General features: G+C 56.6%; 53 protein-coding genes and 1 tRNA gene (2 of these 54 only partly in view). 39 read left to right on the top strand and 15 right to left on the bottom strand.

The window, feature by feature from the left end; translation table 11 throughout:
- On the top strand, nucleotides 1-375 hold the final stretch of the coding sequence (locus G565_RS0106470) for an ABC transporter permease (RefSeq protein WP_028670202.1). It extends 396 nt beyond the left edge of the window; only the last 375 of its 771 coding nucleotides appear in the window; its start codon lies beyond the left edge, outside the window; its stop codon occupies nucleotides 373-375.
- A 20-nt stretch (nucleotides 376-395) separates the two neighbouring features.
- Nucleotides 396-1229: an NADPH-dependent 7-cyano-7-deazaguanine reductase QueF gene (gene queF / locus G565_RS0106465; protein ID WP_028670201.1), complete on the top strand. Its 834-nt coding sequence runs from the start codon at nucleotides 396-398 to the stop codon at nucleotides 1227-1229.
- Between the two features lie 299 nt (nucleotides 1230-1528).
- Here queF and G565_RS0106460 read toward each other — a convergent pair.
- Both G565_RS0106460 and G565_RS0106455 read right to left on the bottom strand, forming a co-directional pair.
- Nucleotides 1529-1616 (bottom strand) — tRNA-Ser (locus G565_RS0106460).
- Nucleotides 1617-1766: 150 nt separating this feature from the next.
- A complete protein-coding gene (locus G565_RS0106455; protein WP_051207479.1) occupies nucleotides 1767-2360 on the bottom strand; it encodes a nitroreductase family protein in 594 nt (197 codons plus the stop codon).
- A 107-nt stretch (nucleotides 2361-2467) separates the two neighbouring features.
- Here G565_RS0106455 and G565_RS0106450 point away from each other — a divergent pair, with 107 nt between their 5' ends.
- Together G565_RS0106450 and G565_RS0106445 are read left to right on the top strand one after the other, a co-directional pair.
- On the top strand, nucleotides 2468-3964 hold the full coding sequence (locus tag G565_RS0106450) for an adenylate/guanylate cyclase domain-containing protein (protein ID WP_084649260.1): 1497 nt from the start codon (nucleotides 2468-2470) through the stop codon (nucleotides 3962-3964).
- Between the two features lie 49 nt (nucleotides 3965-4013).
- Nucleotides 4014-5342, top strand: coding sequence for an amidase family protein (locus G565_RS0106445; RefSeq protein ID WP_028670198.1), 1329 nt, complete (start codon nucleotides 4014-4016; stop codon nucleotides 5340-5342).
- A gap of 19 nt (nucleotides 5343-5361) precedes the next feature.
- On the opposite strand, the gene G565_RS0106440 is transcribed toward G565_RS0106445, so the two are convergent.
- Nucleotides 5362-6402: a GGDEF domain-containing protein gene (locus tag G565_RS0106440; protein WP_028670197.1), complete on the bottom strand. Its 1041-nt coding sequence runs from the start codon at nucleotides 6400-6402 to the stop codon at nucleotides 5362-5364.
- A gap of 271 nt (nucleotides 6403-6673) precedes the next feature.
- Between G565_RS0106440 and G565_RS0106435 the strand changes: the two genes are divergently transcribed.
- Nucleotides 6674-7639, top strand: a complete 966-nt coding sequence (locus G565_RS0106435) for a DnaJ C-terminal domain-containing protein (protein ID WP_028670196.1) — start codon at nucleotides 6674-6676, stop codon at nucleotides 7637-7639.
- A complete protein-coding gene (locus G565_RS0106430) occupies nucleotides 7639-7974 on the top strand; it encodes a chaperone modulator CbpM (RefSeq protein WP_084649252.1) in 336 nt (111 codons plus the stop codon). Before G565_RS0106435 ends, G565_RS0106430 begins: the two co-directional genes overlap by 1 nt.
- Nucleotides 7975-7979: 5 nt before the next feature.
- On the opposite strand, the gene G565_RS23235 is transcribed toward G565_RS0106430, so the two are convergent.
- The gene (locus G565_RS23235) at nucleotides 7980-9218 is read right to left on the bottom strand and encodes an MFS transporter (protein WP_051207473.1); all 1239 of its coding nucleotides are present in this window, start codon (nucleotides 9216-9218) and stop codon (nucleotides 7980-7982) included.
- Between the two features lie 248 nt (nucleotides 9219-9466).
- On the opposite strand from G565_RS23235, the gene G565_RS25855 reads away from it, so the two are divergent.
- Entirely contained in the window at nucleotides 9467-10984 is a 1518-nt protein-coding gene (locus G565_RS25855; RefSeq protein WP_342662972.1) for a sensor domain-containing diguanylate cyclase, read from the top strand.
- Between the two features lie 6 nt (nucleotides 10985-10990).
- On the opposite strand, the gene G565_RS25850 is transcribed toward G565_RS25855, so the two are convergent.
- A complete protein-coding gene (locus G565_RS25850; protein ID WP_051207471.1) occupies nucleotides 10991-11647 on the bottom strand; it encodes a hypothetical protein in 657 nt (218 codons plus the stop codon).
- 197 nt (nucleotides 11648-11844) lie between these two features.
- Here G565_RS25850 and G565_RS0106410 point away from each other — a divergent pair, with 197 nt between their 5' ends.
- From G565_RS0106410 to G565_RS0106390, 5 genes are all read left to right on the top strand, one after another.
- Nucleotides 11845-12504: a GntR family transcriptional regulator gene (locus tag G565_RS0106410; protein ID WP_051207469.1), complete on the top strand. Its 660-nt coding sequence runs from the start codon at nucleotides 11845-11847 to the stop codon at nucleotides 12502-12504.
- Nucleotides 12501-13391 (top strand): methylisocitrate lyase, encoded by an 891-nt coding sequence (prpB, locus tag G565_RS0106405; protein ID WP_028670192.1) that lies wholly within the window; start codon nucleotides 12501-12503, stop codon nucleotides 13389-13391. Before G565_RS0106410 ends, prpB begins: the two co-directional genes overlap by 4 nt.
- 204 nt (nucleotides 13392-13595) lie before the next feature.
- Nucleotides 13596-14720, top strand: coding sequence for a bifunctional 2-methylcitrate synthase/citrate synthase (gene prpC, locus G565_RS0106400; RefSeq protein ID WP_028670191.1), 1125 nt, complete (start codon nucleotides 13596-13598; stop codon nucleotides 14718-14720).
- A 75-nt stretch (nucleotides 14721-14795) separates the two neighbouring features.
- Complete coding sequence (gene prpD / locus G565_RS0106395) at nucleotides 14796-16280, top strand: 2-methylcitrate dehydratase (RefSeq protein WP_028670190.1); 1485 nt, start codon at nucleotides 14796-14798, stop codon at nucleotides 16278-16280.
- A gap of 74 nt (nucleotides 16281-16354) precedes the next feature.
- Complete coding sequence (locus tag G565_RS0106390) at nucleotides 16355-17221, top strand: alpha/beta hydrolase (RefSeq protein ID WP_037337938.1); 867 nt, start codon at nucleotides 16355-16357, stop codon at nucleotides 17219-17221.
- Nucleotides 17222-17244: 23 nt separating this feature from the next.
- On the opposite strand, the gene G565_RS0106385 is transcribed toward G565_RS0106390, so the two are convergent.
- Complete coding sequence (locus G565_RS0106385) at nucleotides 17245-18006, bottom strand: sulfite exporter TauE/SafE family protein (RefSeq protein ID WP_028670188.1); 762 nt, start codon at nucleotides 18004-18006, stop codon at nucleotides 17245-17247.
- 197 nt (nucleotides 18007-18203) lie between these two features.
- Here G565_RS0106385 and G565_RS0106380 point away from each other — a divergent pair, with 197 nt between their 5' ends.
- The 3 genes from G565_RS0106380 to G565_RS0106370 are packed head-to-tail and all read left to right on the top strand — an operon-like array spanning nucleotide 18204 to nucleotide 20092.
- Nucleotides 18204-18902, top strand: coding sequence for an energy-coupling factor ABC transporter ATP-binding protein (locus G565_RS0106380; protein WP_028670187.1), 699 nt, complete (start codon nucleotides 18204-18206; stop codon nucleotides 18900-18902).
- On the top strand, nucleotides 18899-19531 hold the full coding sequence (locus G565_RS23215; RefSeq protein WP_051207467.1) for an energy-coupling factor transporter transmembrane component T family protein: 633 nt from the start codon (nucleotides 18899-18901) through the stop codon (nucleotides 19529-19531). Before G565_RS0106380 ends, G565_RS23215 begins: the two co-directional genes overlap by 4 nt.
- 9 nt (nucleotides 19532-19540) lie before the next feature.
- On the top strand, nucleotides 19541-20092 hold the full coding sequence (locus tag G565_RS0106370) for a biotin transporter BioY (protein WP_028670186.1): 552 nt from the start codon (nucleotides 19541-19543) through the stop codon (nucleotides 20090-20092).
- Nucleotides 20093-20098: 6 nt separating this feature from the next.
- On the opposite strand, the gene moeA is transcribed toward G565_RS0106370, so the two are convergent.
- The 3 genes from moeA to G565_RS0106355 form a co-directional block, all read right to left on the bottom strand.
- Nucleotides 20099-21331 carry a molybdopterin molybdotransferase MoeA gene (gene moeA, locus G565_RS0106365; protein ID WP_028670185.1) on the bottom strand — a complete coding sequence of 411 codons (1233 nt, stop codon included), beginning with the start codon at nucleotides 21329-21331 and terminating at the stop codon, nucleotides 20099-20101.
- Nucleotides 21332-21421: 90 nt separating this feature from the next.
- On the bottom strand, nucleotides 21422-21865 hold the full coding sequence (locus G565_RS0106360) for a YchJ family protein (protein WP_245584139.1): 444 nt from the start codon (nucleotides 21863-21865) through the stop codon (nucleotides 21422-21424).
- Nucleotides 21862-22896, bottom strand: coding sequence for a DUF3549 family protein (locus G565_RS0106355; protein ID WP_028670183.1), 1035 nt, complete (start codon nucleotides 22894-22896; stop codon nucleotides 21862-21864). Before G565_RS0106355 ends, G565_RS0106360 begins: the two co-directional genes overlap by 4 nt.
- A 158-nt stretch (nucleotides 22897-23054) precedes the next feature.
- On the opposite strand from G565_RS0106355, the gene G565_RS0106350 reads away from it, so the two are divergent.
- Nucleotides 23055-23369 (top strand): YqcC family protein, encoded by a 315-nt coding sequence (locus G565_RS0106350; protein ID WP_245584138.1) that lies wholly within the window; start codon nucleotides 23055-23057, stop codon nucleotides 23367-23369.
- Between the two features lie 192 nt (nucleotides 23370-23561).
- On the opposite strand, the gene G565_RS0106345 is transcribed toward G565_RS0106350, so the two are convergent.
- A complete protein-coding gene (locus G565_RS0106345; protein ID WP_028670181.1) occupies nucleotides 23562-24143 on the bottom strand; it encodes a superoxide dismutase in 582 nt (193 codons plus the stop codon).
- Between the two features lie 212 nt (nucleotides 24144-24355).
- Here G565_RS0106345 and G565_RS0106340 point away from each other — a divergent pair, with 212 nt between their 5' ends.
- A complete protein-coding gene (locus G565_RS0106340) occupies nucleotides 24356-25252 on the top strand; it encodes a hypothetical protein (protein ID WP_028670180.1) in 897 nt (298 codons plus the stop codon).
- Nucleotides 25253-25258: 6 nt separating this feature from the next.
- Entirely contained in the window at nucleotides 25259-26047 is a 789-nt protein-coding gene (locus tag G565_RS0106335; protein ID WP_051207465.1) for a DeoR/GlpR family transcriptional regulator, read from the top strand.
- Nucleotides 26048-26053: 6 nt separating this feature from the next.
- Here the strand turns inward: G565_RS0106335 and dapD are convergent, their stop codons facing one another.
- The 5 genes from dapD to map all read right to left on the bottom strand — a co-directional run bounded on the left by dapD (nucleotide 26054) and on the right by map (nucleotide 32238).
- Nucleotides 26054-27085, bottom strand: coding sequence for a 2,3,4,5-tetrahydropyridine-2,6-dicarboxylate N-succinyltransferase (gene dapD, locus G565_RS0106330; protein ID WP_028670178.1), 1032 nt, complete (start codon nucleotides 27083-27085; stop codon nucleotides 26054-26056).
- Nucleotides 27086-27126: 41 nt separating this feature from the next.
- Nucleotides 27127-27480: a Spx/MgsR family RNA polymerase-binding regulatory protein gene (locus G565_RS0106325; RefSeq protein ID WP_028670177.1), complete on the bottom strand. Its 354-nt coding sequence runs from the start codon at nucleotides 27478-27480 to the stop codon at nucleotides 27127-27129.
- A gap of 42 nt (nucleotides 27481-27522) precedes the next feature.
- Nucleotides 27523-28710 carry a succinyldiaminopimelate transaminase gene (gene dapC, locus G565_RS0106320; RefSeq protein ID WP_028670176.1) on the bottom strand — a complete coding sequence of 396 codons (1188 nt, stop codon included), beginning with the start codon at nucleotides 28708-28710 and terminating at the stop codon, nucleotides 27523-27525.
- Nucleotides 28707-31388, bottom strand: a complete 2682-nt coding sequence (gene glnD / locus G565_RS0106315; protein WP_051207464.1) for a [protein-PII] uridylyltransferase — start codon at nucleotides 31386-31388, stop codon at nucleotides 28707-28709. Before glnD ends, dapC begins: the two co-directional genes overlap by 4 nt.
- Before the next feature lie 73 nt (nucleotides 31389-31461).
- Nucleotides 31462-32238 carry a type I methionyl aminopeptidase gene (gene map / locus G565_RS0106310; RefSeq protein ID WP_028670174.1) on the bottom strand — a complete coding sequence of 259 codons (777 nt, stop codon included), beginning with the start codon at nucleotides 32236-32238 and terminating at the stop codon, nucleotides 31462-31464.
- Between the two features lie 350 nt (nucleotides 32239-32588).
- On the opposite strand from map, the gene rpsB reads away from it, so the two are divergent.
- The 21 genes from rpsB to eno form a co-directional block, all read left to right on the top strand.
- Nucleotides 32589-33335, top strand: a complete 747-nt coding sequence (gene rpsB / locus G565_RS0106305; protein WP_028670173.1) for a 30S ribosomal protein S2 — start codon at nucleotides 32589-32591, stop codon at nucleotides 33333-33335.
- A 173-nt stretch (nucleotides 33336-33508) separates the two neighbouring features.
- Nucleotides 33509-34375 (top strand): translation elongation factor Ts, encoded by an 867-nt coding sequence (gene tsf / locus G565_RS0106300; RefSeq protein WP_028670172.1) that lies wholly within the window; start codon nucleotides 33509-33511, stop codon nucleotides 34373-34375.
- Between the two features lie 208 nt (nucleotides 34376-34583).
- A complete protein-coding gene (gene pyrH / locus G565_RS23210) occupies nucleotides 34584-35324 on the top strand; it encodes a UMP kinase (RefSeq protein ID WP_037337935.1) in 741 nt (246 codons plus the stop codon).
- On the top strand, nucleotides 35321-35878 hold the full coding sequence (gene frr, locus G565_RS0106285; protein WP_028670170.1) for a ribosome recycling factor: 558 nt from the start codon (nucleotides 35321-35323) through the stop codon (nucleotides 35876-35878). Before pyrH ends, frr begins: the two co-directional genes overlap by 4 nt.
- A gap of 180 nt (nucleotides 35879-36058) precedes the next feature.
- The gene (gene uppS / locus G565_RS0106280; RefSeq protein WP_028670169.1) at nucleotides 36059-36814 is read left to right on the top strand and encodes a polyprenyl diphosphate synthase; all 756 of its coding nucleotides are present in this window, start codon (nucleotides 36059-36061) and stop codon (nucleotides 36812-36814) included.
- 2 nt (nucleotides 36815-36816) lie between these two features.
- Nucleotides 36817-37641, top strand: a complete 825-nt coding sequence (locus G565_RS0106275) for a phosphatidate cytidylyltransferase (protein WP_028670168.1) — start codon at nucleotides 36817-36819, stop codon at nucleotides 37639-37641.
- A gap of 2 nt (nucleotides 37642-37643) precedes the next feature.
- Nucleotides 37644-38846, top strand: coding sequence for a 1-deoxy-D-xylulose-5-phosphate reductoisomerase (gene ispC / locus G565_RS0106270; RefSeq protein WP_051207462.1), 1203 nt, complete (start codon nucleotides 37644-37646; stop codon nucleotides 38844-38846).
- A complete protein-coding gene (rseP, locus tag G565_RS0106265) occupies nucleotides 38846-40192 on the top strand; it encodes an RIP metalloprotease RseP (protein ID WP_028670166.1) in 1347 nt (448 codons plus the stop codon). Before ispC ends, rseP begins: the two co-directional genes overlap by 1 nt.
- A gap of 73 nt (nucleotides 40193-40265) precedes the next feature.
- A complete protein-coding gene (gene bamA, locus G565_RS0106260; RefSeq protein WP_028670165.1) occupies nucleotides 40266-42593 on the top strand; it encodes an outer membrane protein assembly factor BamA in 2328 nt (775 codons plus the stop codon).
- 127 nt (nucleotides 42594-42720) lie between these two features.
- Nucleotides 42721-43293, top strand: a complete 573-nt coding sequence (locus G565_RS23205; protein ID WP_037337933.1) for an OmpH/Skp family outer membrane protein — start codon at nucleotides 42721-42723, stop codon at nucleotides 43291-43293.
- Nucleotides 43294-43310: 17 nt separating this feature from the next.
- Entirely contained in the window at nucleotides 43311-44372 is a 1062-nt protein-coding gene (gene lpxD, locus G565_RS0106250) for a UDP-3-O-(3-hydroxymyristoyl)glucosamine N-acyltransferase (RefSeq protein WP_037337929.1), read from the top strand.
- The gene (gene fabZ, locus G565_RS0106245; protein ID WP_037337926.1) at nucleotides 44369-44827 is read left to right on the top strand and encodes a 3-hydroxyacyl-ACP dehydratase FabZ; all 459 of its coding nucleotides are present in this window, start codon (nucleotides 44369-44371) and stop codon (nucleotides 44825-44827) included. Before lpxD ends, fabZ begins: the two co-directional genes overlap by 4 nt.
- Nucleotides 44824-45594, top strand: a complete 771-nt coding sequence (lpxA, locus tag G565_RS0106240) for an acyl-ACP--UDP-N-acetylglucosamine O-acyltransferase (protein ID WP_028670162.1) — start codon at nucleotides 44824-44826, stop codon at nucleotides 45592-45594. The genes fabZ and lpxA overlap by 4 nt, the downstream gene beginning before the upstream one ends.
- Nucleotides 45594-46748, top strand: coding sequence for a lipid-A-disaccharide synthase (gene lpxB, locus G565_RS0106235; protein ID WP_028670161.1), 1155 nt, complete (start codon nucleotides 45594-45596; stop codon nucleotides 46746-46748). Before lpxA ends, lpxB begins: the two co-directional genes overlap by 1 nt.
- Nucleotides 46745-47353, top strand: a complete 609-nt coding sequence (gene rnhB, locus G565_RS0106230; RefSeq protein WP_084649250.1) for a ribonuclease HII — start codon at nucleotides 46745-46747, stop codon at nucleotides 47351-47353. The genes lpxB and rnhB overlap by 4 nt, the downstream gene beginning before the upstream one ends.
- A 316-nt stretch (nucleotides 47354-47669) precedes the next feature.
- On the top strand, nucleotides 47670-51179 hold the full coding sequence (gene dnaE, locus G565_RS0106225; protein ID WP_028670159.1) for a DNA polymerase III subunit alpha: 3510 nt from the start codon (nucleotides 47670-47672) through the stop codon (nucleotides 51177-51179).
- Nucleotides 51180-51450: 271 nt separating this feature from the next.
- Nucleotides 51451-52407 (top strand): acetyl-CoA carboxylase carboxyl transferase subunit alpha, encoded by a 957-nt coding sequence (gene accA / locus G565_RS0106215; protein ID WP_028670158.1) that lies wholly within the window; start codon nucleotides 51451-51453, stop codon nucleotides 52405-52407.
- A gap of 147 nt (nucleotides 52408-52554) precedes the next feature.
- Nucleotides 52555-53037, top strand: a complete 483-nt coding sequence (locus G565_RS0106210; protein ID WP_051207460.1) for a GNAT family N-acetyltransferase — start codon at nucleotides 52555-52557, stop codon at nucleotides 53035-53037.
- Nucleotides 53034-54395: a tRNA lysidine(34) synthetase TilS gene (tilS, locus tag G565_RS23200; RefSeq protein WP_051207458.1), complete on the top strand. Its 1362-nt coding sequence runs from the start codon at nucleotides 53034-53036 to the stop codon at nucleotides 54393-54395. Before G565_RS0106210 ends, tilS begins: the two co-directional genes overlap by 4 nt.
- Nucleotides 54396-54569: 174 nt before the next feature.
- On the top strand, nucleotides 54570-56192 hold the full coding sequence (locus G565_RS0106200) for a CTP synthase (protein ID WP_028670156.1): 1623 nt from the start codon (nucleotides 54570-54572) through the stop codon (nucleotides 56190-56192).
- 188 nt (nucleotides 56193-56380) lie between these two features.
- A protein-coding gene (gene eno, locus G565_RS0106195; protein WP_028670155.1) for a phosphopyruvate hydratase crosses the window boundary here: on the top strand, nucleotides 56381-57671 show its 5' portion. Its footprint extends 5 nt past the window's final position; the window shows 1291 of its 1296 coding nt (coding positions 1-1291); its start codon is at nucleotides 56381-56383; the stop codon falls past the right edge of the window.

The following is a 57671-nucleotide window of genomic DNA, read 5'->3' as shown; positions in this document are numbered from 1 at the left end:
GACCTTCAGGTGCATAATGCCTTTGTAACGCTCAGTGTGATATTGCTGACCGCCGTAGTGTTTGCAACCGCCGGACTGATCAACGCCATTTTCGCCACCAAATTTGACGACGTTACCATTGTGCCGACCTTTATTCTGACGCCCCTGACTTACCTCGGTGGGGTGTTTTATTCGGTATCCTTATTGCCGGAAGTGTGGCAGTGGGTCAGTAAGCTGAACCCTATTTTGTACATGGTAAATACCTTCCGCTATGGCATCATTGGACACAGCGATATCCCTGTGCTGGCTGCTTATGGCATGCTGCTTATGTTCACCGGTTTACTGATGAGTTGGGCGCTGTATTTGTTGCACACCGGCCGCGGTTTGCGCAGCTGATCTGACTCGGGAGTCTGACTATGGCCACCACCCCTGAAGCTTCTCCGCTGGGTAAAACCAGTGCCTATATCGATCACTACGATGCCGGGCTATTGTTCCCAATTGAGCGCCAGGAAAAACGCGATGAGATCGGCGTCGACGGTCGGGCGCTGCCCTTTCAGGGTGTGGATGTGTGGAATGCCTACGAATTATCCTGGTTGAATCCCCGGGGTAAGCCGGTGGTAGCCATGGGAGAAGTCTTCATTCCGGCCAATTCGCCCTGTTTGATCGAATCGAAGTCATTCAAGCTGTATTTGAATTCATTGAACCAGACCCGGTTTGATAGCGTTCGTGCCGTGGCGGCCGTGCTGGAACGTGATTTGTCGGCCGCAGCAGGTGCCTCCGTTCGGGTAACGCTGGTACCGCTCAGTCAGATGGGTCATAGCGCTGATATTACTACCTTGGCGGGTGACTGCCTGGATGAACTCGATATCGAGGTAACGCATTACCAGGCGCGTCCCGAGTTGCTACAGGCCGATGTAACCCAGGAGGTGGACGAGGTTCTTAACAGTCATTTGTTGAAATCCAATTGCCTGGTGACCGGTCAGCCGGACTGGGGCAGCGTGGTGATAGACTACAGCGGACCTCGTATTGACCGGGACGCGCTGTTGAAATATCTGATTTCATTTCGACAGCACAACGAGTTTCATGAGCAATGTGTTGAACGGATTTTTCAGGACCTGAGTCAGCAGTGTGGTTGTAAGCGACTAACCGTCTATGCACGTTATGTGCGGCGTGGTGGGTTGGACATCAATCCGTACCGGTCAAATGACGAGGCGTTTGTCGCGGATAACCGGCGACTGGTGCGCCAGTAGTCCACACTGAACGCTCCTGGCGTTCAGTCGAACCGGAGGGTTCGTCCACACCGCTCGCACAACCAGATACCACAAAAAAGCCCCCGATCCTTGCGGAGCGCAGTGGACTTAGTGGCTTAATTTAGCCCGGGAGGGATTGGCCGGGGCACATCCTTGTGCCCCGCACTGCGTGCGCCTTTGGCGGCCCTGAACGCTCCTGTCGTTCAGTCGAACCGGAGGGTTCGTCCACACCGCTCGCACAACCAGATACCACAAAAAAGCCCCCGATCCTTGCGGAGCGGGGGCTTTTTTGTGGTATCTGGCGGTGAGAGAGGGATTCGAACCCTCGATACGTTTCCGTATACACACTTTCCAGGCGTGCGCCTTCAGCCACTCGGCCACCTCACCAAAACAGGTCGTTTGCGCAGTGGCAAACAACGGCGGCGAAGGTTATAGGATGACGGGTTGTTTTGCAAGTTATTGAGGCAAAACAACCAGTTAGGCAATATCAGCCAGGCAACGTAGCGCACGTTCGCTACGCAGACGCGTGGGGGCCATTTACTCCGGTAGTTGGCTGACATAATCGGCTGGGTTGAGGTCGGGTATCGGTTTGTCTTCACCCGCCGGAGTGCCAAGGTAGATAAAGCCGACGAGGTGGTCCTGTTCCGCCATGCCCAGAGCTTGTTTTAGTGCCGGGCTGTAGGCCGGTGCGCCGGTGCGCCATACAGCGCCGATGCCCAGCGCATGGGCGGCGTTTATCAGATTGGTAACGGCGGCTCCGGTGGCGAGTACCTGCTCGATGGCCGGTACTTTGGGGTGCTTGGTTATCTTCGCCCAGGCAATCAGTACCAGCGGCGCCCGCATCGGGCTATTGAGCAGCTTTTGGCGCTTTTTGTCCGGGATTTCAGGGTCGTCGCTCAAGGCACTGCTGGCCATCCACTCACCCAGTCGAGCGCGGTCATCACCGCTGACTTCAATAAAACGCCAGGGACGCAGCCAGGCATGGTCCGGCGCCCGCAGGGCAGCTGCGTACAGCTCGGCCAGTTGAGGCTGGGTGGGGCCGGGGTCGTTCAGTCGCGGATGGGAAACCCGCTGTTGAAGCAGGGCGAGCGTTGGGTGTGCCGGAACTGTCGATTCAGGGGGTTTGGTCATGGTCCACTCAGTGATTTAACGCACATTTTCGGTTATCGTACCGGTCTGATTCGTTTAACATAAGCCCTCACGCGCACTGGGCTAGCTACTGGATGCAAAAACGGCACATGGCCACTGACAATAATAAGAATGGCAAATCCAAGCCGTCGGCCTCAGTTCGTGGTCGCCGGGCAACAGACCCGAAAGACAAAGTGCCAGTCAGGGGAGCTGCCGCCCAGTCAGTTGCTGACATCGAACTGACTGATGATTTTACGGTCCTACCCATTTCAGCCGAATTCAATTCTCGCTCGCTGATTTATCTGACTCTCGCGGGTACGCTGGTTAGCATTCTGTACGCTGGCCAGATTTCCAACCAGTTTTCGATCATCGTTGCATTCTGTCTGCTTTACCCAACCCTGGTTCGTTTCATGAGCCTGCCCATGCGTCGGCGCTACCCGAAACAGGTTGGGTATACGCTGATGCTGTTTGACGCCTTTTTTATAGGCGCCATCCTGGTTGCCATGGGGTCGCCACTGGTTCCCACCATGCTCTTGCTGATCATGGCCAATGCCAGTTTTATCTGTGTTGGCCGAACGTCGTCTTACGTTCTTTGCCTGCTGTTCGTCGCGCTAGGCGCAGGCGTTATGTACTTTATCGAACCCCAGCCCATGTTCACCGAAACCACAGTGCTGACCAATGTCATTGCGGCTTTCGGTGCGGGACTGCATGTCAGTGTGAATGCTTACTATACCGCCCAGCAAGCGCGCTATCTGAAGATGACCAGGCAGGAGCTGCAGCGCCAGAGTCAGCAATATCGCGGTTTGTCGCAGAAACTATCCAAGTATTTGTCGCCACAGGTCTGGGAGACGATTTTCCGGGGCAAGCGGGATGTGAAGCTGGAAACCCAGCGTAAACGGCTGGTGGTGTTTTTTTCTGATATTAAAGGGTTTTCCGAGATTTCGGAAATGATGGAAGCCGAGGCCCTGACTGAGCTGATCAACACCTACCTGACCGAGATGAGTCGGGTCGTGATGAAGTACGGCGGCACCATCGACAAGTTCATTGGCGACGCCATTATGGTTTTTTTTGGCGATCCTGAATCCAAGGGTGTGCGCAAAGATGCGCTGGCCTGTGTATCCATGGCGATCGAAATGCGCAAGCTGATGCGCATATTGCGGCAACGCTGGCGTGCGCAGGGCATTCAGCATCCGCTGGAAATTCGTATGGGCATTAACAGTGGCTATTGCACGGTCGGAAACTTTGGGGCCGAAACCCGCATGGATTACACCATTCTTGGTAAAGAGGTTAACCTGGCATCGAGACTGGAATCGTCTGCTGAACCGGGTGAGATTCTGGTCTCCTATGAAACCTATGCACTGATTAAAGACACTATTTTGTGTCGGGAAAAAGGCCGTATCAACGCCAAGGGGTTTTCCCGTCCTGTACCGGTTTACCAGGTCGTCGATTTTCGCAAGGAACTGGGCGCACGCCACAGTTATACTGAGGTGGATCTGGACGGATTTTCGTTGTCGATGGACGTTGAAAAAGTCCGTAATTATGATCGTGACCGCATTATGGAGGCCATCGACAAGGTCAAGCAGTCACTCAATAATCTAACGCCCTGACCGGAGTCGCCGGCGCTGTGTCCCGGTCTCCTGACTCTGGAGTCCTGTCATGTCCAATCAGTTTCCAACCGCCGTGCAACTGGGGCAAGCCATCGGTCGAGGCGAATTGAGCCCGGTCGATCTTGCCGAACAGGCACTCAGCCAGGCTGAACAATTCCCTGAAGTGTATCTGAATGTTCTGCGTGAACGCGCGCTTTGTGAGGCGGAACTGTCGACCTGGCGACGAGATCATGATTGTCGCCTGGGCCCGTTGGATGGTGTACCCATTGCCTGGAAAGACTTGTTCGACGTGGCCGGGGAAGTGACAACCGCTGGCGGACGCGTGTTCACCGAGCCTGCGCTGAGGGATGCCGAAGTCGTAAGGCGTGCCGGGCAGGCCGGCTTGGTCAGTGTTGGCAAGACCAACCTCACCGAGCTGGCTTTTTCAGGGTTGGGCATGAATCCGCATTACGGTACACCGGACGCGACGCCCGGTAACGGAGAGCAGCGCGTGCCGGGTGGTTCCAGCAGTGGTTCGGCTGTCGCCGTCGCCAAGGGGTTGATACCGGTTGCCGCAGGTACAGACACGGCAGGTTCTTTGCGCATACCGGCGGCCTTTAATGGCTTGGTATCTTATCGGCCAACCACCGGGCATCATCCGGCGCATGGCGTCGTTCCCCTGGGTCGTAGCCTGGACACACCCGGTGTGATCGCCCGGACGCTGGAAGATTGTCTGGCCGTCGATGATGTTTTCTGCGGCAAATCCGGGGTACAGCGCCAGGCGCTGGTAACTGACCAGGTGACGGTGGTGCTGGATGAACAGGCATTAGACGATGAAAGTCTGGAAGAGTCGGTCAGAGCGGCGACACGCGCCTATGCCGATCGGTTGGAGTCCAAGGGGATTAGGGTTGTGCGCAAGGCAGTGCCGGTTGTCGAGCAATGCCATCAGTTAACGGCCCGGCTGGGCTGGCTGGGTGGCTTTGAAGCACTGGCTGAATACCGCGATTTATTGGCCAGCCTGCCGGCGGAGCGATTTGACCCTCGCGTCAGGGATCGGATTTTAGCGTTCGAACACAGATCGCCGGCGGATGTGGTGCAGCTCTATCGGGAAAGGCGCTATTTGCAGCAGGTGTTGGTTGAGCAGCTGGGTTCGGCGGTGTTGTTGTCACCCACCGTTGCTCGCATCGCGCCACTATTGGGCCCCTTGCTTTTGGACGATGACGCCTACCGGGCCGCCAATACCGCCTGCCTCAGGTTGAGCATGGTGGCCAGTCTGCTCGATAGCCCTGCGATAACTGTGCCTGCCGGAGTGGACCTGCAGGGCCAGTTTATGGGTGTTCAATTGATGGGTTTAGCGGGTCAGGATGAACATCTGAAGCGTTCGGTACTGGCTTTATAGGAGCCGGTACAACCGAAGGTCAATCACCATTGTCGCCCGCGACAACCCGGTTACGTCCGCTGGATTTGGCCTGGTACACCCGCTGGTCGGCGAGCTTCAATGCGCGTTTGAATTCAGATACTCCCTTGAAAGCTGCCAGCCCGGCGCTGAATTGCAAGTCAATGTTGATTTCGTCGAACTGAAACCGGCGACCCGCAACGAGTTTGCGCAGTTCGTCTACGATTGGCCGTGCCTCAGTCTCTGACAGGCCCATGAGCACCAGGACGAATTCCTCGCCGCCCCAGCGGCAGACGCTGTCGGTTTCCTTGAGATTATTGCGCAATACTTTGGCAAAGGTCGTAAGCACCCGGTCTCCCACATCGTGACCATAGCGGTCGTTGACCGCTTTGAAGTGGTCAATGTCGATCAGGGCGACACAGGCGTGCTGATCGCTTTGCTTCCACTTCAGCAATTGCCGTTCGAGACCAAGCCGATTCATCAGTCCCGTTAACGGATCAGTCAGTGAGTTCTTGCGGTGCATGTCGGCCGTGTGTTTGATCGCCAGGTAGGATTGCACATGTGTCCATTCGATCAGTAAGCTCAGCAATACGATAAACAGCGTTGCGGCGATCAGTCGTGGCTGGGCATCGATATCGTATGGGTACATTCCGGGCAGGTCGATTAGGATGGCAGCGATCACAACCAGGCTATAAAAACCTCCCAGTAGCTGGCCAGTTCGCCAACCGGCGATAACGATCATCATGGGGATCAGGGTGAAGGAAAAATAGACACCGGTGCCATCTTGCCCTCCGGACATTGTCAGGTAGAGGGCAAAAAGACACATAACAATGGCCAGTGCGATCCGCTCTCCACCGGCCTGCTGTCGTACATGGGCTGAAGTCACCAGGGTGGTGATCACGCAGATCACCAGCAGCAGAATCCAGAATCGAACCCAAATGCCTTGCCAGATAGCCAGCAACGCAAAAGGGACCATGATCAGATTGCCCGATACGGCGAAAAAGCGCATCAACACCAGTGTACGCTTCAGATCAATTTGTTCGGGTGTACTGCCCAATCGCACGCCGGAAACATCCTGCCCTCTCGTTTAATAAACCATAGCACCCCAACGGGTAATTGGTAATGTCCCGGGCCGTTATCAGGCCTGAATGAGCAATCGGCTTGCGCTGGGTCACGCTATTGCTGTTTTTGAGTTCAGTGACTTTACTGAGCAGGGTATCGTTGATTTACAGCTATGATCATTGTTCCTGCTTTATGTCAGCGGGCGGAGCAACAGCCTGAATCCCGGTGCGGGAGTCAGGTCGGATTGAATATTCAGGAGCGTTACTGGCGTTATGGACTTTAAAGACTATTACAAGGTGCTGGGTGTCGCCGACAAAGCAACCCAGACAGAGATCAAACAGGCGTATCGCAAACTGGCGAGAAAGTACCACCCGGATGTCAGCAAGGAAACGGATGCCGAGGCGCAGTTCAAGGAAGTGGGGGAGGCCTACGAAGTGCTCAGCGATGCCACCAAACGGTCTGAGTATGATCAGATCAGGGCTTTGCGCGCGGCCGGGGGTGGTCGTCGAACGGCGGGCTCTGGTGCGAGTATGAGCGACGATGAAGCCAGTCGGCAGTTTAGTGAGTTTTTCCGATCGGTATTTGGCGGTGGTATGGGGGGCGACGAACCGGCAGGTGCTGGGTTTCGTCAGGCTGGCAGTGGTGACTGGGGGCGTTCGTTCAGTCATCGCGGGCAAGACATGCATCATCGGCTGGCATTGTTTCTGGAAGAGGCGGTACAAGGGGTGCAGCGCACGCTCAAGCTTGATACTCCGGCCGCCGATGCACGGGGGCGCATGCACCACAAAACCCGTACATTGAATGTAAAAATTCCGGCGGGTGTGGTTACCGGGCAACGCATCCGTTTGGCGGGACAGGGTGGGCCGGGTCACAGCGGGGGTGCGGCCGGTGATCTGTTTCTGGAAATCGAACTGGCACCACATCCGCTGTTCGCCGTCGACGGTCGGGACCTCGTGCTGACCCTGCCGGTTGCGCCCTGGGAAGCGGCTTTGGGCGCGAAGGTCGAGGCACCAACGCTGACTGGCTCGGTCAACCTGACCATCCCCAAAGGCTCGGTGAGTGGGAAAAAACTGCGCCTGAAAGGGCGCGGTCTGGGCCGAAACCCGACCGGAGACCTGATCGTCACGGTACAAGTTACTGTGCCGGCCCATCACTCGGCGAAGGCCGAGGCGCTCTACCGGGAGCTGGCCGAAGTGGAAACGGCCTTTAATCCAAGGCAATCGCTGGAGAAACGGTAATGAACACTGAGATTCCAACGGTCGTTATTGATGAGCAGCAATTGGTTGAGGAAGACGTCTGGTTGAGTCTGAACGACCTTTGTGAGCGCTGTGGCCTGCAGCAGACACTGGTAATAGAACTGGTGGAGCTGGGTCTGGTTATGCCCCAAACCGTTACGGCTGAGCGATGGCAATTTCAGGTAGCAGCGGTACCAACATTGCATCAGGCCGTAAGACTCAGACGTGAACTGGATCTCGACTGGCAGGGTGTCGCCGTGGCGATGGACTTGCTGGAGCAGATACAGGCTCTGCGTCAGCAAGTACGCTCCCTGGAGCGGCAGTTGGGTGCCCGATAATTCGATCAGACGTCTGCAAACCGTCTGCGTTGCCGGGTCAGGTTCAGGCTGAAGGCGAGTGCCAGGGCTGCCAGACCCACCAGGGTCGGTACCAGTCCAAACCACTCCGACAAACTGCCGATCACCAGTGCGCCGATGGCCGGGCTGCCCATGCTGACCACTGTCCAGATGCTCATCACGCGCCCGCGGTACTGATCACCGATCATCATCTGTAGCAGCGCCTGGCACCCGGTCCCAATAACCGTCATGGCCAGGCTGCACAGGCTGATAATGCCAATGAGCCAGGCGAGACTGTTCAACTTGAGCAACGGCAACAGTGCGGCAGAGCTGATGAGCAACCCCAGTAACACCAGCCAGCTGATGCGGGACAGGTCACCCCGCTGACGCGATACGATCAAGCCCCCGATAATGGATCCGGCGCCGGCGACACCGGTTAGAATGGCCAGGTTCTGCGCGCTGCCACTGGTCAGTTCACCGGAAATGGCGGGTAACAGTTCGAGTACAGAGCGCCCTACCAGTCCATTGGTCAACGTCATCAGCAATACCAGCCTGACCAGCGGCGCCTGGCGTATAAAGCGAAAGCCAGCCAGCATATCACTCAGCAGGCTGATGCTGCGATCCCGCGCTGCGGGGGCGATGCGGGGGACTCGCAACAGGAACGTCAGGGTACCGGAAAAACACAGGGCCGATAGAGCGAAGGCCACGCCGACGTTGGCAATGCTGATGATGCCGGCACCGAGTGCCGGGCCGATGATCCGGGACACGTTGAAGACAATGGCGGTCATACCGATGCCACTGGGTAGCAGATGCCGACTGAGTATTTTGGGCACCAGGGCCAGGCGCATCGGGTGGTGTGCGGCGGTGACACAGCCAAATGCCAGGGCCGATGACAGCAGGGCGGTCAGGTTGATCGCATCCAGGAAAAACAGTAGCGCAATGGCGACGCAGATCAGGGTATTGAGCAGCGCCGTGATGACCACCCCACCGCGTGGATCGATGCGATCTGAAATCACACCGAAAATCGGTGACAGCAGAAAGGTCGGGGCGAGCAGTATTGCGCTGGTCACACCCACCCAAAAGGGCGACAGTGTTAACTCCCAAACACTCCAGCCGATAAGAAACCGGGCAATCCAGATCCCGAGTGTGGCGAAACTGGTTGCGATGAAATAATCCCGGAAAACGGGCGAAGACAGCGCTGAACGTGAGGCTGGCCGGTTGAATTGACGGCTCGGTTCAGGTGTCATGTCTGGTGAAGGTCTGGCGCACAAAGGCTCCCTGGTGAGGTTTAGGTGATCAGTGGGTGGCTCGCTTGCCCCGGCCTGGTGCATGGACCACACTGTAGGTGTCAGTATAGGTCACCAGTATAACGCAGACTGACCCTGACAAGGGTGCAACGAAGCGTTTTCACGGGGTTGCTTTTTTTGCGGGGCCACGAAGGCTGGTGTGTTTTGGCAGGGAAAGTTAAAAGCGATTCGTCACTGGAGGTCACACTCTGCCTACTTCCGTATCTTCAGCACCCGGGTATCAGCTGCCAAGGCTGACACGGGTCAACTACACCCCACGAGTTATGGGGTTTGGTGCCATCTTTGTCGCTATCGTCTGGTTGACGTTTGAGCGAGGCTGGTCGCACTGGAACTTGCCCGTTGCTGCCCTGTATTTTCTGATCTACCCCCATCTCGTGTATTGGTTTGACTTCTGGCGTCGTGCAACCGTCAGTGTGGAACGCCGCGCCATGATGTTTGATGGTCTGGTCCTGGGTGCCTGGTGTGCTCATATCAACTTTTCAGGCTGGATATCTTTCACGCTACTTGCCGCAGTAATCCTGAACAACACCATGACCGGTGGCGTGCGTCAGTGTGCCGGCGCACTCGGTTTTTTCGTTACGGGAATCGCTGGGGCGGCGTTTGTATCGACGGTAGCCTGGGCCCCTGAAGCACCGCTGGGTATTAATGTGCTGACAATGATGTCACTGCAACTCTATATTTTCAGCATCGCCTGGGTGTTTTATGTACAGAACTCGCGGTTGGTGGGCACCAAAAGGAACGCCGAGCAAAAGAACGTTATTTTTACCGCGATGCTGGAGCTGAGCGACTTGAATGATCAGGTTGATTCTTTCGAGTCTCTGGTGGAGGCCGCACTTGGTGTTCTGCAACGCCTGTATCCGGATCAATCGTTCGGTTTTGTATTAAAAGACCCGAAAGTCCACGATGAGCTGTACTTTGCCACCTTCACGCCGGATCTTGACGATGAGCAGAAGAGCATACTCAGGCGCCGACTGGCACGGGTACGTGAGCACTTGCCACAGGGCTATTTTTTGAATACGACCGATCAGCACACAGGCAGTTTCGTGTTTCCGTTACGGGAACGCTTCGACCGGTTTCAGGGGTTGTTGCTGATACAGGGGGCGACTCTGCCGGACGAAGAGCGACAGGCGCTGCAGTTGCTGATCAAACAACTGGGTACAGCGGTTGCCAATAAGTTGCTGTCACTTGAGCTGAAAGCCGCTGCTGAACGCGATGCACTGACCGGAATATATAACCGCGGGCATCTCGAAGCGGAACTGACCGAAGCCCAGAATCGTTTGAAGGCCGATGCCGACGATCACTTTTCAGTCATTTTGATCGATCTTATCGGTCTTAAAACGATTAACGATCAACACGGTCATGCCGCCGGTGACGAACTGATTCGATTTGTTGCCGATGCCCTCAAGGATATATGCCGCGACCATGATCAGGTATTCCGGTACGGTGGTGATGAGTTTGTGATTCTCTGTCACAGTGAGGATGACAAAGGCGCTACGGCGCTGATGCAGCGCGTTGATCGTCAGGTGAAGGATAAAACCATCAGTCTGACGACCGATGACGGGGTTCAAATAGAAACCCCGATCCAAATGAGCATCGGCCTCGCCAGCTCCGATCAGGTTTCACCGGAAGAGGTGCTTAAACTCGCCGACGAACGGATGTATGCCGACAAAGAACGCTGGTACCGGGGACGCAAGCGGTACCGTTAATACCCACTATACCAGTGTCAAATGCGAAATATCCGGGGGAGGTGGCGGCGCTGCCTTGTCGTTTTCAACCAGTGTGACGCCTGGCTCATCCAGCGATAAACCGGATATATCGACCTGAAACGGTGCCGGGCGTGACGGGTTCTCAACCAGGTTTACGCCTGGTTCATCCAGTGACAAGCCGGAAATATCAACCGGTACCGGTGTGGGTCGCTCTGGGTGTTCGACCAGGGTAACACCCGCCTGAGCAAGACTGAGCCCGCCGGTCTCGACCGCTACGGGTCGAACATCGCGGTGCTCACCGATATCGCTGCCAGCGGGCAGTATTGTCCAGTCGCTTTCACCTGCCGGTGTTGAAGCTGCTTTCCCGGCCTGGCCCGGCTGCCCGTTTTCAGGCTGTTGCCCGGGGGTGGTGACGGCCGGTGGTGCTTTACCCATCGGCACGATGATTGGTTTCGCCCCAATTTTCTCCAGTGCTGCTTTGTATTTGGCCGCCGTCGGTTTGTCCACTTTCAGTTTGATCGGTTGCGGCGTACCTGAAAAGAACGCTGCCAGCCGGGCAGGGTCAGTCTTGAACAGCTGCGCCATATCCGCTTTAACAAAGTCGGCGTAAAACCCGTCGAGCAGATCGCCCCTGAAATAAATGTCGTAACGCGCCTCGCTCATGGTGCTGGTCCTGTCGCTGGGTGCTTGTTGCCAGTATAGAGGATTCCGCAGCGGTGCGTCAGTGACTGCCGAGCTGGGGTAGGGCGCGACAGCAGGTCGTCTGTACTCGTACATTGGTCTCATTGTTTACAATTTTCATTGAATGTGAGGCATTTTATGCGTTTAATGATTCATTCTTGTTTTATTGTAGACAATATATGGAAGCCCGGACTCAGGTTGACCGCATTTATCAGCAATTGCTTGAAGCGATCGTGCGCGGCGATATTGCCCCCAACGAAAGGTTGCGAGAGTCGGAGTTATCGACTGAACTGGGCATTAGCCGGGGTCCGCTGCGCGAGGCTCTGCACCGTCTGGAAAGTCGCCGGCTGGTGCGCAAGGTACCGCACGTCGGGGCTCAGGTTGTGGGTGTGGATCGACAAGAGCTGATCGAGTTGTATCAGATTAGGGAAAACCTCGAATCACTAGCCTGTGAACTCGCGGCAAGAAACATGACAGACGACGCCTTGCAGGAGCTGGGTGCGGTACTGGTGCGACATGAACGCTACCTGGATGACCAGAACGACCAGTTTTACATTCAGCAGGAAGGGGACCTGGATTTTCATTTCAATATCATTCAGGCCAGCGGAAACCGATGGCTGATCAGCCTGCTGTGCGACGAGCTATACCAGCGGGTGCGCATGTTCCGGTTTCAGTCCGCGCACCGGCGCGGGCGCCCGCGCCAGGCTCTGGAAGAACATCAGCGCATTTTTCAGGCTTTGCAACAGCGTGATGGTGAATTGGCTTCACTGTTGATGAAACGACACATTCGCTCGGCTCGCCGGGTACTCGAACAAACGACTGAGGAGACCCCACAATGAAGGCAACAAGTACAGCTGGCCGCCGTTTTCGTGACGCACTGGCGGCACAAAACCCGTTGCCGATCGTCGGCACGATCAACGCCTATACCGCCATGCTGGCTCAGCGAGCCGGGCATTCAGCCATTTACCTGTCTGGTGGTGGTGTGGCAAACGCGTCTTTTGGTCTGCCCGATCTGGGTGTGACGACACTGAACGACGTTCTGGAAGATGCCCGCCGCATTACCGGCGCCAGTGACTTGCCGCTGCTGGTGGATATCGACACCGGGTTTGGGGGTGCCTTTAACATTTCCCGGTGCATTCGTGACATGGAGCGAGCGGGTGTCGCGGCCATTCACATTGAAGATCAGGTCATGCAAAAACGCTGCGGCCATCGGCCGAATAAAGCCATTGTCAGTCAGTCTGAAATGGTCGACCGGATAAAGGCCTGTGTGGATGCCCGTCAGGACGATGATTTCTTTGTCATGGCCCGCACCGATGCTTTCGCGCAGGAAGGCTTGAGGGCCGCAATCGATCGGGCACAGGCCTGTGTCGAAGCCGGTGCCGATGGCATTTTTGCCGAAGCCGTTCACACTCTGGATGATTACAAAGCCTTTGCGGACGCCATGGACGTGCCCATTCTGGCAAACATTACTGAATTCGGGCAAACCCCTCTGTTCAACCAGAGCGAGCTGGCTGAAACCGGTGTGGCCATGGTGCTGTATCCGTTGAGCGCGTTCCGGGCAATGAGTTTGGCGGCACTGGAGGTGTATCAGAGCATCAAGGTGGAAGGCGATCAGAAAGCCGTAGTCGACATGATGCAGACGCGTATGGATTTGTACGACGTGCTTAACTACCACGACTTCGAAGCCAAGCTGGACGCTTTGTTCGACCAGGGCAGTGCGCGTTGAGGTACCAAAAACCGCACCGGCCACCAGGTAGGCCTATCAAGGGTCGGCATGAACCCATCAATGGCGGTCCGACGTCTCGGGCCTGGACAGCAACATCCATGTTGCGGACCCCCCTTGATGAGCCTACCTGGCACCCGATGCTAGTCCACTGCTAATGAACGTATTTGTCTAATAAAAGAAGTTACAAACAACAGGAGCCTGATCATGGTGGATAAACCAGTGTCCGGAGCCGGACTTCGCGGCCAGGTGGCCGGTGAAACGCATTTGTGTACCGTCGGTAAGGAAGGCAGCGGCCTGACCTATCTCGGTTACGATATTCAAAGCCTGGCTGATCATGCCAGCTTCGAAGAAGTTGCCTATCTGCTGCAATTTGGTGAATTGCCAAATGCGAAACAGCTGAACGAGTATAAAGGTCGCTTACAGCACAAGCGTGAGCTCCCCCAAGCATTGCTGGAAACCCTGGAACGCATTCCGGCAACTGCCCACCCCATGGATGTGATGCGCACCGGTTGCTCCATGCTGGGGGTACTTGAACCGGAACAGGATTTTGCTCAGCAAGATACCGAGATTGAACGTATGCTGGCGGCATTTCCCGGCATTATTTGCTATTGGTATCACTTTTCCCATTTTGATCGGCGCATTGAAACCGCCAGTGATGCCGGCAGCATCGCCGAGCATTTTCTGATGCTGTTGCATCAGGAAACGCCGGATCCCGTGCACGTCAAGGTGATGCATGCGTCGCTGATTCTCTATGCCGAGCATGAGTTTAATGCCTCGACCTTTGCTGCCCGGGTCGCCGCCAGTACTCTGACGGATATCTACAGCGCCGTCACCGGGGCTATTGGTACCTTGCGGGGCCCTTTGCATGGCGGTGCCAATGAAGCCGCTATGGCAATGATCGAGGCGTTTAAAGACCCGGACGACGCCGAACAGCAATTGCTGGGCATGTTGTCGCGCAAGGAAAAGATCATGGGCTTTGGTCATGCGGTGTATCGCACCAGCGATCCGCGCAATGCGATTATCAAAGCCTGGGCAAAACGGCTTGCAGAGCAGAGCGGCGACAGCCACTTGTATGACATCGCCGAGCGCTGTGAAACGGTTATGTGGCATGAGAAAAAACTCTTTCCCAATGCCGATTTCTTCCACGCACCGGCTTATCACACCCTGGGTATTCCGACGCATTTGTTTACGCCCATCTTCGTCATGGCGCGGGTCAGCGGCTGGACCGCGCACATCAAGGAGCAGCGAGCCAATAATCGGATTATCCGTCCCAATGCTGACTACGTTGGCCCTGAGATGCGTGACTTTATTCCGCTGGAAAAACGGTAGCCGGGCCGAATAACCGTTGCCGATGTATCTGCAAATGAAGCACATTAATTGTTAACCTAGCCACAGGATTGAACCATGAGTTCCAATGTAGACCTGAACAATCGCCCCGAGTACGACGACGTCTTGCAGGCGATCGCCGATTACGTACTCGATTTCAAGATCGACAGCCACGAAGCCTGGGATACCGCCCGCAACTGCCTGATGGATACCCTCGGCTGCGGCCTGCTGGCATTGCGTTTTCCCGAGTGCACCAAACACCTGGGACCTATTGTGGAAGGTACTGTCGTGCCTAACGGCGCGCGCGTGCCGGGCACGCAGTTGCGTCTCGATCCGGTCAAGGCAGCCTGGGACATTGGTGCCATAGTACGCTGGCTCGATTACAACGACACCTGGCTGGCAGCCGAATGGGGCCACCCGTCAGACAACCTGGGTGGCATTCTGGCAGTAGCCGATCACTTGTCGCAGGTTCGGGTCAGCCAGGGTGAAGCCCCGTTGACCATGGATGCTGTGCTTGAGGCCATGATCAAAGCCCATGAAATTCAGGGCGTACTGGCGCTGGAGAATTCGTTCAATCGGGTGGGGCTGGACCATGTTGTGCTGGTTAAGGTTGCCTCCACCGCCGTAGTGGCCAAGCTGATGGGCGCCAACCGCGAACAACTGCTCAGCGCGCTGTCCCACGCCTGGGTCGATGGTCAGGCACTGCGTACTTACCGACACGCTCCCAATGCCGGTTCGCGCAAAAGCTGGGCGGCGGGTGATGCCACCAGCCGCGCCGTGCGTCTGGTCGACATCGCTCTGCGCGGTGAAATGGGGATTCCCGGTGCGCTGACAGCGCCACAGTGGGGCTTCTATGATGTGCTGTTCAGCAAGACCAACAAGGACCAGCAAGTTAAGCCTGAGGCTGACCGGTCGTTCAAATTCCAGCGCGAGTATGGCAGCTATGTGATGGAGCAGATTCTGTTCAAGATCAGCTTCCCGGCCGAATTTCATGCACAAACAGCCGCCGAGGCTGCCGTGACCCTGCACCCCAAGGTCAAAAACCGCATCGACGAGATTGATCGCATTGTGATCACCACACATGAATCGGCGATCCGCATCATCAGCAAGGTGGGTCCGCTGGCCAATGCGGCTGACCGAGACCACTGCCTGCAATACATGACCGCTGTGCCCCTGCTGTTTGGCAATCTGGTCGCGGAACAGTACGAAGATGATTTCCACGCTGCGCATCCGACTATTGACGTACTGCGCGATAAAATGGAAATCGTTGAAGACACCCGTTACAGCGCTGATTATCATGCGCCGGACAAGCGCTCTATCGCCAACGCCATTCAGGTATTCTTCAAAGATGGCAGCAGCACCGACCAGGTAGCGGTTGAATACCCGATCGGCCATCGTCGGCGTCGTGCAGAGGGTATCCCGCTGCTCGAACAGAAATTCCGCGCCAACCTGGCAACGCGTTTTCCGGCGTCTCGCACCGCGGAAATCTTTGATCTGTGCAAAGATGCGGATCGGTTGAAAAAGACACCGGTACACCGTTTTATGGACCTGATGGTGATCTGACATCAGGTTAGGCGCATCCAAGTGCGTTCGGGCGCCGTATAAATGGCGTTCGAACGCAATGACAGGTTCCCCTGATGTTTATTGTCTCGCTTGTCGGTACCAATCGGTGCCGACGTTTTTTTGTTGTCGCCCTGCTGTCGTTGCTGTTGACCGGCTGCGCATTGCCGGCACTTAACCTGATTACCCCGCACTCTGGCTACGAGCGTACCGCTGATATCGCCTATGGTGACAAGCCGCGCCAGATGCTGGATCTGTATCATCCGGATGAAGCACTGCAGGGCGCACCTACCCTGATTTTTTTCTACGGTGGCTCCTGGCAGGAGGGATACAAGGGCGGTTATCGTTTTGTTGCTCAGGCACTCAGTGAGGCGGGTTACCGGGTCGTCGTTCCGGATTACCGGCTCTATCCGCAGGTGAGATTCCCCGTATTTATCGAAGATGGCGCAGCGGCCGTGCAATGGGCCGTCAATGCAGGGTTGGCGACCGATGGCCTGGTCTTGATGGGGCATTCTGCCGGAGCGCATACGGCTGCCATGCTGGCACTGGACGAACGCTTCCTGGACAATGCCGGAGTCAGCCGCGAACTCATACGCGCATGGGTTGGGCTGTCCGGCCCCTATGACTTTTTGCCATTGTCTGATCCGGATCTGATCGACATTTTCGGTGGTGCCACAGGGGTGCCACATACCCAGCCAATTACCTTCGTCAGCGCCGACGACCCGCCAGCACTGCTGATCGATGGTCTCGATGACACAATTGTACGACCGAGAAATTTGCCCAATCTGGCCGGGGCTTACCGTCAGATTGGCGTGGAAGTGGAGACGCACCGGTACGAAGGTGTTAACCACAATGACACGGTAGCCTCCTTTTCGGTTCGCCTGCGTGACCGCTCCCCGGGGTTTGAGGACACTTTGAGTTTTTTACAGCGATTGCAAAAATAAACTCCGGAACTGGCGTCAAATAATTACAACCATACCGCAGCGGCGCTGGCGGCCAGTGTCATGATCAGCAGGAACCATTTCATGGTGCGCTGGCTGACATTGATCGCCAGGTGCACGCCAAGCTGGGCGCCGATCATGGTGCCAACAGCAAGCACCAACCCCGGCACCCAGGCCACCTGGCCACGGTAAATAAAGATCACCAGCGACACGCTGGTAAAGGCGATGGTGCCGAGCAGTTTGTAGGCGTTCGCCTTGACCAGATCGTAACGCAGCGCCCCGGCCACCGCGGCAATCAGCAAGAAACCCACCCCCGCCTGCACAAAGCCCCCGTAGACGCCGGTTAAAAACAGACCCCAGCGTGCCTTGGGTCGCTGCTTGACGGTATAGGGCTGTTCATCCGGGCCGGGAATCACAATGCTCGGACGCACCAGCATGATCACCGCCAGGGTAATCATGGTGATCAGCAAAATGGGTTTGAGCAGGGTATTGGGCAAAAATGAAGCGCAGACTGCACCGACGGCACCACCGAGCATCATGGGAATCAAAATGGCTTTGCTGTCCTGGGTGTCCAGCCGCCCTTTGGCGTGAAAACCGCGCAAGCCGACAAGGCCCTGCAAAAAGACACCGACCCGGTTTGTGGCATTGGCGACATCGGCGGGCATGCCCATGGCCATCAAAGCAGGCAGCGTAAGGTTGGAGCCGCCACCGGCCATGACGTTGATAATGCCGGCCAGTAGGCCCGTTGACAGCAGCAGCGCAATGAAAAAAGGAGTGAGTTCGTACATCGTCGGTCTTGTCTTGAAGGTAGGCCCACAGTGTACCGTATTGGTGCATAGACACAGTGCCAGAGTTGGCAACGCAGTGTTGTGCAAGACGTTCAGGCAGAAATCGATCAAAATACAATCATTAGGTAAGTGCCGGGGTTCTATTATTTTTCAATTTGGTATGCTCCGCACCTGATTTGAACCGGCCCTGCAACGGCATGACATTTACCATTGAACTGAACCAGGTTCACCTAAAGCGCGATGACCAGACGGTGCTCAGTGACCTGACCCTCACATTGAGTGAACGCCGTATTGGTCTGATCGGCGATAATGGCTCCGGCAAGAGCTCTCTGGTGCGTCTGTTAAATGGTCTGTTGCAACCGAGCCAGGGCACCTTGCGGGTCAGGGGGCACAACCCGGCCGATGGCCCGGAGGTTATGTCTGATCAGGTCGGCTTTATTTTCCAGAACCCGGACCATCAACTGATTTTCCCGACGGTGATCGAGGAACTGATGTTTGGGCTGCGTAATCAGGGGCTGAGCAAATCAGACGCCCGTGATCGTGCCGAAGGGTGTCTGCGCGAGCACCATCGACTGGACTGGGCTGAACGGCCCGTTCATTCGTTGTCGGAAGGCCAGAAACAGTGGGTCTGTATTATGGCAGTACTGGTGATGAATCCAGCGGTACTGATTCTGGACGAGCCATTTTCAGCGCTCGATTTGCCTACCCGGCAATTTTTAACGCGCTGGCTGCTCGGCTTGCCCCAGCAATTGATCATGATCAGCCACGATCTCGATGTGTTGTCAGCCTTTGATCGTGTGCTCTGGCTTGAGCAGGGGCGGATTCGGGGCGATGGGGCGCCCGACGCCGTGATTGCCGACTATCGGTCGGCTTGCAGTGGAGACTTCACGCTATGATGACGCTCTATGTGCATCGCCAGTCCTGGTTGCATCGCCGTTCGGCCGGGTTGAAGTTACTGCTACTGATGGCCACCAGCATCACCCTCTATGCTCTGACGTCGCTGTGGGCGGCCGGGCTGGCCCTGATTGTGGTCCTGTTGGCTTACCGAAGTCTGGGTCCGGCTGGCTGGTCATATCTTTGGGTGGTCAAAGCCCTGATACCGATGTTTGTCCTGATTTTCGCCCTTCAAGCCTGGAGCCAGTCTGTCAGTGTTGCCACCCTGATGTTGTTGCGCATGCTAACGCTGATCTGGCTGGCCAATCTGGTCACACTCACAACCCGGATGGACGCCATGATGGACGCTGTCATGCCACTGCTGGCACCGTTGCGCCGGGTCGGGATAGCACCGCACCGCATTGCCTTTACGGTAGCGCTGTTTGTGCGTTTTGTTCCGGTATTGATGGCGGTGTTGAACAGCCTGCTGGAAGCCTGGAAGTCACGGGGAGGGGGCCGGGCAGTTTGGCGGCTGGCGATTCCGATGCTGATCAACGCGATTCGAATGTCCGACCACGTTGCACAGGCGCTCGCGGCGCGCGGCGGCGTGCGATCACCTGATACCCCGGTTTCAATGGTTCATTCCCAATAGGAGATTACAGTGAAAGACCAAGCGTTAGTACAAGTGGCGTTATACGCCGCTTTGGTGGCGGCCCTGGGCCTAATTCCGCCAGTACCTTTTGTAACCGGTATCCCGATTACGGCACAAACACTGGGGGTGATGTTGGCCGGCGTGATGCTCGGGCCCTGGCGCGGGTGTCTGTCGATGCTGTTGTTTGTTGCGGTAGTGGCCCTGGGTGCTCCCTTGCTATCGGGAGGGCGTGGCGGGCTCGGCGTCTTTGTGAGTCCGACGGCCGGTTTTATTATCGGGTTTCCGGCTGCGGCCCTGGTTTCCGGTGTCGTTGCCCGATTACTGCAGCGGCAGTCGATTCTGATCGCCGCCGGGGTGGGCGCTTTCATCGGTGGGATCCTGGTGCTCTATGTATTTGGTATCGTGGGCTTCAAGTGGGTGACCGGCAACGACTGGCTGCGCTCGGTTCAGGTGATGGCTGTGTATGTCCCCGGCGACAGTCTCAAGGTGGTGTTAACCGCCCTGGTCGCTCAGGCGGTATACAAGGGCTTGCCCGGCGCGGTGGCGACGCGTCAGGCCTGATCGCTTTCAGGCCAGCACGTCGTCAAACAGCCAGAGCGTAACGGCTTCCCCGGCTAGAACCGGTCCGCGCTCCTGCTCCAGCGCGATGTAGCAGTTGGCGTCGGTCAGCGAACTCAGTTGGTGTGAGCCCTGTCCGGAGCCGGTGCAGCGCACCTGAACCGTTCCATCCTTGACTGCCCAGTGGCCACGCTGGAAGTCCATACGCCCGGGAGACTTGTGCAAGGCATCCTGGCTGATCGCTGCTAATTGGGCGAGAGGGCGATGCGTCATGCCCATCAGGCGACGAATGGCGGGAACGGCGATCAGATGAAAGGTCACCAGAGTGGAGACCGGATTGCCCGGCAGGCCAACAAACCAGGCTTTGCTAAGGCGCCCGAACGCCAGCGGTTTGCCAGGCTTGATCGCCAGCTTCCAGAATTCGATGTCGCCTTCTTCAGCCAGAATATCGCGGGTAAAGTCGGCTTCACCGACGCTGACCCCACCACTGCTGATGACCAAATCACTCGTCTCATTGGCGGTACTGAACGCCTGGCGCAGGGCTTGAGGTTCATCGGGGATGACACCGAGATCCAGCACTTCAACGCCCAGTCGGTCGAGCAGGGCATGCAAGCCGGGTCGATTGGAATCATAGATTTGCCCGGGTGCAAGCGTGGTACCTGCCGCTTGAAGTTCGTCCCCGCTGGCAAAGACGGCGATACGCACGCGTCGGTGTACGGTCACGTCAACCAGGCCAACACTGATCAGCAGTGCGACATCAATGGGGCGTATCCGGTGACCGGCTGGCAGCACCACGTCGCCCTGCTTCAGATCGGTACCATTCAGGCGCACATTGGCGCCGGGCTCCGGTAACGGGTCAAATGCCACCCCCTGATCGGAATCTTGGGCGTGTTCCTGCATGACCACTGTATCGCAGCCTACCGGCAGCGGTGCCCCCGTCATGATGCGCACACAATGGCCGGGTTGCAGTGGTGTATTCAGCGATTGTCCTGCCAGGATTCGAGCCTGAACGGGCAGGGGCTTGCCAGTTGCGGCATCCTGATGTCGCAGGCCATAACCATCCATCGCTGAGTTATCGAATACCGGCAGATTCACCCGCGCTCGCACCGGCTCTGCGGTAATGCGACCCACCGCCGCGGTTATCGCCAGATCTTCAACCTGTTCGACAGGCGTCAGCTGATCCAGCATTCGCTCCAGGGCCTGGTCAATAGGCAGCAGGCCGGGCAAGTCATAACAGCTCATAACAGACTCCTTTTGGCGATCGGTGCTTGGTGTTTGGGCGTTGGGGTCGGTCAGTGAACGAATAAACGCCTGGTCCGTATTGCCGTGACGTTATTGCCCGGGCCAGCTTTCCAGCTCGGTATAATAAACCCAACGCCCTTTCACCTTACGGAATTCTGAGATTTCACGCAGCTGTTCCGGGTTGCTCTGCCCCTGGCGCTGCTCTTCTGCGTAGTGAGCGATGAACTCCACCCAGCCTTTCTTCAATCCTGCCTTACTGCGAATGACATCCAGCTGTTGCCAGTCTGTACCTTCCAGGTGCTCGGCAGTCAGCGCCGGACAGGTCTGGGAATGCCAGGTTTTGATCAGGTAGCCCAGACGCTTTAATCGATAAGCGGTGAAGCGACTGCGCATCAGGGTCTCCGGATCCCGGGGGTAAGCCCCGGCGTCCAGGAAGCGTCCGCAGCAGGCATCATAGGGTTGCGCCCGACCGCAGCAGCAGTGCGATGCAGCGGACATTGACGCATTGGGTGACGGGGGTGGCGTGTCGTTCATTGTAACGTCCGGGTGCTGTTGATCAGGTGGCCGATAGCCTGAGCCAGTGCGTTAGAGCGATGTGGATGGCGCAAAGCCTGCAGGATCAACCCTGACAGGTTGGGTTGTAAGGCGAGCCCCTGAACTACCCGGTTGAAGCCATCGGTGTCGGCCAGTACGGCAAGCCGGTCTAGGGCCGCCAGTGCCAGGTCGGTATTGGCCAATAGGCCGGGATGTCGGCTGAGAACGGCCAGAACCACATCCAGTTCGTCGGCGAATTGATTCAATGAATCGCTGACGAAGGCTTCAACCATCCCCGCTGAAGGGCTCAGCGACAGGGCGCGCAGCGTGGCAACGCGCGTGGCGACATCCTGATGATGTCGCGCCAGCCTGATGATGCATTCGGTCAGTGCCACGCCGGGTTGGTGGTGCTCAAAGGCGTTAAGCACCTGGTGGCGAACGAAATCTGGTAAGTCGGGTAATTGGCGAGACAACGCCTGCTCATCGGCTGGACTGCGCCGTTCCAATGCGTCGAACAGGCCTTGCAGGCCAACCCCTGCCCAGTCTTCTGCCGTGCCCCCCATCGTCAGCAACCGGTGGGCTTCAGGGTGGAATGAACTGGGGGGTGCGCCAAGCGTGCGACTGGCGCGGGCATGCAGGGCCGCCATTTTGTTGTCTGGTGGCGTAAACTGGTAGGGGTGGTCGGTTAGCAAGCGTTGACGCTCTTCGGCGTCAGCCGTCGCCAGCGAGCGATACAGGCGGTCGAGCACGTCTGTCATGACGGCGGCAGGCAATCCACCTTGCTCGTCGAGCGGCAGCTTCATGAACCAGATACTGTGTTGTTCCCGCTGTTCAGGGTTCCACAGCAATAAAATCAGCCAGGCATGACTCAGGTGCGGGTAGGGGTAAGGCTGCCCCTGATCAAAGCGGGCAAACTGCTCCCGGCTAAGATTGCGCAGCTGGCTGCCCAGGTCAAACGCCCTGTAGCGAGCACCGCTGCGCTCCAGAAAATCAACAAGGCCGGGTGTGGACTGGGTGTTTGAGGTGCTCATGCAATGGCTCGGGTATCGGTCATGGGTGGCGCAGTGTACCGGATTTGGGTCGGGTTATTAATCCCGCTGACCAGGGTGCTTTGCATCCGGCAGCCGGGTGTCTACACTGCCGGTTTTTTAACGACCCGCATGTCTGTCGCACAAGGGGAGGATGGCTGTTGTCTGAATTGTCGTATCTGTTGGACGAACTGGAAGTGGAACTGAGAGAGCAAGGATACTGGAACGATGTACCACCCACCCCGGAGGCGCTGGCAAGTAGCCAGCCATTCGCGGTGGATACACTGTCGCTGCCCGAATGGTTGCAGTGGATCTATCTGCAACGACTTAGGGCTCTGATTGACGCCGGTCTGCCACTGCCCACCGGGGCTCAGGTAAAGCCATATGCCGAAGAGGCTCTTAAGTTTGAACAGCGGCCAACAACCCCGTTGCTGGCGATTATTGACCGGATAGACCGGTGTCTTGGCAAGACCTGAGCAGGCAGGCGCATTTACTCTATCTGTTTGGTGCTTGAATCCAGCGCATTGTCGAAGAGGGCAACTAAGGAGCCTCTGAACAGGAAGCACAACGCGGCAAGCTGTTTGGTGTTGCCACAAAAAAAGGTGGCCTGAGCCACCTTTCAGCGTCCGTGCTCGCTGCGCGAGCCGGACATCATTGTCGCGCCTGACTTACTTGGCGAAATTTTCCGCTGCGAAGTCCCAGTTAGCCAGTTTCCAGAATGCTTCCAGATACTTGGGGCGCAGGTTGCGGTAGTCAATGTAGTAAGCATGCTCCCACAGGTCGACCGTGATGATCGGTGTCTGACCTTCGGTAATGGGCGTGCCCGCATTGCTGGTGTTGACGATTTCCAGCGAACCATCGCTGTTTTTGACCAGCCAGGTCCAGCTGGAACCGAAATTATTGACGGCTTTTTCGTCAAATTCTTTCTGGAAGGCCTCGAAAGAGCCCCACTTGGCGTTGATCGCGTCGCCCAGTGCGCCGGTGGGGGTGCCACCGCCATTAGGGCTCAGGCTGTGCCAGTAGAACGTGTGGTTCCAGATTTGAGCGGAGTTATTGAACACGCCGCCTGAGGAGGACTTGATGATGTCTTCCAGGCTCTTGCCTTCAAACTCAGTACCCGGGATCAGGCCGTTAAGCTTGGTGACGTAGGTGTTGTGGTGCTTGCCGTGGTGATATTCCAGGGTTTCCTGGGAAATGTGGGGTTCCAGTGCGTTGATCGCGTACGGCAGTTCTGGCAGTTCAAAAGCCATGATGTTCTCCCTCTGTCTTGTCGATGGGTGTATTAGCACGTTATCACTTGTGACTGTACTATCTGGTCGGTCGGGGCTGGTTTCAAGTCTGCCCTGGCCGCTATTTTAATGCGATTGGGCACAATTACCGAGTCTCTCCTGTTCATTGGCTTGTTCATTGGGGGGCTGTCCCTATAATGGCTTTACTTATTTAACACAGACAGGTTGTTTCAATGTCGGATTCCAAGCCGGGCAGCGAGTTACCCAAAATGGTCCCTGATCGGGACCAGATCCGCAGCCGTCAACCGACGGCTGGTCCCGCGTCCACCACACGCAACACAGCATCTCCCAAGCGCACGGAGCCGCCGGTTCGGGGCGGCGGTGACACGCCAACCCTGTTGTGGGTTCTGATACTGGTGTTATTTGTTATTAGCGCGGGTCTCGGAATGTTGGCCTACGGCCAGCAGCAGAGCCTGGCTATGTTCGACGAGCGTCTGCAACTGGCCGACGATCGCATTGTGTCGGTTCAGCGGTCCATGACCGAAACGGACGAATCGGTGGTGATGAACGAAACGGCGATCAATAATCAGTTCCGGGCGATCAAGGCCGAGACCGATATGCAGATGAGCGAGATCCGCAAACTCTGGGCCGTGGCCAATGAGCGTAACCGCGAGTGGATCGAAACCAATCAACAGTCGATTGCCCAGATTCAGTCAGACGTGCAGACTCAAATCGAGGCCCGCCAGCAGGCCGTGTCGTCGCTGACCGGCCGACTCGACGAACAGGCAACTAGCAACGCTGGTCAGGCTGAGTCAATCTCGGCTTTGCGATCCGAGCTGGCACAGACATCCGACGCTTTCACTGAATTGCAGGCGAGTCTGGAGAGCCTGAACCCGGCCAGCCTGGAAGAGCGATTATTGTCGTTGACGCTGACGCAGGAGAATTTGCTGGTTGAGCAGGGCACGGCGGCCATGAACCAACAACTGCTTCGGGAGGACGTCGCCGAGCTCAATGAGGTGCTGCGTTCAATCGATGCCGGCCGGCTCGAAGCCAACCGGCGGTTGGTTGCCGTCAGTGAGCGGGTAGATGGTCTGGAAGAGCGGGTATCGGCCTCATCGGGGGTGCAATAAGGCCGCATGACGCTACGTGATGTCCGATTGGACAAGCCGCTGAACCCGAGACAGAGTGCCATTGTGCGCCGGGTCGAGAAAGACGGACATGCGACCATCGATGACCTGGTCGACGATTTTGGCGTGACGCCCCAGACGATTCGCCGGGATCTGACTCTGCTGGAAGACAATGGCTTCATTGTGCGCTTTCACGGTGGCGCCAGCCCGGTTAACTCTACTGAAAATTTGCCCTATTTTGATCGGCAAATACTGAATCAGGCGGCCAAGGATCGTATTGCCCGAACCCTGGCCGATCAGATTCCGGACCATGCCAGCCTGTTTATCAACATCGGTACTACCACCGAGACCATTGCCCACGCTCTGATGCAACACAAAGGCTTGCAGATAGTGACCAACAACCTGCATGTGGCCACGCTGATGAGCAGTAAGGAAGATTTTCGGGTGATTGTTGCCAGCGGTGAGGTGCGTGCCCGCGACGGTGGCATTGTCGGTGAGTCGACACTCGACTTTATTCGCCAGTTCAAGCTCGACTACGGCATCATTGGTATCAGTGGCATCGACGACGACGGCTCCCTGCTGGATTACGACTACCGGGAAGTGCGCGTCGCCCAAACCATCATTGAACACAGCCGCCAGGTATTACTGGCGGCCGATCACAGCAAGTTTGGCCGTCAGGCCATGGTGCGGCTGGGCAGCATTGCCCAGGCCGATGCGTTCTACACCGACAGCCCGCCGCCGAAAGTTTTTCAGGATCTACTCACTGAGCATCAGGTCAGGCTGTTTGTCTGCGAGTGACCAGGCTCAGTTATTGCTGTGCAACTCGCTGTTCAACTCAACGGCCGTCTTGTTCGACAGGCATTCCACCCGGCCGGTTTCGGCGTTGCGCCAGAACAAGAGGTCAGACTGACCGGCCAGTTCCCGAGCCTTGACGGTTTTGACCAGCTGCTTTTTGTTGTCGAGCATGGCCACTTTGGTGCCTGCGGTGACATATAGGCCAGCTTCGATTGTGCAGCGATCGCCCAGTGGGATGCCGATGCCTGAGTTCGCCCCGAGCAGGCAGTTCTTGCCCAACGAGATCACGACCTTGCCGCCACCGGACAGGGTGCCCATGATCGACGATCCGCCACCTACGTCAGAGCCGTCGCCGACCATGACACCGGCGGTAATGCGCCCTTCGACCATGGATACCGCTTCGGTACCGGCATTGAAGTTCACGAAGCCTTCGTGCATGACGGTGGTGCCTTCGCCGATGTGAGCACCGAGGCGTACCCGGCTGGTGTCGGCAATGCGAATGCCTTTGGGTACAACATAGTTGGTCATTTTCGGGAACTTGTCGACGCACTGAACATCCAGCGTGCGGCCGGCGAGGCGTGCTTCCATTTGCCGGTCGGCGAGCTCGGGCAGGTCGATCGGGCCTTCGTTGGTCCAGGCGATGTTGTGCAGCAGACCGAACAACCCGTCCAGCGAGCAGCCGTGTGGCTTGACCAGACGATGCGACAGCAGATGCAGCTTTAGGTAGCCTTCAGCGACCGAGACGGGGGCCGCGTCGGTTTCCAGCGCGGTCAGCACGATGGTCTGACGGCTGCTTTCGCCAGCGCGGCAAAACTGGGCGCTTTCGCCATGGCCGGCAGTGTCGAAACTGTCGGCCAGAGCGCTCATCAGGGCAGTTTCGACCACCAATGCTTCATTGCCACCGTTCAGCTTGGCAACCTGGCTCAGGGTAGCGATAAGCTCTTCAGATGGCGCCAATATCGGTTGTGGATACCAGGCTTCAATGATTTTACCGTCTTTGTTTCGGGTGGCGGTGCCGATCGCCACTGCAAAATAGCTCATGTGATGTCCTCTCAATGTCGTTTAACAGATTTAAAGCAGTTTCAGCGAGCCTGAGCCACCAGATGCGCGAAGTGTGGTTCGTCGTAACCGACACTCACAGTGCCGTCATGATCGACCAGAGGCCGTTTGATCAATGACGGGTTATCTATCATCTGTTTGATGGCCCCTTCCTCAGTCAGGGTGTCACGCAGGTCCTGTGGCAACTTGCGCCAGGTCGTACCGCGCTTGTTGACGAGTTGTTCCCAGTCCAGTTGGGTCAGCCAGGTGCGCAGCAGGGGCTCATTTGGCGGTGTTTTTTTATAGTCGATAAAGTCGATGTCGACCGGCTGGCCGGCAAACCAGGCCAGTGTCTTTTTAATGGTGTCACAGTTTCGAATGCCGTAGATACGGATCATTGCGGTATCTTCCTTTCGTACGAATCGGGTTGAACCTGCCGGTTAGAGCAGGTGACGCAGGCGTTCGGCGGCGTCGATACAAGCGTCCAGTTCGGCGACCAGGGCAATGCGCACATGGCCGTATCCCGGTGTGATGCCATCAATAGTGCGGCACAGATATTGCCCGGGTAACACCCGGATGTTGGCTTTTTGCAGCCACTCACAGGCGACTTGAGTGTCATCCCGTTCAAGATTGGGCCAGAGATAAAAGCTGGCTTCAGGAATGCGTACAGGCATTTTGTCGGACAGGATGTCGTGAACTGCCTGGTATTTCTGGTTATACAGGGACCGATTGGCGGCAACGTGCGTTTCGTCCTGCCAGGCAGCAATCGACACCTGCTGATGCGGCAGCGGCATGGCACAGCCGTGATAGGTCCGATAGCGTAAAAATTCGGCGATCAGGCTGGCGTCGCCGGCAACGAAGCCGCTGCGCAACCCCGGCAAATTGCTGCGCTTGCTCAGGCTGTGAAACACAAGGCAGTGGCGGTAGCTGGTGTGGCCCATCGCCGCAGCCGCCCCGAGCAGCCCGGGTGGCGGATTGGCTTCATCCCGGTAGAGTTCGCTGTAGCACTCGTCACTGATCAACAGCACATCGTGTGCGATTGCCTTGCGAATCAGGTGTTGCAGCTGTTGCTGCGACAGCGGTTGGCCGGAAGGGTTGCCGGGGGTGCACAGAAACAGCATCTGACAGTTGTCCCAGTCTGCGTCGGTCAGGGCATCGAAATCCGGCAGATAACCGGTTTCTGCCAGGCAAGGCAGGTAACGCGGTTCACCTCCGGCCAAAAAGGTCGCGCCTTCATAGATCTGATAGAACGGGTTGGGCATCCAGACGTCGCGTTTGCTGGAACTGGCATCAAACAGCGCCTGGACCACTGAAAACAGGGCCTCCCGGGTGCCAGTGACCGGCAGCACGTTCCGTTCAGCCGTTAAACTGGCTTCGGGCAGCTGAAACCGGCGCTGACACCATTGGCTGATAGCCTCGCGCAGGGCTGGCAGGCCATTGGTGGCCGGGTACTGGGAGAAACCGCCCAGGTGGTCATGCAACAGGGTGCTCAGAAAGGCCGGTGCCGCATGCTTGGGTTCGCCGATGGACCAGGCCACTTCCGGCAGATCGGCGGGTGTTACGCCTGCGGTGAGTTGTTTGAGTTTTTCGAATGGGTAGGGCATCAGCCGCGCCATTAGCGGATTCATGGGTGTTGTCCCTGGTCGATGGTCTCGGTCAGTTGTTTCTGCAGCTCGGCCACTCGGTGTGAGTCATGCAGTGGTTCATTCTGGTTGTCGACGACGAAAAAAACGTCTTCCACACGTTCGCCCAGTGTTGAAATGCGGGCGCTTTGCATGCGCAAGTCGAGGCGTTTGAACGCCCGGCCGATGTCGGCGAGCAAGCCCGGCCGGTCTGACGTTATGACCTCGACCACGGTGCGGTGATTGGCCGGGTCGTTGCTGACAGTAATGATCGGCGCGATGCTGAAGTGTTTGAGTCGGCGTGACAAGCGACGGTTGGGTGTGGCGGTGTCTTCCGGGTCTTGAATGGCGAGCAACAGGCGATGTTGCACATCGCGCAGACGGGCCGGGTTGTTGCCGATGCTGTGGCCATCTTCATCCAGCACGATGAAGGTGTCGAGACTGAAATCCGACGCCGAAGAAGTCATGATGCGGGCATCCTGGATGTCCAGTTCACAACTGTCGAGGCAGGCGGCAATGTCGGCAAACAGGTGCGGCCGATCGGGTGCATAGATGAAGATCTGGGTGGCCCCGGCAAAACTGTGCTCATCGGTTTCCCGAATCAGCACCAGCGGCACGTTCAGGCCGTGATTGGCGATGGCGCGGGTATGCCAGGCAATGTTTTCCGGGCTTTCGCGCAGAAAATAATCATCTCCCGGATTGTCCCACAGTTGCAGGATCTCTGTTTCGGTAAAGCCATCGTCGCGCAGCATAGCCATGGCAGCTGATTTCACATCCCGTATGCGTTCTTCCTTGTCCATCGGGTTTTCCAGCCCGCGTCGCAGGGCCGCCATAGCTTCGTTGTAGAGTTTCTTCAGCAGCGAGGCTCGCCAGCTGTTCCACAGATTGGGGTTGGTCGCGTAGATGTCGGCTACCGTCAATACGTACAGGTAGTTGAGCCGGTGAATGTCGCCCACCTGCTGGGTGAAGTGGTTAATCACTTCGGGATCGGAGATGTCGAGTCGTTGTGCCGTGATCGACATTAACAGGTGATTGCGTACCAGCCAGACGACCAGGTCGCCTTCCCAGGCGGTCATTCTGTGGCGCAGTGCAAACCGCCTCACTTCTTCGGCACCTTCGACGGAATGGTCGGTACCGCGCCCTTTGCCAATGTCGTGATACAACGCTGCAATGTAGGCCAGCTCGACCTTTGGCAACTGGTGGATCACCTTGGTGGCGATCGGGAACTCTGCGGTGTTGTTGGCGTGACGGAAACGGCGCAGGTTACGAATGGTTAGCAGGGTGTGGGCGTCAACGGTGAACACATGAAACAGGTCATACTGCATTTGCCCGACGATCAGTCCGAATTCGGGCAGGTAACGACCCAGGATGCCGTATTGGTTCATGCGCATCAGGTTGGTCGATACGCCGGCCGGGCTGCGCAGCAATTCCATGAAAAAGGTGATGTTGCGTAAATCCTGGCGGAATTTACCGTTTATTCGATGCCGGTTGGCGAAAATCTGGCGAATTGTGGAGGCGCGGATGCCTTTGGTATCGGGTCGCTGTGCACAGAGCACGAAGATTTCCAGCAGGGCGGACGGGGTGCGAACGAACACCGTCTCGTGCAGCGTCTCAATATAACCGTTGCGAACCTGAAACCGTGAGTTGATCGGGATCAGCTGGTCGTCCTCATTCTGGTGCAGAATGGCTTCATCGAACAGTTGCAGCAACATGATGTTCAGGGCGCGGAGTTTGAACACCTGACGAAAGTAATCTTGCATCAGGTGTTCGACGGCCAGTTGACCTTCGCGATCCTGATAGCCGAACTGTTCGGCGACCTTTTCCTGCAGGTCGAACAGCAAGCGGTCTTCCTCCCGGCCACTGAAATAGTGCAGGGCGTAGCGGATGCGCCACAGATAGTCCTGGCCGTCGATCAGAGCCTGATATTCCGCATCGGTGAGGAAGCCCCGTTCAACCAATTCAGCCAAATCGGTATCGCCAAAATGCCGTTTCGCCACCCAGGCAATGGTTTGAATATCCCGTAACCCGCCCGGACCAGCTTTAACGTTGGGTTCCAGGTTGTATTCGGTCTCATTGTATTTCTGGTGACGGTGGGTCTGTTCGTTCAGCTTGGCTTTGTAGAAGTCGTCGCTGGGCCAGATGTGGGCCTGACTGATCAGGCCGGAGACGCGCTGGCGCAGCGTCGGGTTTCCGGTCAGAGTGCGGCTTTCCATCAGATTGGTGGTGATGGTGACGTCGCCCCTGGCCTCCTCCTGGCAGGCTGCCAGGGTGCGTACACTGTGTCCGACGTCCAGTTTCAGGTCCCACATCAGGGTCAGAAAAGCCTGAATCGAATCAACGTTTGCGTCGATATCGGCTTCTTCGTCGAACAGGAGCAACAAGTCAATGTCGGACTTGGGCAGCAACTCGCCCCGGCCGTAACCACCCACAGCGATCAGTGCGATGTTCTGGTCGCGTTTCCAGTCAAAATGCTGCCAGGCTGCGGTAATAATCTGATCCATGGCCCAGGTCCGGCCAAACACCAGGGTGCGAATCGGTTCCCCCTGCAGGAATCGGCGGTCCAGTGTCTGATAGAGATGATCCAGGGCCTGACGCAAAGCTTTGATGGGCGGTTGCTGGGTCTTTACCTGCGTCAGGCTGTCTGTATCAATCAGGTCAGCATCGGCATAATCGTTCAGATTCATGCACTCATCCTAAAGAGACGACATCACGGTGCGTTAACAAAGTCCGTTTGAGGTGTTTGGGTCATATCTTGGGTTAAAACGTTTCTTCCTGACGACGGGTCAGTACCTCTACGCCAGTCGCTGTTACCAGCAGCGTATGCTCCCACTGGGCGGAAGCCTTGCGATCGCGAGTGATAACCGTCCACTGATCACCGAGCATTTTCGATTGTGGCTTGCCCGCATTAACCATCGGCTCAATGGTGAAGGTCATGCCTTCTTTGAGTTCCATGCCCGTGCCCGGACGACCGTAGTGCAGAACCTGAGGCTCTTCATGAAAGACAGCGCCGATGCCGTGACCACAGTATTCACGGACAATGGAATAGTAATTGGCTTCAGCGTGTTGCTGGATCACATGACCAATGTCGCCCAGTCGGGTTCCCGGGCGGACCAGCTCAATGCCTTTATACAGGCATTCCTGGGTAATTCGCACCAGTCGTTCCAAGTGTGGTTGAGGGTCACCGACAAAATACATTTTACTGGTATCGCCATGGTATCCGTCTTTAATGACGGTCACATCAATATTGACGATATCGCCTTTTTTGAGAATCTTGTCGTCACTGGGTATGCCGTGGCAAATTACGTGATTCACTGAGGTGCAAATCGACTTCGGAAAGGGCGGGTTGCCATAATTGAGTGGCGCCGGTATGCCCCCCTGAACGTCAACAATGTGGTTGTGGCAGATTCTGTCCAGCTCCCCGGTGCTGACACCCGGCTGAACGTATTCGCCTATCATCTCAAGAACTTCAGCGGCGAGGCGTCCCGCCACGCGCATTTTTTCAATTTCTTCGGCGGTCTTAATGGTTACAGACATGAGTTTCCCAGGCGAACGTTAATAGTGGCGCCACATTCTAAAGCTTTTGGCGGCGACTTGCAGCAACGCTGCCACGAAGCCGCACCATACCGCCCTGATAGGTGCTCTTAACGCGCTTGTGGCAGGTTGGGTGGGTGCCAAAAAACTTTGATTCAGTGTCCGTTTATGGTATAAAGCGCGCCGCTTTGGACGGACTGTTCAAAGGAATGCTGCCTGGATTGATCAAGAATCAGGCAGTGTCTATTAACTCTCACATGCACCGGCACATGATTTCGGGTGCCCCTGGCCATTCAGGACTGGGGTTGAATCATGGGGTGTGTGGAGGCTTAACCCGAACCAGTGAGGATATTATGGCTACTGTTTCTATGCGTGACCTGCTCAAAGCAGGTGTTCACTTCGGTCACCAGACCCGTTACTGGAACCCGAAGATGGGCAAGTACATCTTTGGTGCTCGTAACAAGATTCACATCATCAACCTTGAGCATACTGTTCCGGCCCTGAATAAGGCGCTGGTGCAGATCGGCGAACTTGCTGCGGCCAAGAACAAGGTATTGTTCGTGGGCACAAAGCGCTCTGCCAGCAACATCATCCGCGAGGAAGCGACCCGCGCCGGTATGCCGTATGTGGCACACCGCTGGTTGGGTGGCATGCTGACCAACTACAAGACCATCCGCCAGTCGATCAAACGTCTTCGCGACCTGGATGCCGAAAGCAAAGACGGCACCTTCGACAAGCTGACCAAGAAAGAGCGTCTCATGCGTGAGCGCGAAATCGAGAAACTGGAACGCACCATCGGTGGTATCAAGGACATGGGCGGCTTGCCCGATGCCCTGTTCGTGATCGATGTTGATCATGAGCGCATCGCCATTCTTGAAGCCAACAAACTGGGCATTCCGGTTATCGGCGTTGTGGACAGTAACTCCAACCCCGATGGTGTGGACATTGTAATCCCGGGTAACGATGACGCCATTCGCGCTATCGAAATCTATGCAAGCTCTGTTGCTAACGCTGTTCTGGAAGCCAAGGCGGCCAACGCCACTCAGGCTGACGAATTCGTTGAAGTTGCAGACGCTGTCGTAGACACCCCTGCCGAGTAATCGGCGTACGGCTCAGGCAAGCGAACAAGGGGCCTAGGCCCCTTTTTGCTATACAGACACCTGAAATGCGACGATTGAGTCAGTCGCAGCCCGTGCAACGAATTGAAGGGACCATCGAATGCCGCAGGCATCGGTGGATGAACCGAATCCAATTGATGAACGAGGAATACACTATGGCTAACATCACTGCAGCCCTGGTAAAAGAACTGCGTGAGCGTACCGGTCTTGGCATGATGGAGTGCAAGAAGGCGCTGGTTGAATCGAACGGCGATATCGAAGCTGCCATCGATACCATGCGCAAGGAATCCGGCCTGAAAGCGGCCAAAAAGGCGGGCCGTACTGCCGCTGAAGGCATCATTGTGACGCGCCAGTCCGCTGACAACAGCCGTGCCATGCTGCTGGAAGTCAACAGCGAGACTGATTTTGTTGCCCGTGACGACAACTTCCTGGATTTTGCCAATACCGTTGCTGATAAAGCCTTCGCCGATCAACAGAGTGATGTTGCTGCCCTGATGGCGGGTGAACTGGAATCAGCACGTGAAGCGCTGGTGCAGAAAATTGGAGAGAATATCTCAGTGCGTCGCGTGGTTCTGCTGGGTGGTGAAGGCAAAACAGTCGCCACTTACGTTCACGGTGGCCGTATCGGTGTAGCCGTTGAAATGAACGGTGGTAACGAAGACCTGGGTCGCGATGTTGCCATGCATGTGGCGGCGATCAACCCGCAGTTCGTGTCTGCAAGTGAAGTGCCTCAGGATGTGCTGGACCGTGAGAAAGAAGTGGTTTCTGCCCAGGCTGAGAACTCCGGTAAGCCGGCTGAAATCATCGAGAAGATGGTTCAGGGCCGCTTGAAGAAGTTTGTTGCCGAGATCTCTCTGCTGGAACAGCCGTTTGTCAAAGACCCTGACACCAAAGTCGGGACTCTGGCCAAGAACGCCGGTGCCGAGATCCTCAGCTTCCTTCGCCTGGAAGTGGGTGAGGGCATAGAGCGCGAAGAAGTCGACTTCGCAGCCGAAGTCGCTGCCGCTGCCAAAGGCAGCTGATCAAGCGTTGCAAAGGGGCAGTTTGACTGCCCTTTTTTTTGCCTGAACGGCACGCCTGTGCTGATCTGTACTCAGTGCGGCAGGCTCGCCCGATGGCCCGTTTACGCGAATCTCGCTTGCACCGGCGACGTTCGCGTCGCACAGTAGCGGCGCGGATTGACAGTCCCCTTCAGTATTACGTTTCAGCGACCTTGTTTTGGAGATAACCATGCCTACGAAAGACCCTCACCCGCGTCACAAACGCATTCTGCTTAAGCTCAGTGGCGAAGCACTGTCCGGAGAGCAGGGCTTTGGGATTGATCCCAGGGTGCTGGATCGTATGGCGCTGGAGATCGGGCAGCTGGTCGGTATAGGTGTACAGGTGGGGCTGGTGATCGGGGGTGGCAATTTGTTTCGCGGCAAAGCGCTGAACGAGGCCGGGTTGGATCGCGTTACGGGTGATCATATGGGTATGCTGGCGACCGTGATGAACGCTCTGGCGATGCGGGACGCGCTGGAGCGCTCCAACATTCGCAGCCGGGTGATGTCAGCCATCCCCATGTCCGGGATCGTTGAGCACTATGACCGGCGCAGCGCCATTCGCTACCTGACTCAGGGTGACGTGGTTATTTTTGCAGCAGGGACCGGCAACCCTTTCTTTACCACCGATTCGGCCGCGTGCTTGCGCGGCATCGAAATCGAGGCCGATCTGGTCCTCAAGGCAACGAATGTCGACGGTGTGTATAATGATGATCCCCGAACCAATCCGGATGCGGTAAAATATGATCGTCTCACCTACGACGAGGCTCTAGAGAAACAGTTGGGTGTGATGGATTTGACCGCTGTTTGTCTGGTGCGGGACCATAAAATGCCGGTCCGGGTCTTTAATATGAACAAACCAGGGGCGTTGATATCGCTGATGGTAGGCGGTAATGAAGGAACGCTGATGGTAGAGGATATAACTGCATGATCGAAGACATTAAAAAAGAGGTTGAGGCGCACAACCGCAGAGCGATTGGTGCTCTGGATGACGGTTTCAACAAGATACGTACTGGCCGGGCCAACCCCGCCATACTCGACAGCGTCATGGTCAACTATTACGGTACGCCCACTCAATTGAAGCAAGTGGCGAACATCAACGTTGAAGACGGCCGTACCCTGGCCATTGTGCCCTGGGAAAAAAATCTGGTGCCGGAAATCGAACGTGGCATCATGAAGGCCGACCTAGGTCTTAACCCGGCGACTTCGGGTGATAAGATTCGCGTGGTCATGCCGTCGCTCACCGAAGAGTCCCGTAAGGACATGATTAAGGTGGCGCGTTCAGAAGCTGAGAAGGCGCGTGTGTCGATCCGCAGCGGTCGTCGTGATGCTAACGCCACCATCAAGGAACTGGTTAAAGAGAAAGAGTTGTCTGAAGATGAAGGCCGCGGTGCAGAAGACGATATTCAGAAGCTGACTGACGCCGCTACCGCTCAGGTTGAGGGGCATCTGGCCAGTAAGGAAAAGGAACTGATGACGGTTTAACACCGTTACAGGGCCTCGACTCAGGCAGCATGGTAGCCCCATGTTGCCTTTGTTTTTTGTAGGGACGGCGTAGCACAAACAAAAAGAGTGCCGTCGCCGCTGAAATGAACAGCCAGGTTCAGGTTGGCTGCCCGCGAGCAGACCTCCGCAGGCAAGGCTCTGAACCGTTAAAGGACACCTATGACCACAGCACACTCAGCAGGAGTCAGTTCTGTTCCTCGCCATGTGGCCATTATCATGGATGGAAACAATCGCTGGGCGAAAAAGCGATTGCTGGGCGGTATTTCAGGGCATAAAGCCGGTGCCAAAGCGGTAAGAACGGTCGTTGAGCACAGTGCCAGAGCCGGTGTTGAGGTGCTTACCTTGTATGCTTTCAGCTCCGAAAACTGGCGTCGTCCCAAAGACGAGGTTAACGCTCTGATGGAGTTGTTTCTGATGGCGCTGAACCGTGAAGTCAAAAAGCTGCATGAGAATAATTTGAAATTGCGCATCATTGGCGACAAGACCGGATTCAGCGCTGCCATCCAGGCGGCGATAGCCCGATCTGAGGCACTGACGGTTAACAACACCGGAATGACGCTGGTTATCGCGGCCAACTATGGCGGGCACTGGGACATTACACAAGCGGCCAGAAGTCTGGCTCGTGATGTGGCCTGTGGCCGGCTGTCACCGGACGAAGTGACAGAACCCGCCATGCAGGCCCGAGTCGCGCTGGGTGATTTGCCGCCTCCTGACTTGTGCATACGGACTGCTGGCGAGCAGCGAATTTCAAACTTCCTGTTGTGGCAGTTTGCCTATACCGAATTCTACTTTACTGACGAGTTTTGGCCCGATTTTAATAATGAATCATTGCAGCGAGCCTTCGCCAGTTTCGCCGGGCGCGTGCGCCGGTTTGGCCGGACCGACGAGCAATTGGAACAAAGAGTGAATTCCTGACTATGTTGATCACACGCGTGATGACCGCGCTGGTACTGGCCCCGTTGATGTTGGCCGGTATTTATTGGCTACCGGAAACCGGTTTTTCCGCCTTTATTGGCGCGATTGTCGTTCTGGGAGCCTGGGAATGGACGAATCTGGCCGGGTTTCAGCGACTGACCACGCGCCTGGGTATGGCCGCACTGACCGCCGCTGCGCTTGGCCTGTTGTGGTGGTTGCAAACCCGCACCGCCGTTACCTGGCTACAACTGACGTTGTGGTCATTGCTGTGGTGGTTGTTTGCCTTGATTCTGGTCATTCGTTACCCGGCCAGTCAACACTGGATCCACGATCGCTGGGTGCGACTGTTGATGGCTCTACCGGTTTTGTTGCCCCTGTGGCTAGGATTGAATGTGCTTAAGGGGCAGCCGAATGCCAATCTGGTGCTCACCTGGCTGATGTTGCTGGTCTGGGGTGCGGACATTGGCGCTTATTTTGCCGGTAAGACGTTTGGCAATCGCAAGCTGGCACCCTCAGTGAGCCCGGGCAAAACCTGGGCCGGTGTTTACGGTGGTATGGCAACATCCGTCGTGCTGTCGGCGGTGATGGCGCTGATTTTCCTGCCGGATCTGTCGGCACTGCAGTGGCTCTTGTTGCTGGTAATCAGTGCACTGGTGGTCGCGATATCGGTACTGGGTGATTTGTTTGAAAGCCTGCTCAAACGATTCCGGGGGATAAAGGACAGCTCCGGCCTGCTACCCGGACACGGTGGGATTCTCGACCGGATCGACAGTCTGTGCGCTGCGACCCCGATGTTTTGTGTGCTCTTGCTGGTAGTGATCCTTTAGCCATGACCCTTTCCATCAGTGAATCTTTGCCTGCTACTGACGCTCGTCAATGGGTGACCGTGTTGGGCTCAACCGGATCTGTAGGCTGTAACACACTCGATGTTATCTCCCGCCACCCCGATCGATTCGGGGTTTTCGCGCTGTCCGGACATCGCAACATCGAGTTGCTGGCGCAACAGATTGAACAGCACCGGCCCCGCTATGCTGTTGTGGCAGACAACCAGAGTCAGCGTGAGCTGGCGGCGCGATTGTCTGACAGCCATACCGAAATACTGGTTGGCACCGCCGCGCTGGAAGCCATGGCGGAGCACCCGGATGTTCAGGTGGTAATGGCCGCCATAGTTGGTTCAGCCGGTTTGTTGTCGTCGCTGGCTGCCGCTCGGGCGGGCAAACGATTGCTACTGGCCAATAAAGAGAGCCTGGTTGTGGCCGGTGATTTGCTGATGTCGGCGGTTCAGCAATCCGGTGCGCAGTTGCTGCCGATCGACAGTGAGCACAATGCCATTTTTCAGTGCATGCCCGGTGAGCATCGTCGTCAGGGTGTTGCGTCTGTCTTGCTGACGGCCTCGGGCGGTCCTTTTTTGAACTTTACGGCAGATCAATTGCAACAAGTAACGCCCGAACAGGCGGTTGCCCACCCCAACTGGTCCATGGGTCAGAAGATTTCAGTCGACTCCGCGACGCTCATGAACAAAGGCTTGGAGCTGATCGAAGCCTGCTGGCTGTTTGGCCTCCAGCCCGCCGATGTGGAAGTGGTGGTGCACCCGCAAAGTGTCATCCATTCCATGGTGCGTTATATCGATGGTTCGGTGATCGCGCAGATGGGCACTCCTGATATGCGAACGCCCATCGCGTATGGCCTCGCTTATCCGGATCGCATTGACAGTGGCAGCGCCACACTGGCGTTTACGACTGAGCTTGGTCTGAGTTTCGATCAGCCGGACCGGGCCCGGTTTCCGTGTCTGCGGTTGGCTGAAGAGGCTATCGCCGTCGGCGGAACCTGCCCGGCGGTGTTAAATGCCGCTAATGAAGTCAGCGTTGAGGCCTTCTTGCAGCGGCGATTGTCATTTCATCAAATCGCCCACATTAATGAGCAGGTGCTCAATCAACTGGTGCACGAACCAGTGCTGTCTGTTGAGCAATTGTTGGGTATTGACGCGCGCGCCCGGGTACTGGCGAAGGCTGCGATTGAGGCACGAGCATGATGGCAATTGTGACAAACGTTCTCGGTATTCTGGTGGCGCTCGGTATTCTGGTGACGGTGCACGAATACGGTCATTTCTGGGTCGCCCGACGCAATGGGATTCGGGTTTTGCGTTTTTCAGTGGGTTTTGGTCAACCGCTTTGTCGTTGGTATGACCGCCATGGTACCGAGTTTGTTATCGCCTGGATTCCGCTGGGCGGCTACGTAAAAATGCTCGATGAACGTGAAGGCCCGGTCGATGAAGCAGACCTCAACCAGGCCTTTACCCGTAAGTCGCCGGCCCAGCGCATCGCGGTTGCTTCTGCCGGTCCGATTGCCAATTTTTTGTTCGCCATTCTCGCTTTCGCGCTGTTGTACAGTATCGGGGTGCAGGGGCTCGCTCCCTGGGCGGACGCACCTCCGGCGCAAACGCCTGCGGCTGAAGCCGGCGTTCAGCGTGGTGATGTGATAGAGCAGGTCGACGGTCGTAATGTTGACGACTGGACCGACATCAACCTCGCTCTGACCCGGCGAGTAGGAGACACTGGTGTCATTGAACTGACGGTGCGCCGGGAAGGGCAGGTTCAGCGCCTGTCAGTGCCCATCAACCAATGGATGGCGCGTGACAGCGAACCCAACCCCATGGCCAGCCTTGGCTTGTATCCCAGCCGCCCTGATACACCGGCCGTGATCGGTCAGGTGGTTCCGGGCGGGGCTGCCGAAACCTCTGGTTTGCAGGCCGGTGACCGGATTGTCTCGGTCAATGGTCAAATGATCGAAAATTGGGTGGACTGGGTCGCCATTATTCAGCCCAATGGCGGCCGGTCGTTATCGGTCTTGCTCGAACGCGACCAGAGTCGGCAAACATTGACTGTCACGCCGGCAGAGCGAGATGTGGAAGGGCAAAACCAGGGCTATATCGGCGCTATTGCAGCGCCGGTTTCCTGGCCTGAAGAACAAATCATCGTCCAGCGGGAGTGGCCCTGGACGGGTGTCTGGCTCGGCCTGCAGGATACGGCAGAAATGGTCGGGCTCAGCTTTGCGATGCTTGGCAAAATGGTGACAGGTCTGGTGTCCGTAGAGCAAATTGGCGGTCCCATTTCCATGGCCCAGTTGGCGGGTGATTCGGTTGAGGGCGGCGTCGAGAGTTTTATCCGGTTTCTGGCCTTTATCAGCATCAGCCTGGGTGTCGTTAATTTGCTGCCCATTCCGATCCTGGATGGCGGCCATATTGTGATGTACGCCGTTGAATGGATGCGCGGCAAACCCTTATCAGAGCGTTTGCAGGTGATAGGGTCTCAGATTGGCCTGATGTTGATTGTCGGGTTGATGGTATTGGCATTTGTGAATGATATCGGCCGATTATAACGGTCAGTGATCGGTCGTGTGGCTTGTCCCGGCTGCTGCCCAGACAGCCCGATTGTAACCAACAGGAGTAACTATGAGATTTGTTGTCGCGGCAGCCCTTGCGCTGGTGTTCAGTGCAGGTGCCATGGCGGAGTCGTTTCGGGTCGATGCTCTGACCGTCAATGGCCTGCAGCGAGTGTCGCTGGGGTCGGTATTGCAGGCACTGCCGATTCAGGAGGGTGACCAGGTTGACTCCGACTCTGCCGACGATTGGCTGCGCGCGGTTTATGCGACCGGCTACTTCAGCGATGTGCAGGTACTGCGTGATGGGGATGCGCTGGTGTTTGCCGTGACCGAGCGCCCGGCCATCAACAGTGTCGAGTTTTCCGGCAACAAAGTCATTCCAACCGATACGCTGGAACGAGTGATGTCCGATGTGGGATTGGAAGAAGGTGAGATTTTCAATCAGTCCCTGCTCGAAGGCATTGAGCTGGAGCTGGAGCGTCAATACAGTATTCAGGGCCGGTACAATGCAACCGTGGTGCCTGAGGTAACCCCATTGTCGCTGAATCGGGTTGATGTCGAACTGGTGATCAGTGAGGGCCCGGTTGCCAAGATTAATCACATTGAGATTACCGGAAACTCGGTATTTACCGATGCAGAGTTACAAAGCTCGCTGCGGCTACGCGAGACCAGCAAACGCTATCCCTTTCAATTCATCGCACGCCGTAACCGGTTTGGACAGGCTCAACTGACCGGTGACCTGGCGCGTCTGGAAGACTATTACCTGGATCGCGGTTATCTGGATTTTCGTCTGGAGTCCCACCAGGTGTCGATATCCGACAATAAAGCGGATATCACGCTGATTCTCAATCTGTTTGAAGGTGAGCCCTATCAGGTGTCAGGGCTGTCTGTGACCGGCGACCTGGTGGATCTGGATGATGAGCTTGAAGCCCTGATTGATGTCACCGAAGGGGATGTGTACTCCCGCGTTGAAATCAGTGATCTGGCTTCGCGAATGAACGATGTACTGGGTAATCAGGGGTATGCCTTTGCTGAGGTCAACAGTGAGCTTGACCCTGATCGCGACGCACGAACGGTGGATGTCACCCTGCGTGTCAATCCGGGCAAGCCAGTCTATGTGAATCGCATTGAGATTCGTGGTAACTCGGAAACCAATGACGAAGTGATCCGCCGGGAAATGCGTCAGTTGGAGCGTGCTCTGGTGATCAACAGCAATATCCGGTTGTCGCGCCAGCGTCTCGAACGACTCGGTTACTTCAGTCGGGTCGAGATTCGAACGCAGCGCATCGAAGGGCGGGATGATCTCGTTGATTTGATTGTCACCGTTGAGGAAACCACGAATAGTCAGATCACCGGTTCCATCGGTTATTCAGACGCCGGTGGCTTTTTTACCGAAGCCAAGGTTGAGCAGAAGAACTTTCAGGGCAAGGGCTATGATTTTTCGGCTTCGGTAACAGTGAATAACGCCGAGCAAAACTATAACCTGTCGTTCGAAGACCCTTATTTTACGATTTATGGCGTCAGCCGCGGCATCGACCTGTACTACCGTCGTACCGATTTCAGTGAACAAACGTTCAGCACTTATGCGACTAACACAGCCGGTGGACGATTGCGCCTGGGTTATCCGTTGTCTGAAAACCAGCGTATCACCTACGGTATCGGTTACAGTCAGGATGAGTTGTTCCTGAGCGACAGTGCTCCTCTGGAAATGACAGAATTCCGTGACAACAACGGCAGTGACTATGAAATCATCGACACCCGGTTGACCTGGAACCTCAACAGCCTGAACGGCACCTTTAAGGCCAATCGCGGACGTCAGATAACCTTGTCAAGCGAAGTCGCCACACCGCTGGGAGATCTGACCTACTACCGTCTGACCGGCAGTGCCGAACAGTATTTCCCCATTAACGATCAATACAGCATCAGGCTTCATTCCGATGTCGGTTATGGCAGCGGCTATGGCGATGCGGATCGACTTCCGTTTTACAAACACTTCTATTCGGGTGGGGTCAGATCAGTACGCGGCTATCAGTACGGGTCTCTTGGTCCCCTGAGCACACCCGGTAATCCCCTGGATGACCCTTCTCCGATAGGGGGTAACATCAAGATCGAATACGGTGCTGAGCTGCTGGTGCCTCTGCCGTTTGTGCAAAGCCAGGATGCGTTCAGGGCATCACTCTTTGTGGACGGTGGCAACGTCTATTCCGACGAGTGCCGCACCGGCAACACCAATTGCACCAATGGCGTTGATTTGTCCGATCTGCGGTACGCCGCCGGTATCGACATTACCTGGATTACCCCCATCGCGCCGCTGAGCTTTAGCTACGCCTGGCCCCTGAACGCGCGTGATGGCGATCTTGAAAAGAACTTTGCCTTTACGATTGGTATTGGCTACTGAGCAGAACATTCCGGTTGAAATGGCGAAAGGCAGGGCCCACTACTCAGGTTTGGCCTTTCGCACTAGAATAACCGCCAGGGTGTCTGGCAGGTTTGTGCAGCATCACTCGAACTGAACAGGAGAGAGCATGAAGATTTCAGCACAACGAATAGTCCCCAGCAGAGCAATCAATACACAGCGGGCGACGTCCTGGCTAAACCGGTTGGCGCTCGCACTGGTCGCTATTGGATTGGCCGCCTCTGTACAAGCAACTGAAGTAGCGCTCCTGGACCAGAATTACGTACTGTTCAACAGTGAAGCTGCTCAGGATGCAACGGCTGAATTGAAGCGTGAGTTTGAACAGGAAGAGCAGCAAGTGCAGACGTTGGGGCAGTCGATCCAGCAATTGCAGAGCCGGGCACGAACCGACGCTGACATCATGACAGACACTGAACTCGCCGAACTTGAAGACGAGTTGCAGCAGCGGGCGCGTCAGCGTGAACAACTGGTCCGTCAGTTACAGCAAGTTCAGGGCGAGCGCCGCAATGCGTTTATTGAGCAGTACCAGCCGATGATGGCGCAGGCGATTGAGACAGCGGTCGATGGCAGTGAATTCGATGTAATTCTGGACAAGGCAGCGGTTGTCTACCATCGTAATTCCCTGGACATTACCGACGCGGTACTGGAAGAATTCAACGCGCTGTACCAGGCGCAACAATAAGCTGGCGAGTCAGACGGATGATTACTGCCCGACAATTGGCTGAGCAGCTCGATGCCGAGCTGGGTGGCAATGAACAGTTCTGGGACGAGCCGCTGGAGAGAGTATCTGCTCTCGACCAGGCTACGTCCGGGAGTCTTACTTTTCTGGCCTCCCGCCAGTTCCTGGCTGGTTTATCAGGCAGCCAGGCCACCGTGATTGTTCTGAGGCCGGATGTAGCTGATCAGGCACCGGCGACGGCTGCGCTGATCATGGTACCCGACCCCTACTTGGCCTACGCCCGTATATCTCACCGTTTCAGTCGGGAGCCCAAGCCAAACGGTCTGGTTCATGTCAGCGCTACGGTGGCCGGGGATGCCGTCGTCGCTGAGGGCGTATCGATCGGCCCCGGGGCTGTCATCGGCTCAGGCGTTCATATCGGAGCGGGCAGTGATATCGGTGCGGGGGCTGTATTGGAAGCCGGTGTGAGAGTTGGTAGTAACACCCGGATCATGGCGAATGTGACACTCTGCCACGGTGTGGTGATGGGCGATGATTGTCGGGTACAGTCAGGTACGGTCATCGGCTCGGATGGCTTCGGATTTGCGCCGGACGGAGAGCGTTGGCAGAGGATCGCGCAGGTGGGGACCGTGCGCATTGGTGATCGGGTCGACATCGGTGCCAATGTGAGTATCGACCGGGGTGCGATAAGCGACACGCGCATTGAAGACGATGTCATCATTGATAATCTGGTGCAGATCGCACACAACGTCGTCATCGGCAGGTCAACGGCTCTGGCCGGTCAGGTCGGTATCGCAGGCAGCACGACCCTGGGTGCCGGCTGTACCGTGGGCGGCCAAGCCGGTTTTGCCGGCCATATTACTGTCGCCTCCGGGTCGCATTTTACGGGTCAGGCGATGGTCACTAAAACACTTACGGACCCCGGTGTATATTCCTCCGGCTGGCCAGCTCAACCGAGTCGGGAGTGGCGCCGCACCGTTGCGCGCTTGCGTCAGTTAGAGCAGTATGAACAACGATTGAAGTCATTGGAGAAGGCGCTGGCAACGCGACCCGCCGCTCCGGAATCTGAGGACTCTGAATGAGCATTGAACTGCCACTGGATCACGAAGCCATTAAAGAATTCCTGCCGCATCGGTATCCGTTCCTGCTGGTCGACCGAGTCACGGAACTGACGCCGGGTGAAGCCATCGTGGGGTTCAAGAATGTAACGGGGAACGAAGAGCTGTTTAACGGGCATTTTCCCGGGCAGTCTATTTTCCCAGGCGTGCTGATGTGCGAAGCCATGGCTCAGGTATCGGCGATTCTTGGGTTTGCAACGTCCGGGAATCGCCCGGATGAGGGCTATTTGTATCTATTTGCCGGCCTCGACAACGTCAAATTCAAGAAACAGGTTGTGCCCGGAGACCGCCTCGATTTGTTCAGTACATTGGTTTCGGAGCGTCGTGGGATTTTCAAATTCAATTGCCGGGCGGAAGTGGACGGGAAGCTGGCGGCCACGGCCGACATTGTCTGTGCAGAACGGAAGTCAACGTCGTGATTCATCCTACTGCACTGGTCGATCAAACGGCCCGAATTGCGGATGGCGCTGTTATCGGCCCGTATACCATCATCGGCCCGGATGTCGAGATTGGGGAAGGGTGCTGGATAGGTCCGCATGTCGTCATTAACGGGCCGACGACCATTGGGCGGCATAACAAAATTTTTCAGTTTGCCAGCGTTGGCGAAGCTTGCCAGGACTTGAAATACAAGGGTGAGCCCACGCGGCTGGTCATCGGTGATCACAACACCATTCGAGAAAGCGCGACCTTGCATCGGGGTACCATCCAGGACAACGGAGAAACCCGGGTAGGCAGCCATTGCCTGCTGATGGCCTATTCACATGTCGCCCACGATGTAGTGCTGGGGGATCGGGTGATTCTGGCCAACTCCGCCCAACTGGCAGGCCACGTGAAAGTGGGTGATTACGCCATTGTCGGGGGGCAGTCCGGCATACATCAGTACGTATCGATCGGCGAGCATACGTTTATTGGTGCTGGCTCCACGGTACTGAAAGACGTACCGGCCTATGTCACCGTTCAGGGCTACCCGGCGGCACCTCATGGGATGAATACCGAAGGATTGCGTCGACGGGGTTTCTCCGCTGAAGCCATCAAAGCGTTACGAAACGCCTACAAAACCGTATACCGGGAAAGTAAGACTGCCAAGGCTGCACTGGCTGAATTGGCACCGGTTGCCGAGCAGTTTCCGGAAGTGGCGGTATTCGTACGCAGCATCGAATCGGCCAGTCGGGGTATTGTGCGCTGATGTCCCGACGGTTGCGTGTAGCCGTGCTGGCCGGTGAAGCCAGTGGCGACATTCTCGGTGCGGGTCTGATGCGTGCATTGCGCGCGCGCTACCCCGATGTCGAATTTGGTGGTATCGGCGGCGAACGCATGGTTGCACAGGGCCTGGACAGTCGAGTTTCGATGGAGCGGTTGTCGGTTATGGGGCTGACTGAAGTATTGGGTCGGTTACGTGAATTGTTCCGCATTCGGGCCGCCTACCGGGACTGGTGCATACACTGGCAGCCCGATGTGTTCGTCGGCATAGATGCCCCGGACTTTAACCTGGGTCTCGAGCGTCAGTTGCGCGATGCGGGCATCAAAACCGTACATTATGTCTCGCCTTCCGTCTGGGCCTGGCGCCAGGGTCGGATTAAAAAGATACGTCGAAGTGTCGATCACATGCTGACGCTTCTGCCTTTCGAAGCGGATTTCTACCGACAACACCAGGTACCAGTCACCTTTGTCGGCCATACCCTGGCTGATCAGTTGCCAATGGAGCCGGATCGGTCGGCCGCAAGGGACCGTTTGGGTGTACCGCAGCAGGGCCTTTGCCTGGCGATATTGCCCGGTAGCCGGGGCAGTGAGGTCGGGCGACTAGCGCCACTGTTTTTGCAAGCGGCAACACTGGCTCAGGAAACGCTCGGCCCCCTCAATGTCCTCATTCCCGCTGCCAATGAGTTTCGCCGTGAGCAAATTGAAGCCGCGGTGCGCCAACATGGCAATGGGTTGCATATTCAGCTTTATGCCGGTCAGTCGACTGATGTCATGGTTGCCAGTGATGGCGTTCTACTCGCTTCCGGCACAGCCGCGCTGGAGGCTATGTTGCTGAAACGGCCCATGGTAGTGTCCTATCGACTCACGGCACTGACCTTCCGCATTATGCGGGCCATGGCGACCACTCGCTGGGTTTCCTTGCCTAATATTCTAACGCAGAGTGACTGGGTGCCAGAGCGACTTCAGGATGACGCAACGCCTGGGCGCCTGGCAACAGATCTGATCAGGGTGCTGACCGATTCCAATTACCGCGATCAGTTTGAACAGCGCTCTCGGTTCCTCCATCGTCAGTTGGCAAGGGGTGCTGACGAACAGGCTGCGCAGGCCGTTCTGGCGGTAGCCGGAGTCACCGCCGAATGACTCAGCAAGGCCTAGCGTTTCAAAAGGCCGGAGACCTGGTCGCCGGTGTCGATGAAGTTGGACGAGGCCCACTGGCGGGCGATGTAGTCGCAGCGGCGGTTATTTTGGACCCCAGGCAGCCGATTGAAGGGCTAACAGATTCCAAAGCGCTCTCGGCAAAACGTCGTGAACAGCTCAGTGACCTTATCAAGGCTCGGGCCCTGAGCTGGTGTGTTGCTCGCGCCAGTGTCGCTGAAATTGACGAATTGAACATTTTGCAGGCAAGCCTGCTGGCCATGCGCCGTGCGGTGGCGGGCCTGTCGGTAGTGCCCGGTTTCTGCCAGGTTGATGGCAATAAGTTGCCTGAAGGCCTGCCTTGCCCGGCCGAGGCCATTGTTAAAGGGGATGGCCTGATCGCTGCCATTGGTGCGGCGTCCATACTGGCTAAGGTTCAGCGCGATGCCGAGATGGTTGCTCTCGACCAGCGCTACCCACAGTACGGTTTCGCCCGCCACAAAGGCTACCCGACTCCGGTGCACCTGGCGGCGTTGCAGGTTCACGGCGTCATTGCCGAGCATCGGCGCAGTTATGCGCCGGTTAAAGCCATTCTGGCGGAAGCCAGGTAACGCATCATTCAAGTTTGGAGACGATGGCCCGCGTCGGATACCGGCAGTGCCTCGGCGGGGTCGGTCGGAATGCCGCTCACTCAATCGGTCGAGGGTGGTACCTCTGGCCCGCCACCCCGGGCGAGCTGTACCCATGCTAAAACGCTCCTGGCGTTTTAGTCCCTGCTGCGGACTCCCCCGCAGAGGCACCACGGGCATCCACCGCTCGCTCTGCACTGACCCTTATACTTGAATCGTTAATTGTCTGAACCAGTACCTGCCAACCGGCCGCTTCAAGTAGTACCATGGGTATCGGTCAAGAAGGAGAAAGCCCCGCGTGTCCGCTCAATTTGTACATCTCAGAGTTCATACCGAATATTCCCTGGTCGATGGCCTGATCCGTCCCAAGGCCCTGGTGCAGGCGGCGCTCAAGCAAAGCATGCCAGCCGTGGCGATCACGGATATCACCAACTTTTTCGGTTTGATCAAGTTTTACAACGCCGCCCTGGGTGCTGGCATCAAGCCCTTGCTGGGGGCTGACTTGTGGCTAGAGAATCCGGCGGATCCAGCAACCCCCTTCCGAATGACCGTGTTGTCACAAAACGCACAGGGTTACCGTCATCTGACTGAACTGATTTCCGACGCTTATCAGACGCACCAGGTACACGACCGCGCGGTCATAAAACCGGAATGGCTTGCACAAAAGAACGCAGGTCTGATTCTGCTCAGTGGCGGTCGCTTCGGAGACGTCGGTGAAGCATTGAGTCGTGGCAAAGCGGACGTTGCCGGCGAGCTTGCCCGGCACTGGCAGTCGATATTTGGTGATCGCTATTACCTGGAGTTGCAACGTACCGGGCGAGATCAGGATGAAGTCATTGTTCAGGGTGGTTTATTGCTGGCGCGCGAGCTCGACATTGCGGTGGTGGCCACCAACGATGTCATGTTTCTGACTCAGGACGACTTTGACGCCCATGAAGCCCGGGTCTGCATCAACGATGGCGTGACGGTAGACGACCCCAGGCGCCCACGCCGTTATTCCGACCAGCAGTATCTGAAAAGCGCTGACGAGATGGCACAGCTGTTCTCTGATGTGCCCGAAGCCATCGATAACAGCCTGCTGATTGCCGAGCGTTGTTCAACCACGGTGAAACTGGGTGAGTACTTCCTGCCGGATTACCCCATCCCAGATGGCATGACCATGGATGAGTACTTCCGCCAACTGAGCTTTGAAGGGTTGGAGCGACGACTGGCCGTCAGCCTGAAAAAAGACGATCCAGAGTATGCCAGCAAGCATGCCGAGTACGTGACACGGCTCGAATTCGAACTGAACATCATCATTCAGATGGGGTTTCCCGGCTACTTTCTGATCGTGATGGACTTTATTCGCTGGGCCAAGGAGCACGACATACCCGTGGGGCCAGGGCGGGGGTCCGGTGCCGGTTCACTGGTTGCCTATTCGCTGGATATCACCGATCTGGACCCGCTGGAATACGATCTGCTGTTCGAACGTTTCCTGAATCCGGAACGGGTCTCCATGCCTGACTTCGACGTCGACTTTTGCATGGAAAAGCGCGACCGCGTTATCCAGTATGTGGCCGATCAGTATGGCCGACAGGCAGTGTCCCAGATCGTCACTTTCGGCACCCTGGCCGCCAAGGCGGTGGTGCGCGATGTGGCACGGGTGCAGGGCAAGGCCTATGGCCTGGCTGACCGTATTTCCAAGATGATCCCCGCTGATCCGGGCATGACGCTGACCAAAGCGATTGAGGACGTTGCCGAACTCAAGGAATTCCTGGCCGATGACGAAGAAGGCATGGAAATCTGGGAAATGGCGCTCAAACTGGAGGGCATTACCCGCCAGACCGGCAAGCATGCCGGGGGCGTGGTCATCGCGCCGACCAAGCTGACTGACTTTTCTCCCTTGCTGTGCGAAGAAGACGGGAGTGGCCTGGTTACTCAGTACGATAAAAACGACGTGGAATCCGCAGGTCTGGTCAAATTCGACTTTCTCGGGTTACGGACCCTGACCATCATTGACTGGGCGTTAAAGATCATCAACCCCAGGCTGGCCGCCAAAGGCCAGTCTGCCATTGATATTGCGCACATTCCGCTCGACGACGAACCCTCCTTTCAGCTGTTGCAGAAAGCCCAGACCACGGCGGTGTTCCAGCTCGAATCACGGGGCATGAAAGACCTGATCAAGCGTTTGAAGCCAGATTGCCTGGAAGACATGATCGCCCTGGTCGCCTTGTTTCGGCCCGGGCCGCTGCAATCGGGCATGGTTGATAACTTCATCAACCGCAAACACGAACGCGAGGAAATGGCCTACCCGGATCCACAGTACCAGCATGAGTGGCTCAAACCGATACTGGCGCCCACTTACGGGATCATTCTGTATCAGGAACAGGTGATGCAGATCGCCCAGGAGCTTGCGGGCTATACACTGGGCGGTGCTGACCTGCTACGCCGGGCCATGGGCAAGAAAAACCTGGAAGAGATGGCCAAGCAGCGTGAGGTCTTCGCCGCTGGTGCGGCCTCCAAAGGGGTTGATGCCGACCTGGCCACCAAAATCTTTGACCTGGTGGAGAAGTTCGCCGGCTACGGTTTCAACAAGTCACACTCGGCCGCCTATGCCCTGGTGTCCTATCAGACCCTATGGCTCAAGGCGCATTATCCCGCCGCGTTTATGGCGGCAACCATGTCCTCCGAGCTGGATAACACGGACAAGGTGGTCATTTTTATAGAGGACTGCCGGCAACTGGGTATTGATGTCCTGCCACCGGATGTAAATGCCGGTGACTATATGTTCACGGTGAATCAAACCGACCAGATCATTTACGGCCTGGGTGCGATCAAAGGCGTCGGCGAAGGGCCTGTAGAGGCCATTGTCGCAGCTCGATCCAGCGGCGGACCTTTTACCGACCTCTTCGATTTCTGTGAACGGGTCGACAGCCGCAAAGTCAACAAACGCTGTATTGAAGCGCTGATAAAGGCGGGTGCCCTGGACCAGCTTGCGCCGCACCGGGCTATGTTGCTGGCGGCTATGGACGATGCGGCGCGCACGGCCGAGCAGTCGGCCAGTAACCAGGCCGCAGGCATGATCGATCTGTTCAACGACATGCAGGTGGAAAGCCAGAAAGCGCCTTATGCGCCTTATGAGCAGGTCATGCAGCATTCACTGAAAGAGCGGCTGATCGGCGAAAAAGAAACGCTGGGTCTGTATCTGACCGGGCACCCGATTGATGAATACGAATCGGAAGTTAACAAAATCGCCTCAATGCGTCTCGGCGAACTGGACATGCCTCCGGAGGAACTGCGGCGCCTGCGCAAGCAGACCAAAACCCTGGCTGGTCTGGTGTTGGGTGTTCGTACCCGACAGACACAGCGCGGCGATACCATGGCCATCGTCTCACTTGATGACCGTACCGGACGCATTGAGATGACGCTATTCGGAGACGATTACCAGCGTTTCAAACCTTTGCTGGAGCCGGATCAGGTGATTTTTGTGGAAGCTGAGATTGGCTGGGACGACTACGCCGAGCGGGCCCGGATCCGGGCGCAGAATATTTACACCCTGGCGCAGGCCCGCCAGGAACTGATTCGTAGCATTGAGTTTCGGGTAACCGAAGCCCAGGCGCAGGACTTCCTTCAGCGGCTGAACGACCTGGTGCGCAGCGACCTGGAGGAGGGTCAGGGCACACCGGTCTGGATCAGCTATGAATCAAGGGTGGCCAAGGGACAGGTGCGGCTGGACCCGGCACACCGGATTCCGCTGGAGGATGAGGTGTTGCACCGCATTCGACAGACATTTGATGATGCGGCCTACCGCTTTCGTTATCAGGATTGATCCTGCACAGAGGCAGGTTAGGGGCGACAATCGGCACTCCATCTGTAGATTGTTTCCGTTTGTTCAAAGCTCAATAAGGTTTGATGCGCTTGCTCAATGGCAGTCTGCCCATTAGGCTGATTGCAACAACGAATTGAACCGCCCGGGGTGTGCGGCGGTCCTGATCGGCGATGTCAACCTGATTCAACAGTTGACGCCGACGCCCAGCCTGCTTTACTTGGCGGTTGGCGGACACGCAGTACACCATTTAAGGGCACACTAGGGAAAAGGCATGAATCCAGATTATTTGGAATTTGAACAACCCATTGCAGACCTGATTGCCAAAATCGAAGAATTGCGGCTGGTTGGTAACCGCAATGATCTTAATATCTCAGCGGAAATCGAAAAGCTGAATGCTCAGTCGGTCAAATTGACCGAACAAATTTTTTCCAACCTGAGCTCCTGGCAGGTTTCCCAGTTGGCTCGCCATCCAAAACGGCCCTATACGCTCGATTACATCAACCATGTCTTTACTGACTGGGATGAACTGCACGGTGACCGTCACTATGGCGACGATGCTGCCATCGTCTCAGGCGTTGCCCGGCTGAACGAAGAACCGGTGCTCATCGTTGGCCACCAGAAAGGCCGCGATGTGAAAGAAAAGGTGCGTCGTAATTTTGGTATGCCCAAGCCCGAAGGCTATCGCAAGGCATTGCGACTGATGCAAATGGCAGAGCGTTTCAAGATGCCGGTGCTGACCTTCATTGATACACCCGGTGCTTACCCGGGCATTGGTGCGGAAGAGCGTGGGCAAAGTGAGGCGATTGCCTACAATTTGTTGAAATTGTCATCGCTGAAAACCCCGATTATCTCGACCGTTATTGGTGAAGGTGGCTCCGGTGGCGCGCTCGCCATTGGCGTCTGCGATCATTTGAACATGCTGCAATACAGCACCTATTCGGTGATTTCGCCTGAGGGTTGTGCGTCTATCCTCTGGAAAACCGCCGAGCGAGCATCAGATGCAGCTGAGGCCATGGGCATTACCGCGCCGAAGTTGCGCGAGTTGGGCCTGGTCGATACCGTCATCAAGGAACCGCTGGGGGGGGCACACCGCAACCCTGAAGCCATGGCGGCTGACTTGCGCCACGCCCTGATTGGTCAACTCGATAAACTGCGCGGTGTTGCGGTCGACGACTTGCTGGAAAGCCGCTACCAGCGATTGATGTCGTTCGGGCTTGAAACAGCCTGACTCGAAAGCTGGCGGTTAAACGACTATTCTGAAGCGACGTCTGGCGACGTCGTTTTTGCTTTGGTCTGCTACTGGCGGCAGTCCGTAAAATGAAACCGGCTCCGGTCGCCAAAGCCCGGATGACAGATCGAAGCATGGCAGAAACTGATGACGGCGGCTTATTCCTTTGCGTTTCGACAGTACGACCCCCTGGTCTCAGGCGACATTGCTCTGTTGCTGAACCGCTATTTGGAGGGTGAGCGTGCACTGGAAGGCGCACCCGCCTACTTGTTCGATGTGGTGCTGCTCGATGGCACCCTGATTGGTCAGATTGACCTGCGTGTCGGTGACACGCCTGCCCTGGTGACCTACGCGGGCCAGATTGGCTACGGCATCGACCGCCCGTACCGCGGACATCATTATGCGGCCAAAGCCTGTGAGTTGCTTCGAACCGTGGCGCTCGATCATGGCATGCAAGCACTCTGGATCACCTGTAACCCCGACAACATTGCTTCCGTGCGTACCTGCGAACGTATTGGCGCCCGGTTTGTGGAGCGCGTGTCAGTTCCCCGCGGTACCGAGCTCTGGCGCCGTGGTGATCGTGAGAAATTGCGCTATCGCTGGGGTCTGTCAGACCGGATCGAGGCATGACCGAGCCAGATTACCCCGCCGCCCGGTGTTTTGACGCCTGGCTGGCCGAGTCAACCAGGCGGCCAGTCTTTGTCGGTTACAGTGGCGGCCTGGACTCCCATCTTCTGTTGCACGAACTTTGCCTTCGGCTTCCTCCGGGGGATGTTGTCGCTCTGCACGTCAATCATGGCCTTAGCCCCCACGCAGAAGCCTGGCAAACGCATTGTGAACAGCAATGCCAGCAACTTGGCTGTGGTTTCGAGGCGTTTTCGGTGGCGGTTACGACCCGCGGCGAAGGTCTTGAGGCGGCGGCCCGAAAGGAGCGATATCGGGTTTTGCTTGACCGTGTCCCCCGGGGCTACAGCGTATGGCTCGGACATCATCTTGATGACCAGCTAGAGACCCTGATGCTGAGACTGCTGCGTGGCAGTGGCTTGACCGGGCTGTCGGCTATGGCCGATCGCGTTGACCGGCAGCAGCGGCAACTGTTGAGGCCCCTGTTGACAACGTCTCGTCAAAGCATTGAGCGCCGGGCTGATCAATTGGGGCTGCATTGGATTAACGACGACAGCAATACCGACCTTCGCTTTGATCGCAATTTTTTACGTCTGCAGGTATTGCCGCTCATAGCCACTCGCTGGCCCCAGTATCGTCAAACCCTGGCGCGCTCGCTCGGCCACCTTGATCAGGCCGCCCGACAGCAACACAGCCAACTTGACGCTCAGCTTGAGCATCGTCTGGCTCACGATGGGGCCCTGAAGGCCGTGCAACTGGACGACTGGTCCACGGAGCAGGTTCAGGCGCTGATTCATCGCTGGCTTTATCGGCAAAATGTCAGATCACCCAGCGCAGCCGTGTTGCAGCGCATTGTCAGCGAAGTGGTCAATGCTCGCGTTGATGCCCAACCAGAAGTTGCCTTTGCCAACGGTTCAGTAAGACGCTTCCGAACCGCCCTTTACTGGGTGCCCAATGTCGGTGAACCGACCGCCCCGCCCGATGTTGTGAGTGACCAATGGCAACACTGGGCAGGCGTCGGCTGGTTGCACCTGCGGCAAAGCAGCGAAGGCCCTGGTCGAATTCGCGGCGAACCCGCCGACTGGCACTGGCGCCTGCGTGAAGGAGGGGAGTCGCTTTGGCCCGCCGGGCGCTCGGCGCGGCGGGATTTGAAACGGCTGCTGCAGGAATACCGGTTGCCCTCCTGGCAGCGTGACCGGGTACCGCTGGTTTTCGCGGGTGATGAACTGGTGGCGGTTGCGAACCTGACTGTGGATGCCGCCTGGCAAGCGAAGCCAGGTGAGCCAGGGTGGTTGCTGGACTGGCAGGCATCACCTCCGGATGGTGTACAAGACCTGCAATCGCAAAGCGATAACAGCGATTAATGATTGAGGCAGAAGGGCTTTTTTGCTAATCTGGCGTCCCATCTTAAGTCGCACAAATTCCCACACCTGCAACACGTCTTGTGGCCCTTAAAAACGCCATCGGGCGGGCTTTTGCGTTGTGGTGGGTGATTGATTGCGGCAGGCCAACTTTGCGACTATCGGATGGGATCTATTATGACGCGTTACATTTTTGTCACCGGCGGTGTGGTGTCTTCACTGGGTAAGGGCATTGCATCGGCCTCGCTGGGCGCTATTTTGCAGGCGCGCGGGTTGTCGGTGACCATGCTCAAGCTGGATCCCTACATCAACGTTGACCCGGGCACCATGAGCCCATTTCAGCACGGTGAAGTCTTTGTTACAGAAGACGGCGCCGAAACTGACCTCGACCTTGGCCACTACGAACGCTTCGTACGAACCACCATGACCCGTCGCAACAACTTCACCACTGGCCGTATCTATCAGGATGTCTTGCGCAAAGAGCGCCGGGGCGATTATCTGGGCGGTACCGTTCAGGTTATTCCGCACATCACCGATGAAATCAAGCGTCGCGTCATTGAAGGCGCCGGCGATGCCGATGTCGCCCTGGTCGAAGTTGGTGGTACCGTGGGCGATATCGAATCGCTGCCATTTCTGGAAGCCGTGCGACAGTTGAAGGTTGAGCTTGGCAGTCGCCGGGCGCTGTCAATGCACCTGACGCTGGTGCCGTACATCGCCACCGCCGGTGAAGTAAAAACCAAGCCGACTCAGCATTCAGTGAAAGAGTTGCGCACCATTGGCCTGCAGCCCGATATTCTGGTGTGCCGCTCAGAGCGCCCCATTGGAAAAAGCGAACTGCGCAAGATCTCGTTGTTTACCAACGTCGAAGAGCGCGCGGTTATTCCGCTTCCGGATGCCGATACCATTTATCGCATCCCCGGTATGTTGCACCGCTCAGGCCTGGATGACATCGTTGTTGAAAAGTTTGGTCTGGATTGCCCGCAACCGGATCTGGCCGACTGGGAAGACGTCACCGACCGCAAGCTGAACCCGGACGGTGAAGTGACCATTGCCATGGTCGGCAAGTACATGGAGCTGCTGGATGCCTACAAATCCCTGATTGAAGCCATTGATCACGCCGGCATCCGGTCACGTACCAAAGTCAATATCCGCTTCATCGACGCAGAAGAGGTCGAAAAGCAGGGCACTGATTGCCTGGCCGGTGTGCAAGGCTTGCTGGTGCCGGGCGGGTTTGGTTACCGCGGTGTGGAAGGCAAGATTGCGACGGCCCGTTATGCCCGCGAAAACAAGATTCCCTACCTGGGCATCTGCCTGGGTATGCAAGTTGCTGTCATCGAATTTGCGCGCAACGTTGCTGGCTTCGACGGTGCTCACTCCACTGAGTTTGATCGCCAGACTCGCCATCCCGTGGTTGGCCTGATCACCGAATGGATTGAAGCCGACGGCAAAAAGGTTGAGCGAGACGATAAAACCGACCTGGGCGGTACCATGCGACTGGGCGGGCAGGAGTGCATGCTGACCGAAGGCTCGCGGTCTGCAGCCTGTTATGGCAAGCCGCGCATTGTCGAACGGCACCGGCACCGGTACGAAGTCAACAACCATTATGTAGAAGACTTACAGAAATCCGGTCTGATCATCGCCGGTCGTTCGGTCGATGGCGCACTGGTTGAAATCATCGAAGTGCCTGACCACCCCTGGTTCGTAGCCTGCCAGTTTCACCCGGAGTTTACCTCTACACCGCGTGATGGCCATGGTTTGTTCAGTGGTTTTATCGGCGCTGTGCGCGCCATGGCACAGTGAACGACAGTGATCAGGGGTGGCAATCAAGGGGTTTTCCCCTATAATCCGGCGCTGTCCGTTTTGTAATAAAACTACATTTTGTGCGGTCGAGTTTCCGGCCGGTCACGGTTGAAAAACCAGGGTGGCCATGCAGTGGCTGGAGCTCGGGCGCCGCAACACGGCTTATTGAACAATCAGGAGAGTCACAGATGGCCAAGATTCTAGACATCAAAGCACGTGAAGTGCTCGATTCACGCGGTAACCCGACCGTTGAGGCGGACGTTATCGTCGAAGGCGGCATTCGCGGCCGTGCCTGCGCGCCATCAGGCGCCTCTACCGGCTCACGCGAGGCTCTGGAGCTGCGCGATGGCGACAAGAGCCGTTACCTGGGCAAAGGCGTACTGAAGGCTGTCGCTGCCATTAATGGTCCGATTCGCGATGCTCTGCTGGGATTTGATGCCCTGAATCAATCAGGTCTCGACGCCACCATGATCACGCTTGATGGCACCGAAAATAAATCCAACTTCGGTGCAAACGCGATTCTCGCTGTGTCTCTTGCAGCGGCCAAAGCGGCCGCGCTGTCCAAAGGCGTGGAGCTCTATGTACACATTGCCGACCTGAACGGTACGCCCGGCCAGTACAGTCTGCCCGTTCCGATGATGAACATCATTAACGGTGGCGAGCACGCCGACAATAACGTCGATATTCAGGAATTCATGGTGCAGCCCGTGGGTGCCAAGTCGTTCAGTGAAGCCTTGCGCATGGGTGCGGAGATATTTCACGCGCTGAAGAAGGTGCTCAGTGCCAAAGGCCAGAATACCGCAGTTGGTGATGAAGGGGGCTTCGCTCCGAATCTGGAGAGTAACTCTGCGGCACTGGCTGCCATCAAAGAAGCGGTTGAAGCCGCAGGCTATGAGTTGGGTAAAGACATTACCCTGGCGATGGACTGTGCGGCATCCGAGTTCTACGAAAACGGCCAGTACAACCTCAAAGGCGAAGGCAAGGTCTTTACCTCTGAAGAGTTTTCCAACTACTTGCAGCAGCTGACTCGGGAATACCCCATCGTGTCAATTGAAGATGGTCTGGACGAGTCTGACTGGGACGGTTTTGCCTACCAGACACGCCTGATGGGTGACAAAATCCAGCTGGTGGGCGACGACCTGTTCGTAACCAACACCAAGATCCTGCAGGAAGGCATCGACAAGGGTATCGCCAACTCGATCCTGATCAAGTTCAACCAGATCGGATCGCTGACCGAAACACTGGCGGCCATTAAGATGGCCAAGGATGCCGGTTATACCGCGGTTATCTCACACCGGTCGGGCGAAACCGAAGACGCAACCATTGCCGATCTCGCGGTGGGTACGGCGGCTGGCCAGATTAAAACCGGTTCGTTGTGCCGTTCAGACCGTGTCGCCAAGTACAACCAATTGCTGCGCATTGAGGAAGAATTGGGCGACAAGGCGGTTTACAATGGCCTGAAAGAGATAAAAGGTCAGG

Origin of the sequence: Saccharospirillum impatiens DSM 12546 (genome assembly GCF_000423605.1) — a bacterium.
Lineage (GTDB): Bacteria > Pseudomonadota > Gammaproteobacteria > Pseudomonadales > Natronospirillaceae > Saccharospirillum > Saccharospirillum impatiens.
The sequence above is the reverse complement of the archived record's forward strand: the minus strand, read 5'-3'. Positions and strand labels throughout refer to the sequence as shown.

Excerpts from the sequence above, each read along its gene's own strand:
- queF (WP_028670201.1), top strand. The coding sequence starts at position 396 with ATGGCCACCACCCCTGAAGCTTCTCCGCTGGGTAAAACCAGTGCCTAT.
- G565_RS0106455 (WP_051207479.1), bottom strand. The coding sequence starts at position 2,360 with ATGACCAAACCCCCTGAATCGACAGTTCCGGCACACCCAACGCTCGCC.
- G565_RS0106450 (WP_084649260.1), top strand. The coding sequence starts at position 2,468 with ATGGCCACTGACAATAATAAGAATGGCAAATCCAAGCCGTCGGCCTCA.
- G565_RS0106445 (WP_028670198.1), top strand. The coding sequence starts at position 4,014 with ATGTCCAATCAGTTTCCAACCGCCGTGCAACTGGGGCAAGCCATCGGT.
- G565_RS0106435 (WP_028670196.1), top strand. The coding sequence starts at position 6,674 with ATGGACTTTAAAGACTATTACAAGGTGCTGGGTGTCGCCGACAAAGCA.
- G565_RS0106430 (WP_084649252.1), top strand. The coding sequence starts at position 7,639 with ATGAACACTGAGATTCCAACGGTCGTTATTGATGAGCAGCAATTGGTT.
- G565_RS23235 (WP_051207473.1), bottom strand. The coding sequence starts at position 9,218 with ATGACACCTGAACCGAGCCGTCAATTCAACCGGCCAGCCTCACGTTCA.
- G565_RS25850 (WP_051207471.1), bottom strand. The coding sequence starts at position 11,647 with ATGAGCGAGGCGCGTTACGACATTTATTTCAGGGGCGATCTGCTCGAC.
- G565_RS0106410 (WP_051207469.1), top strand. The coding sequence starts at position 11,845 with ATGGAAGCCCGGACTCAGGTTGACCGCATTTATCAGCAATTGCTTGAA.
- prpB (WP_028670192.1), top strand. The coding sequence starts at position 12,501 with ATGAAGGCAACAAGTACAGCTGGCCGCCGTTTTCGTGACGCACTGGCG.
- prpC (WP_028670191.1), top strand. The coding sequence starts at position 13,596 with ATGGTGGATAAACCAGTGTCCGGAGCCGGACTTCGCGGCCAGGTGGCC.
- prpD (WP_028670190.1), top strand. The coding sequence starts at position 14,796 with ATGAGTTCCAATGTAGACCTGAACAATCGCCCCGAGTACGACGACGTC.
- G565_RS0106390 (WP_037337938.1), top strand. The coding sequence starts at position 16,355 with ATGTTTATTGTCTCGCTTGTCGGTACCAATCGGTGCCGACGTTTTTTT.
- G565_RS0106385 (WP_028670188.1), bottom strand. The coding sequence starts at position 18,006 with ATGTACGAACTCACTCCTTTTTTCATTGCGCTGCTGCTGTCAACGGGC.
- G565_RS0106380 (WP_028670187.1), top strand. The coding sequence starts at position 18,204 with ATGACATTTACCATTGAACTGAACCAGGTTCACCTAAAGCGCGATGAC.
- G565_RS23215 (WP_051207467.1), top strand. The coding sequence starts at position 18,899 with ATGATGACGCTCTATGTGCATCGCCAGTCCTGGTTGCATCGCCGTTCG.
- moeA (WP_028670185.1), bottom strand. The coding sequence starts at position 21,331 with ATGAGCTGTTATGACTTGCCCGGCCTGCTGCCTATTGACCAGGCCCTG.
- G565_RS0106360 (WP_245584139.1), bottom strand. The coding sequence starts at position 21,865 with ATGAACGACACGCCACCCCCGTCACCCAATGCGTCAATGTCCGCTGCA.
- G565_RS0106355 (WP_028670183.1), bottom strand. The coding sequence starts at position 22,896 with ATGAGCACCTCAAACACCCAGTCCACACCCGGCCTTGTTGATTTTCTG.
- G565_RS0106345 (WP_028670181.1), bottom strand. The coding sequence starts at position 24,143 with ATGGCTTTTGAACTGCCAGAACTGCCGTACGCGATCAACGCACTGGAA.
- G565_RS0106340 (WP_028670180.1), top strand. The coding sequence starts at position 24,356 with ATGTCGGATTCCAAGCCGGGCAGCGAGTTACCCAAAATGGTCCCTGAT.
- G565_RS0106335 (WP_051207465.1), top strand. The coding sequence starts at position 25,259 with ATGACGCTACGTGATGTCCGATTGGACAAGCCGCTGAACCCGAGACAG.
- dapD (WP_028670178.1), bottom strand. The coding sequence starts at position 27,085 with ATGAGCTATTTTGCAGTGGCGATCGGCACCGCCACCCGAAACAAAGAC.
- G565_RS0106325 (WP_028670177.1), bottom strand. The coding sequence starts at position 27,480 with ATGATCCGTATCTACGGCATTCGAAACTGTGACACCATTAAAAAGACA.
- dapC (WP_028670176.1), bottom strand. The coding sequence starts at position 28,710 with ATGAATCCGCTAATGGCGCGGCTGATGCCCTACCCATTCGAAAAACTC.
- glnD (WP_051207464.1), bottom strand. The coding sequence starts at position 31,388 with ATGAATCTGAACGATTATGCCGATGCTGACCTGATTGATACAGACAGC.
- map (WP_028670174.1), bottom strand. The coding sequence starts at position 32,238 with ATGTCTGTAACCATTAAGACCGCCGAAGAAATTGAAAAAATGCGCGTG.
- rpsB (WP_028670173.1), top strand. The coding sequence starts at position 32,589 with ATGGCTACTGTTTCTATGCGTGACCTGCTCAAAGCAGGTGTTCACTTC.
- tsf (WP_028670172.1), top strand. The coding sequence starts at position 33,509 with ATGGCTAACATCACTGCAGCCCTGGTAAAAGAACTGCGTGAGCGTACC.
- pyrH (WP_037337935.1), top strand. The coding sequence starts at position 34,584 with ATGCCTACGAAAGACCCTCACCCGCGTCACAAACGCATTCTGCTTAAG.
- frr (WP_028670170.1), top strand. The coding sequence starts at position 35,321 with ATGATCGAAGACATTAAAAAAGAGGTTGAGGCGCACAACCGCAGAGCG.
- uppS (WP_028670169.1), top strand. The coding sequence starts at position 36,059 with ATGACCACAGCACACTCAGCAGGAGTCAGTTCTGTTCCTCGCCATGTG.
- G565_RS0106275 (WP_028670168.1), top strand. The coding sequence starts at position 36,817 with ATGTTGATCACACGCGTGATGACCGCGCTGGTACTGGCCCCGTTGATG.
- ispC (WP_051207462.1), top strand. The coding sequence starts at position 37,644 with ATGACCCTTTCCATCAGTGAATCTTTGCCTGCTACTGACGCTCGTCAA.
- rseP (WP_028670166.1), top strand. The coding sequence starts at position 38,846 with ATGGCAATTGTGACAAACGTTCTCGGTATTCTGGTGGCGCTCGGTATT.
- bamA (WP_028670165.1), top strand. The coding sequence starts at position 40,266 with ATGAGATTTGTTGTCGCGGCAGCCCTTGCGCTGGTGTTCAGTGCAGGT.
- G565_RS23205 (WP_037337933.1), top strand. The coding sequence starts at position 42,721 with ATGAAGATTTCAGCACAACGAATAGTCCCCAGCAGAGCAATCAATACA.
- lpxD (WP_037337929.1), top strand. The coding sequence starts at position 43,311 with ATGATTACTGCCCGACAATTGGCTGAGCAGCTCGATGCCGAGCTGGGT.
- fabZ (WP_037337926.1), top strand. The coding sequence starts at position 44,369 with ATGAGCATTGAACTGCCACTGGATCACGAAGCCATTAAAGAATTCCTG.
- lpxB (WP_028670161.1), top strand. The coding sequence starts at position 45,594 with ATGTCCCGACGGTTGCGTGTAGCCGTGCTGGCCGGTGAAGCCAGTGGC.
- rnhB (WP_084649250.1), top strand. The coding sequence starts at position 46,745 with ATGACTCAGCAAGGCCTAGCGTTTCAAAAGGCCGGAGACCTGGTCGCC.
- accA (WP_028670158.1), top strand. The coding sequence starts at position 51,451 with ATGAATCCAGATTATTTGGAATTTGAACAACCCATTGCAGACCTGATT.
- G565_RS0106210 (WP_051207460.1), top strand. The coding sequence starts at position 52,555 with ATGACGGCGGCTTATTCCTTTGCGTTTCGACAGTACGACCCCCTGGTC.
- tilS (WP_051207458.1), top strand. The coding sequence starts at position 53,034 with ATGACCGAGCCAGATTACCCCGCCGCCCGGTGTTTTGACGCCTGGCTG.
- G565_RS0106200 (WP_028670156.1), top strand. The coding sequence starts at position 54,570 with ATGACGCGTTACATTTTTGTCACCGGCGGTGTGGTGTCTTCACTGGGT.